The sequence below is a fragment of the Roseobacter sp. N2S genome (genome assembly GCF_031454055.1).
GTDB lineage: Bacteria > Pseudomonadota > Alphaproteobacteria > Rhodobacterales > Rhodobacteraceae > Amylibacter.
The window spans coordinates 341,146-398,816 of record NZ_JAVDQB010000002.1; the positions used below are offsets into that span (position 1 = coordinate 341,146).

A 57,671-nucleotide genomic window follows, 5' to 3' on the forward strand; every position below is an offset into this window, starting at 1 on the left:
CGAGGCTTGCCCCTCGCGCAGGATTTCCGCCGCCAGTTCCGCACCATAGCGTTTTGTCAGTTTGGCCAGCGACGGTTTGACGGATGTAGACACCTGCCCGCCATTGCGTGAACTGGCCCCGAAGCCTGCGGCCTCGGCCTCTAGCACAAGGGTGGAACACCCTGCCCGCGCGGTCTGGATTGCCGCGTGTAGGCCCGTGTAACCAGACCCGATGATCGCCACATCCACCGGCTTTTGTGGCAATGCACCGGTGCTGCGCGGGGATGGGGCTGCTGCCTCCCACCAATAAGGGGTTTGTTTGAAATCATCGGTGAACAGCGCGGAAAACATGGCTAAAGCGCCCTTTATGAATGGTCCTGCAAAATCAGATCCGCACCTTTTTCCCCCACCATAATCGCAGGCGCGTTGGTATTGCCCGAGGTCAGGGTCGGAAAAATAGAGGCATCTACAACCCGTAGCCCTGCGATGCCATGCACCTTCAATCGGGCATCCACCACGTCGGTTTTCGGGTCTGGCCCCATCTTGCAGGTGCCAATGGGGTGAAACACGGTGCCCGCCTTTTCGCGGATATAATCTATAAAGGCAGCATCATCCTGCGCCTGTGGCCCGGGTGCGATTTCGGACTCGATAATTTCCTGAAACGCGGGGGCAGCGGCCAGTTTGCGCATGAAATATATGCCTTCCAGCATTTCCTGCATATCCAGTTCGGTAGACAGGTAATTGGGATGAATTTCAGGGGCTTGCGCCGGATCAGACGAACGGATGGCCAGATGGCCGCGGCTGGTGGGATGCATGGGTTGGGTGCCCAGTAGGAACCCCGAAAACGGATCGGGGTTCATCAACGGGCGTTTGCGCGGTGGCGCTTTGGTATAACTGACGGGCGAGAAAAACAACTGCATGTTGGGACGTGACAGACCCGCACGCGACCGGATAAACCCGCCCCCCTGATTGACCCCCAGCGACAAAGGCCCACCGCGCGTCAGCACATAGCGCAGGCCCTGCCACAGCTTTCCCTGCCATGAATGCAATTGATCGTTCAGGGTGGGCACTTTGGAACGGTACAGAAAATCAATCCCCAGATGGTCTTGCAGGTTCTGCCCCACGCCCGCACTGTGGCTGACCACATCAATGCCTTTGGATTTCAGCAGATCGGCAGGGCCAACCCCCGACAGTTGCAGCAATTGGGGTGAATTGATCGCGCCTGCGGACAGGATCACTTCACGGGCGGCATAGGCCTGTTTGATTTTGCCGTTCTGGCTGTATTCCACACCGACTGCGCGGCCATTTTCGAACAGAACCCGCTGGGCCAGCGCGCGTTTTTCCACCCGCAGGTTGGCCCGCTTGCGCGCCGGGCGGATATAGGCCCGCGCGGTTGACATGCGCATGCCGCCTTTGGCGGTGTTCTGATAGGTGCCTAGGCCTTCTTGGCTGGCGCCGTTGAAATCGGGGTTGTGCGGGATTTGAATTTCCTGCCCTGCACGGATGTAATTCTGGCAGATCGGGTGCAAATAGCGATCCATCGTGGCCACGTGCAGCGGCCCTGTATCACCGCGAAATTCATCGCCGCCGCGATCATTTTGTTCGGCCTTTTTGAAATAGGGCAGCACGCCAGACCAGCCCCAACCCGGATTTCCGAATGCTTCCCAATTGTCAAAATCCTGCGCCTGACCGCGCACATAGACCATGGCATTGATCGAACTTGACCCGCCCATCACCTTGCCCCGCGGCCAATAAGACACGCGGTTGTTCATTTCGGGGTTCGGCTCGGTTTCATACATCCAGTTGACGCTGCGCTTGTAAAACGTCTTGCCATAGCCGATTGGCAGCCAGATCCAGAAGTTCAGATCACTGCCCCCTGCTTCCAGTAGCATCACCTTGTATTTGCCATTCTCGCTAAGCCGGTTCGCCAGCACACAGCCCGCAGAGCCCGCGCCAACGATCACAAAATCTACCTGTGTCATATGTGTTTTATTCCGTAGGAGTGTCGCGCTGGATCACAACGCTGATAAGGGCCAGCACACCAGAACCGACGATCAGGAAAAAGGATACAGCGTTCAACACAGGGGTTGAGCCGACCTTGGCCATCCGGTCGTACATGGTGATTGTCAGCGGGGATTCAGAACCGACCAAAAACAGCGTGGTGTTGAAGTTTTCAAATGACACCAGAAAGGCCACAATCGCCGCCGCAATCATTGCAGGGCGCAGATACGGCAGGGTCACTGAACGCAGAACCTGCGCGCGGCTGGCCCCAAGGTTCAATGCGGCCTCTTCCAGTGAGGTATCAAACTTTTTCAACCGAGCTGTGATAATCAGGGATGTTATGGTTGTGACAAAACTGAATTGCCCAAACACCACCAGCAAAATACCGGGGCGCAGGAATTCCAGCTCATAATTGAACTTATCCTCGATCCCGTTGGCGATATTGCTGGCCATCACCAGAATGGAAATCCCAAGGATTACGCCCGGTATGACCAGAGGCAAGATCATCAGGATGTAGAAAAAATTCTTGGCTGGAAAATTACCGCGCACAAACAGGAATGCATTTGTGGTGCCCACAAATACCGCCAGCGCCGATACAAAAGCGCCGATCACACCCGAATAATACAATCCCCGCAACAAGCGGCGGTCATGAAACATGCCGAGTTTAGGTTCGGTATCGTTAAAGAACCAATCCAGCGTGAACCCCTGCCACGGCAAAGAGGGAAACAGGGAATCGTTAAAGGCAAAGCTGCCTGCGGCCACCAAAGGGGCGGCCAGAAAGACGAAAAAAGCCAGCAAATACAGACGATACCCTAGCAGGAAGGCTTGGTTTGTTGTGGATGATGCCATGACGTCCCCCTAGCTTTTCGCGACAGTGTTAGCCAGCGTCTGCCCAGTCAGGCGCAGCCCGATCCAGACAACGATGGAGGTGAAGGCCAGCAACAAGAACCCGAAGGCCGCGCCGGATTCCCAGTTGAACCGCGTGATGAACTGGTCGTAAATCTGTTCGGTAAACCAGCTTGAATTCTTGCCTCCCAACAGGATCGGCGTCAGATAGCTGCCAGCGGTCATCATAAACACCACGATACAGCCAGACACGATGCCGGGCATAGCATAGGGCACAATGATGCGGCGCAGCACAGTGAACCCGTTGCCCCCCAGATTATACCCCGCCTCAATCATCGCATTGTCCATCCCATCCAGTGTAGACACCAGCGGCACGATCATGAACAGGATCACGGTATAGACCAAGCCGATGATCACAGTGATATCATTATAAAGGAATTCAATTGGCTGGTCGGTGATGCCGCTCCAGATCAGGAAACTGGAAATCACGCCGGTTTCGCGCAGCAGCAAAATCCAGCCAAAAGCGCGGATCAGGTCGCTGACCCAAAGCGGGATCAGACACAGCAAAAACAACGCCCCGCGGGATCGTTTCCCTGCGATTTTCGCGATGTAATAGGCAATAGGAAAACCGATGATCAGCGCCAGCACTGTCACCAGAATAGACATAGACCCTGTGCGCAGCAGCGTATTCCAGTAGATTGGTTCATTGATGAAATCAATGTAGTTGCCAAAACCGAATTCATAGACCCGAGGCGCTACTTTTTCCCGCAAGGACAGCACCACCATCCCCATATGGGGCAGGATAATCAGCAGCGCAATCCACAGCGCAAACGGCGCGAACAGCAGGATCAGGGAAAGGCGTTTGATGTCAGACTGCATATCGCCCCCTTACGCCGCAAAACACATGGTTTGTTTGGCAGACCAAACAAGTGTGACGTCATCCCCCGCCCGCAGATCATCGGGGCCGCCTGTGACGACCACATCGGCCTCGATCAGTTCACCGACGGGACCGCGAACCAGCACGCGACTGTTGGCACCGTTGAACAGAACGGAATCCACGCGGCCTTGAAGGGTGTTTTTATTGGCGGTTTTTTCTGTATCAGTCATCAGCGCCGACTTGCGGGCTTTGATGAATTCGGGGCGCACAAAGATGCTGACCGATTGCCCAGCGCTGAACGGGCCTGCAACGGCGCGTTTGCTGATCATGCTTAGACCCGCATCGGTTTCCACCTTGAAACTGTCACCGTCTGTGGCGCTGACCTTGCCCGCCCAGCGGTTTGAATCCCCCACAAACCCCGCCACAAACGATGTGTTGGGCTTGTGGTACAGGTCTTCGGGGCGGCCGATCTGTTCAAAGCGGCCTTCATTCATGATGGCCACATGATCGGACATCACCAAGGCTTCGGATTGGTCGTGGGTGATGTAAATAAACGTGGTGTTGAACTGGTGTTGCAGCAGCTTTAGTTCAATCTTCATGGCCTCGCGCAGTTTCAGATCCAGCGCGCCAAGGGGTTCGTCCAGCAACAAAACATCAGGGTCCATCACCATGCAGCGCGCAATGGCGATGCGTTGTTTTTGTCCGCCTGACAGCTGATGAATTTCGCGGCTGCCCACATCGGGCAGCGCAATCCGTTCCAGCACATCTTTCACCTTGCGTTCAATTTCGGATTTTTCCGTGCCAATGCAGCGCAGCCCGTAGGCGATATTTTCCTGCACGTTCATCATCGGGAACAGGGCCAGATGCTGGAACACCATCTTGACGTTGCGCTTGTTGGGCGGCGTGTTCAGCACCGATTTACCTTTGATCTGGATGTCCCCCGAGCTGGGGTCTTCAAAACCGGCGATCATCCGCATCAAAGTGGTCTTGCCGCAGCCAGACGGGCCGAGGATCGAAAAGAACGAGCCTTTGGGGATTTTAAAAGACACATCATCCACCGCACGCACCGCGCCGAAATTCTTGTGGATATTGGTGCATTCCAGATCATAGGCCTGATCTTTGATTTGATCTGTGGGGATGGCGTCGGTCATTCAGAATTCCAAGTGTCTGCGGTTGGATAAAATAAGGGCGGCGTCTTGCAAAACGCCGCCCTTAAAGGAGTTTGGTTTAGCCGCCAGTCGCCGCTTTAATTTTTTCCAGTGTTTTGCCTTCCATGTCTTCAACGCCAGCAGGAATGTTGGCAAAGAATTTCAGGTTGGCGATATCCGCATCAGTGAAGGATGCTTCAACCGCTGCACGTTTGTCGTCAGGCAACAGGCCAAGCCCGCCTTTAACAGCCGCAATTGCGCCCGTGCTGCCGGACATGATTGTCACGTTTTCAGGCTCCAACACAAAATTGATCCACTTATAAGCCGCATCATCCGCTTTACCTTTGCGTGGCAGTGCGAACGTGTCGATCCACGCCAAAGCACCAGTTGCCGGTGGCACAAACACGATGTTCGGGTCTTGGGCAAACAGTTTATAGGCGGTGGAATCCCATGTTTCAGACGCCACAATTTCGCCAGACAACATCATCGCAGACAGATCATCGCCGCCTTTCCAATAGGCTTTGATATTGGCTTTACACGCGATCAGGTTTTCAGCCACTTCGTCCAGAATTTTCTGGTATTCGTCCAGATCGGCATAAGCTGCAAACGGGTCATGCCCCATGGCAAAGGCAGTCCCCAGCAGAATTGTCCGCTTCAGACGCATGGAAGTTTTGCCTGCATATTTCGGATTACACAGATCGTCCCAGCCCTTAAAATCAGGCGCCACGGATTTATTCGCCATCAGGCCGGATGTGCCCCATTGGTGCGGCACGGCATAGACTTCGCCGTCGATGGTTGTGTTGGCTTTCACACCGTCGAGCAGGTTGGCTTCCATCACCGATGTATCAATCTTGGACAGGTCCATCGGTTTGTAGATGTCATATTCCAACTGGGCCGCATGGATACGGTCATGGCTTGGCTGTGCCAGGTCAAACCCTGCCCCGCCCGTTGCACGCAGCTTGGCGATCATTTCCTCGTTGTTGGAAAAGGTCACTTCCACGTCAATGTCGGGATAGCGTTCTTCGAATTTTTGAACCAGTTCGTCCGGGGCATAAGACCCCCAAGTCAACAGTCGCAAGGTTTCGGCATGGGCAAAAGATGCGGTACTCAGCATCATAGCCGCCATGAGGCCGGTGATTTTAAATTTATGTTTCATAACGTACTCCCTGAAGTGTCAACGCGGCAGCCTCGGGTGCGGCAGCGTCGGGTTTTGATATGGCGCAATGTGACCTTAGAAAGGGATTGGACTGCGACTCATATCCATTGCGGAATTCTTATCAGACCAATTTGTAACAGGATTAAATATTCAGAGCCGGTAATCCAGATAAAATTTTGATCCCTGCCTGAATGTCATCGGGGTTGGCACTGCCAAAGCCAAGCACGACACCCTTTTGTGTAATGGGTTCCAGACAATAGCGGGCCAGCGGAGCGGTTGTGATGTTACGCGCGGCGGCTTGGGCTACCAGTTGAGGTTCATCCACCCTTGCGTCCAGATAGGCCGTGGTGTGAAAGCCGCTGCTAGTAGGTTGCACCCGAATTGTGGGTGGCAGGGACTTAGCCGCCAGCATCAGCACATCATACCGCGCCTTATACAGCCGCCGCATCATGCGGATATGGGTGGCGAACTGGCCTTCATCCATGAAATCCGAAACAATCGCCTGTGTGGACGTGGGCGGGCTGCTGATCCAGCTGGTGAACACGCTGTCAAACACATCCACCAGACTGTCAGGCGCCAGAATGAACCCCAGCCGCAAGGACGGGAACAGGGTTTTGGAAAACGTTCCCACATAGATCACCCGATCCTGCGTATCTATACTTTTTAACGCGGGTTGCGCCCGTTCGGAAAAGTGAAATTCGCCGTCATAGTCATCTTCGACAATCATAGCTTGCGCAGAGTTGGCCGCATCCAGCAGTTCCAACCGACGGGCCAGTGACATCACATGCCCAAGCGGTTGCTGGTGGGACGGCGTGACAAAGGCCAGCCTGAAATCTGGCGCACGGCGCAGGCCCTCGGCCACATCCAGCCCGTTCTGATCCACAGGCACAGGCACCAGCTTTGCCCCGTTGGCCACCAGCGCATTGCCCGCCCCCACAGCGCCCGGGTTTTCATACCAAACCTGATCGCCGCTGTTCAGCAGCATCCGCCCGATCAGCGAAAACGCCTGCTGCGCCCCGCCGGTGATAAAAATCTGCTCGGGCTGGCAGCGAATTCCGCGCGCCGCGTTCAGATGACTGGCGATAGACCTGCGCAGCCGTTGCAGGCCTTGGGGCTGGCCATAGCCCATGATTTCATCCCGCCCGCCGCGCAGATGGCGGGCAGAGATGCGGGACCAATGGGCCATGGGAAAGGCCTCTAGTGCGGGCAGCGCGGTCACAAAGGCGCAGCTTTTATGGGGAAGCCGCTGGCGTGGATTAAAGTTGCCCAGCGCTTGGGTAAACCTGTCAGACAGGCGCGGCGCGGCCAGTTCCGATTGATCCGGATCAGGCGCGCTGCTTGGCCGCTGCAAATCCAGCACATCACTGACAAAGGTCCCTGCCCCGACCTTTGACACCAACATCCCCTCGGAGGTCAGGCGATCAATCGCATCAATCACCGTGGTGCGTGACACGCCGATTTCTTTGGCAAGCGTGCGGCTGGCAGGCAATCGGTTCCCCGCCCCCAAGCCCCCCGTCAGGATAATATCGCGCAGCCCCATATACAGTTGCACACTGATCTTTTTGTCCGATCCCCGTTCAATCCGGATCGAGGATAACAACGCGCCTGCCTGTTTCTTCATCGCGCACCTTTGGAATATTGGACCAGCATAATTGCCATAATGGACCTATTGTATGGTCCAATTTCCGCTATCGTCAACGCTGAACATTTTGCCAAGTTGCCTGCGGAGCCCTCCCCATGAAAATCAAGTCTATCGAGACATTCACCACTGAATACGTCTGTTTTACCCGTGTCACAGACGAAAGTGGCGCACAGGGCTGGGGTCAGGTCGCCCCCTATTACGCTGACATCACCGCGCAGGTTTTGCACCGTCAGGTGGCGCCTTACGCGCTGGGCATGGACGCCTATGACATTGACGCGATCCTTGATCTGGTGCGCGACCGTGAACACAAATTCCCCGGCTCCTACCTGCGCCGCGCCATGGGGGGCCTGGACACGGCACTGTGGGATTTACGCGGCAAGGTAGAAGGCAAACCTGTCTGTGCCCTGCTTGGCGGCACGCCCGGCACCTTCCGCGCCTATGCGTCATCCATGAAGCGCGACATCACCCCTGCGGATGAGGCAGACCGCCTGCTGCGGCTGCGCGATAAAAACGGCTTTGACGCCTTTAAGTTCCGCATAGGGGCCGAGGTGGGTCGCGATCAGGACGAATGGCCGGGCCGCACCGAAGAAATCATCCCTACCATGCGCCGCGCGATGGGCGATGATGTGGCGCTGCTGGTGGATGCCAATTCCTGCTATTCCCCCAAACGCGCCATTGAGGTGGGTAAAATCCTGATCGACAACGGCATCTCCCACTTTGAAGAACCCTGCCCCTATTGGGAGTTCGCCCAGACCAAACAGGTCACAGATGCGCTGGATCTGGATATTACGGGGGGCGAACAGGACTGTATGATGGGCAGTTGGCGCGATATGATTGACGGGCGGATTGTGGATGTGGTGCAGCCCGATGTGCTGTATCTGGGGGGGATGTCACGCACCATGCGGGTGGCAAAAATGGCCGCCGATGCAGGGATTCCCGTCACCCCCCACGCGGCAAACCTGTCGCTGGTGACCCTGTTCACCATGCATCTTTTACGCGCCATCCCGAACGCAGGTAAATATCTGGAATTTTCAATCGAAGGACTGGATTACTACCCGTGGCAGGACAAGCTGTTCACCCACGACCCTTATGAAATCCGCGATGGCAAAGCCACCGTTACGGATGCACCGGGCTGGGGAATAGAGATCAATCCCGAGTGGCTTGATAAAGCCGCCTATCACAAGACCGAAGCAGAAAGCTAAGCCGCGCTACTCCCAAGGGGGCACATAAAAGGACGCCTTGATCTGGTCCATTACAACAGTGGTTTTAAAACCTTTGATATCAGGGTTGTCGTATAGGAATTTACGGGTAAATTCCTCATATTCCTTGATATCTTTGGCGCTGATGATCAGCACAAAATCACTGTCCCCTGTCACGTAATAGGCGCTCATGACGATAGGTTCATCGCGCACCGCCTTTTTGAAATGGTCAATAATATCGGATCGGTCCCGTTCCAGCTGGACCGACACAATCATAATCAGCGTGCGCCCCACATCCGCCCCTGAAATGATCGAAATATCCCCCTTGATGATCTTGTCCTTGCGCAACCTGTTCAACCTGCGCTGCGCTGAAGTGGGCGAGAGGCCGATCCGTTCTGCCAGTTGAGTCGAGGTCAGTTGGTTGTTCTGCTGCACCTCATGCAGAATTTTGCGGTCAAGATCATCCAAAACAGTTGTTTTCGCGGCCATTTCATCAATCCTTGCATAAATTAGGCGTAAACCATGCAGCTTTGCATCATTTCAGCACGAACCATTGATAGGATGCGCGCAACATAAATGAAAGGGCGCGATATGCTGAACAATGACCAACTGGCCGAATGGGACCGCGAGAATTTCTTCCATCCCTCCACACATCTGGCACAACACGCACGGGGCGAAACCCCGACACGGGTGATCAGCAGCGGCGATGGCGTTCACATCACAGATCGCGACGGACGCCGGATGCTGGACGCCTTTGCGGGGCTGTACTGTGTGAATGTGGGCTACGGGCGCACCGAAATCGCCGAGGCGATTTCCAAACAGGCCCACGAGCTGGCCTATTACCATTCCTACGTGGGTCACGGCACCGAGGCCTCTATCACCCTGTCCAAAATGATTCTGGACCGCGCGCCTGACAATATGTCCAAAGTCTATTTCGGGCAAAGCGGGTCGGACGCCAACGAGACCAACATCAAACTGGTCTGGTATTACAACAACATCCTTGGCCGCCCCGAAAAGAAAAAGATCATCTCACGCTGGCGGGGGTATCACGGGTCTGGCCTGATGACGGGGTCACTGACGGGTCTGGAACTGTTCCACAACAAATTCGACCTGCCCCTGTCCCAAGTGGTTCACACCGAAGCGCCGTATTACCTGCGCCGCAAAGATACCGCCATGACAGAAGCCGAATTCGCCGCCGATTGCGCCGCGAAACTGGAAGAACTAATCCTTGCCGAAGGGCCAGACACAGTCGCCGCCTTTATCGGTGAACCGGTGCTTGGCACAGGCGGCATCGTCCCCCCACCCGAAGGCTATTGGGCTGCCATCCAAGCTGTGTTGAAAAAATACGACATCCTGCTGATTGCAGATGAAGTGGTCACAGGCTTTGGTCGCCTTGGCACCATGTTCGGGTCGGACCACTACGGCATTGAAGCGGATATCATCACCATCGCCAAGGGCCTGACCTCGGCTTATGCGCCGCTGTCAGGGTCAATCGTTTCAGATAAGGTCTGGAAAGTGCTGGAAAACGGCACCGATGAAAACGGTCCCATCGGCCACGGCTGGACCTATTCCGCACACCCCATCGGCGCGGCGGCGGGTGTGGCCAACCTGAAACTGATCGACGACATGGGACTGGTCGCAAATGCGGGCACCACGGGCGCTTATCTGAAAAAAGCGCTGACAGAGGCGCTGGCGGATCACCCGAATGTGGCGCAAGTGCGCGGCGAGGGTCTGATGTGCGCGGTAGAATTTGCCGACACCACCGAACCGCTGGGCTTCTTCGACCCTGCCCGCAAAATCGGCTACGGCATTTCCGCCGCCATGGCCAGCCGCGATGTGATCGCACGGGCCATGCCGCAGGGCGACATCATCGGTTTCGCCCCGCCGCTCTGCATCACCCCGGCCGAGGTTGACCACGTGGTCGGCGTTACAGTGGAAGCGGTTCAGGAAGTTCTGGGCTAAACCCTCCATATAAAAAGAAAAAGGCGCAGCCCGTGCATCGGACTGCGCCTTTTTTTGTTTCAGGTGACTTATTTCCCGCCTATTGCGTCACAGCCCAGCCGCGGCCTGCGGCGACTTGTAGGGTGATCCAGCTGTTTGCCAGTTTTTGCACGGATGCCGCCACCGACAACCGCGAACTGGCCCGCGAGCGTTCTGCGTCAAGCAATGTCAGCAGCGTTGTGGTGCCTGCGGAATAGGTGACCTGCGACAGTTCAACAGCACGGGAATAGGATGCGGATGCGGCCTGTTGTGCGGCCAAAGCGCGGCGGTTGCGCAGATAGCTGCTTTGGGCGGATTGAGTTTCCTGCACCGCTGACAGAACCTGTGCTCGCCAGCTTAGCTCGGCCTGACGGGCCTGACTGATTGCCGCATCGCGATTGGCGCGCAGGACGGTCTGGTTGGCGATGGGCAGTGTGATGCTGGGGCCAAAACTCCATGTGTTGCTGCCAGATGCGGTGACCGTGCCAGACAGAGACACCGACGGATACAGCGCGGCCTCTGCCACACCGACAGAGGCGACGGCGGCGGCAAAGTTCCGTTCTGCAGAGCGTACATCGGGGCGGTTGCGCAGCAAATCAGCGGGAACGCCCGCTTTGCTGCCAGTCCTTGGACGGGGCTGGGCTGCGCCTTTTTGCAATTCAGCAAACAACGGGGCGGCGGGTTCGGTCAACAATGTTGCGATGGCGTAAACCGAGGTGTTAAAGCCGCTTTCCAGATCCGGCAAGGCGGCGCGAGCCTCTTGCAGCAGGGCTTGGGCCTGTATGCTGTCCAGTTCGGTGGCTGTACCTGCATTGGCTTGATCCCCGACCAAACCCAAAGTGCGTTCGCGTGTGGCTATGGTTTGACGGGTCAAAGCCAATGCCTCTTGGTAGTAGCGGGCATCCACATAGGCGCCAGCCAGACTGGCCAGAAACGCCAGACGCGCGGTGCCCACATCGTAATTGGCCGCATCATATTGGGCGCGGGCCTGTTGAATGGCACGGCGCTGACCGCCAAACATATCCAGCACCAGCCCAGCATTCACCGCAACGCTATTGGTGGTTGCGGTGCCTACGCCTGCTCCGCCAGTATGGGTTGAAGCCCCCGTCACCCCACCGCTGGTGGCAGCGGCAAAGCCACTGCCGCTAAGCACGGCGCGGGTTTCTTCAATCCGCTCTAGCGCAGACTGGATGGACAGGTTTTGCGACAGACCACGATTGACCAGCGAATTCAGCCGCGCGTCACCCAGATCGCGCCACCACTGGACTTGGGTCAGGTTCCCACCGCCCGCCGTGCCGCCCTCGACAAAGCTGGACGCGGTGTTGATTGCGGGTGGCGTGTAATCAGGCCCGACTGCCGTACATGCAGACAGAACAAAGGGAAAAATCACCACAGCAAAGGGGGTTGTTTTCATTGTCGTTATACCTTTTGAGATGTGTTTTTACGTTTGGTAAGGCGGCGCACCACCACATAGAAAGCGGGAACTGCAAAGATACCGATTACAGTTGCCGTCATCATGCCCCCCAGGACGCCGATACCGATTGATTTTTGGGCCGCAGCCCCTGCCCCTGTGGCGGTTGCCAGTGGCAAAACCCCCAGCATAAAGGCCAGCGAGGTCATCAGGATCGGGCGCAGCCTCTGGCGCGCCGCATCCGATGCCGCTTGCAGCGTGCTCATACCGCTGTTTTCCAGATCGCGGGCGAATTCCACGATCAAAATAGCGTTTTTCGCCGCCAGCCCGATTGTGGTCAGCAAGCCCACCTTGAAATAAACGTCATTGGATTGTGCAAAAGCCCAAGTGGCCAGCAAAGCGCCGAACACCCCCACAGGCACCGCCAGCATGACCGAAAACGGAATTGACCAGCTTTCATAAAGGGCGGCCAGACATAGGAAAACCACCAGCACGGACAGGGCATACAGATAAGGCGCCTGATTGCCCGACTGACGTTCCTGATAAGACAATCCAGTCCATGCGGCGCCATAGCCACCGGGCAAATCTGCGACCAAGGCTTCCATCTGGTTCATCGCCTCTCCCGAACTGGACCCAACCGCCTGCGAGCCGGAAATTTCAATGGCGTTGGACCCATCCATGCGCACCAGACGGTTGGCAACCGGTTGCCAGCTGGTGGTGATAAAGGATGGGAATGGCACCATTTCCCCCGCAGAGTTACGGGCATACCAGCCATCAATATCTTCAGGTTGCATGCGGAATTTGGCTTCGGATTCAACGATCACAGGGCGCAAGGACGACCCCAGCACAAAATCATTCACCTCGCGGCCAGAGAAAATAATCGACAGCATTGCGTTCACATCGGACAGGCTCAGCCCGAAACTTTCGGCTTTTTGCTGATCAATGTCGATGCGCAGGGCGGCACTTTCGTTTTCGCCGTTGGTGCGCACGTTTTGCAAGCTGCTGACCTCTGCGGCGGAACTGACCAGTTGTGCGGCGGCGGCGTTCAATGCCTCGGTTCCACTGCCAGATTGATCCACCAGATACATGGAAAACCCGGCCGAGTTGCCTAGGCCCTGGATCGCAGGCGGTTGCAGGAAGAAAATCTGCCCTGCCCGATAGCCTGCGAAATGACGGTTCGCCCGCGCCGCAATCGCCGAAGCGGCCAATTCATCGGTGGTGCGTTCTTCAAAGTCTTTCAGTTTCACAAAGGCAAAAGCCGAGTTTTGACCGCTGCTGCTGAACGAAAACCCCAACACCGAATAGACCGAGGCAACGCCCTCGGATTCCTCGCTGCGCATATAGGCTTCGATATCGTCCAGCGCCACTTTGGTTTGTTGGGTTGTGGCCCCGTCCTGCAAAGACACCATCGCCATCAACACGCCCTGATCCTCGGACGGAAGAAACGAAGATGTCAGTCTGGAATACAGTTCAGCTGCGCCAAAACACAGGCCGATCAGCACAAAAAACATCACAATTGGGCGGCGCAGGATGCGATTGACAATGCCGCCGTAGCCATTGGTCATTTTGTCAAAGTTGCGGTTGAACCAGCGCGCGGGGGCGACGGCTTTGTCCTTGTCATGGGGGCGCAACATGCTGGCGCATAGTGCGGGCGTCAGGATCAGCGCAACAGCCGCCGACAGGATCATCGCCGTGATAATCGTGATCGAGAACTGGCGATAAATCACCCCTGTCGAGCCACCAAAAAACGCCATCGGCAGGAACACAGCAGACAGCACCAAGGCGATCCCGATTAAGGCCCCCGTGATCTGCCCCATGCTTTTTTCGGTGGCTTCAACGGGGGACAGGTTCTCTTCGTGCATGATGCGTTCGACGTTTTCCACCACGATAATGGCGTCATCCACCAGCAGACCAATGGCCAGCACCATGGCGAACATGGTCAGCGTGTTGATCGAATAGCCTGCCACCGACAGCACTGCAAATGTGCCCAGCAACACCACAGGCACCGCAATAATCGGTATCAGAGTGGCCCGCCAGTTTTGCAAGAACACAAGGATCACAATCAGCACCAGAAAGATCGCTTCGAGCAATGTGTGTTCCACCTGTTCGATGGACAGTTCCACAAAGGGCGAGGTGTCATAGGTGACGCGGATATCCACCCCTTCGGGCATAGCATTGGCCAAACCGTCCAGAACCTCGCGCACAGCCACAGCCGTTTCCACCGCATTGGCACCAGTGGCCAGATTGACAGCAAACCCCGCCGCATTGGCCCCGTTAAAGAAAGAGTTCCCGCCGTAGGATTCTTGACCGATTTCCACGCGGGCCACATCACCCAAGGTGACAGCCGCGCCGCCCACATCGGTTTTCAGCAAAATGCCCTCAAATTGCGCAACCGAGGTCAACTGGCTTTGCGCCGTGATATTCGCGGTGAACTGCTGGCCTTGCACCGTAGGTTGGTTGCCAAGCGCACCCACCGACACCGTGGTGTTCTGTGCGGCAACCGCTGCGGTCACATCTGACGGCGTAAGCTGGAATTCGGCCAGTTTCAGCGGATCAAGCCAGATCCGCATCGCATAACCAGACCCAAAAGACCGCAGCCCGCCCACACCTGTGGTGCGCTGGACAGGGCCTTCAATGGTTTCGGTGACGATATTGCCCAATTCAACAGAGTTGTATTGCCCGTCTTCGGACACCACAGCGCCGACCAAAAGGATCGACGACGAAGACCGCCGGATTGTCACGCCAGCGGTCTGCACAACCGTAGGCAGGCTCGATTCCACCTGACCCACAAGGGTTTGCACCTCGTTTTGAGCATCAATCGGTTCCACGTCATCGTCAAAGGTCAGCGTGATGCTGGATGACCCTTGGGTCGAAGTGGATTCCATATAAAGCAGGTTTTCAATGCCCGTCAGCCCATCCTCGATCACCGTTGTGACAGAGTTTTGCACCGCTTCGGCGGTGGCCCCTGAATAGGTTGCCGAAATCCGAACAGTTGTGGGAGAGATATCGGGATATTGCGACACCGGCAGTTGGGTCAGCGCAAAGCCGCCCGCAAGCATGGTAACAATGGCAAGAACCCAGGCAAAGACCGGGCGATGGATAAAGAACTTGGCCAAGGGACGGCTCCAATTCGGTTCGGATCAGGTTATTGTTTGATCTCGGTGTCTGTTTTTGTGTCGGAGACTGTTGCGGGTGTGGCTGTGGTGGTTTCAGATGTGGCTTTCACATCTACAACCAGACCGCTTTCGTCGATGGTCACAGGCACAGGCAACACTTCGGCCCCCGCTTGCAAGGTTTTCAAACCGTCAACGATGACCTGATCTCCAACTGAAATCCCGTCCTTAATGATCCAGTTGTTCTGATAGCTGCCCGTCTCGGTCAAAGCGACCTGTGCGGCTTTGCCGTCCCTTACAATCAACGCGGTCAGTGTACCGTCACTGCCCCGCTTGGTGCCCCGTTGCGGCACAAGGATCGCCTGACTTGTGCCGATGGTCACAGCTACTCGCAAGAACTGGCCCGGCAGGATTTTACGCTCTGGATTGTCGAACTGCAGGCGCAATTCCAACGCACCCGTTGTTGTAGACACCGTGGTGCCCGGGCTAACAAACGTGCCTTTACCGCCATAAACTGATCCGTCTTCAAGCGTCAGGACAACATTCATCTTATCCCCCCGCACCAAATCACCGGAATCAATCCGGTTGCGTGTCCGCAGCATCCGCGCGCTAGATTCTGTCATATCCACATAAATCGGGTCCATCCGTGTCACAGTCGCCAGTGCCGTAGTCTGATTTGCCGTAACAATCGCCCCGACCGAAATTTCAGAGACTGAAGGAATGCCTTCAATCGGGCTGCGGATTTCCGTCCCCACCAGATCTAGATTGGCAACCGTTACCGCTGATTGCGCACTGCTTAGGGTGGCGCGGGCTTGCAAAAGATCGGTTTGCGCAGCCTCCAGCTGGGCCTGTGTCACGCCAGCGCCAACCAGCGCGGAATAGCGTTCAACCGTGCGGGCGGCTGCCGCCACGGCCTCTTCTGCGCCTGCCTTTTCAGCCAGTGCAGCGCCAGCAGCCGCCGCATAGCGGTCTTTTTGCAAAGTATACATCAAGTCACCCGCCGCCAGTTTTTCACCGGGACGATAGTTCACCTGTTCGACAATACCTTCTACCGTGGGGCGGATATTTGCGGATTCAAAAGCTACGGCTCGCCCCGGCAGGGTTACCGAATACGGCACCGTCGTAGTTTGCGCCGTGACGATGCCGACCTTGACCGGCCCTTGACTGGGCATCCCCTGCGCGCTGACAGGCTCTGCACTAATATACAAGGCGGTCGCGGCCAGAATGGCACAGCTCATTGTGCAAATTTTTTGAAGATGTCTCACGTACTGCCTCTCTGCGGTCTCTCTACGATCTTTATACGTTACAAATTGCAACGTCCGTCGAATCGAATTCGTTTTTTTGCGAACTACACCAAACTTGCAGTCTCTGCAAACTTTGCGTATATCGCATAAACAAAACGTGAGAACGACTCAATGACCGAAACCCTCCGAGAACGCAGACGCAACCAGACAAGTCGAGACATCCGGATCGCGGCGCTAGAACTGTGTTTCACCGAGGGTTTTGACAAGGTCACCACAGAAGCGATCAGCACACGGGCAGGTGTCAGCCCGCGCACGTTTTTCAATTACTTCCTGAACAAAGAATCCGCAATTATTTCCCACCCGCCCGATTTCCCCCCCGAGGCGATCGAAGCATTCGTCCATGGCACAGGCCGGTTACTGGACGATCTGCGCCTTTTGATGCGCGCGCAGTTCAATCTGTTGCAGGATGATCGCAAGATGATCGACATGGTGCATGCCGTGATCCGCACCAGCGAGGTGTTGCGCGCCACCCATGAAGCCGCCATGCGCCAGCTTCAGTCAAAATTCACCGACATCATACAGCGCCGCCTGCACAATGTGCCCCGCCAGCAGATCGAAATTCTGTGCAGTATGATCCTGATCACCGTCGGGCAGGTCATGACGGACAGCCCAGACACAGACAACACGCGCGATATTGCCCTATATGTAGATGACGCGCTTGATGCGTTGGAACAGACACTCAAGCTGATTGCTTGACCCTAAGTCAGGCCGTTTTTGCGCTGCAGTTTGACAGGCAGTCGGTCCGCGCGGATGCTGAAAACTCGTATATTTTAGGCAAAATCATCACAAATTGATCCCCGAACGACACAATTAATTTGGAAACCATTGCAAAATGCAGGATATTAACTTTACCACATGCACGATAAGAACAGGGACAGGGACGTAAACGTGAAATTATTGGTTGGCAAACACGCAGGACGGAACTCTGTCTTTGCAGTACAAAACGACACGGCAACCAATCTTTCTTTATTGTCTGCGCAAGTCGGCTCTGATTTATCAGGGCTGATCAACGCGCCAGAATTGCTGGCTGAAGTTGCCGCTAAAATCCCCCGTTCTGATAAAATTGCTGTCACCGATATTATTCCCGCCCTGCCTATTGAGCGTCCTGGCAAGACGATTTGTCTGGGTCTGAACTATGTGGATCATGTGAAAGAGGGGGGATATGACATTCCCACCTACCCCGCCCTGTTTATGCGTGGCCTTGAATCCCTGATGCCCTCGGGGGCGCCTATGGTGCGGCCCAAATGCTCACACAAGCTGGACTATGAGGTAGAGTTGATGGTGATCATCGGCAAAGGCGGGCGGCATATTTCGCCTGACACAGCGCTGGATCATGTGTTTGGCTATACGGTGTTTAATGACGGCTCGGTGCGGGATTATCAGCGCAAGACCCATCAATGGACACCAGGAAAGAACTTTGACAGCACTGGCGCGATTGGTCCCTATGTTGTGACACCCGAAGATTTGCCCGCAGGGGCCAGCGGTTTGAAAATCGAATCCCGTGTGGGCACAGAAATCCTGCAAAGCGCAAATACCGAAGAAATGATGTGGCCGGTGAACAAAACCATCGCCACCATTTCCGAATTCGCCACCCTGAACCCCGGTGACATGATCGCCATGGGCACCCCGCCCGGTGTTGGGCACGCCCGCACCCCGCCGCGGTTCCTGAAACCCGGCGAAGTGATTGAGGTCGAGGTTGAGGGCATCGGCATCTGCGCGAATCCGGTGATAGACGAAGTTTAACGCCCCGTTTTTAGCGCTATCTCCTAAAGCGCCGCCTAACCCGCAGCCTAACCCACTGGAAAAAATCACAAACCACAGCCAACCACTGTGGTTTTTTCTATGGTATTTCAGGATCAAAAGCAGGGTCCAACCCGACAACAGGCGACCCCCCTGCCAAATGGCAGGGGTTCGTCATTGTATTCCATATTTGGAAAATGGTGGGCGACCCTGGAATCGAACCAGGCATGAGTCACCTCGGCGGAGTTACAGTCCACTGCCGCACCTTGCAGCGCGTCGCCCAACGCCGCCCGAAATAGCCGCGACTTTTGATGGCGTCAACCACAAATCTTGCATCTTGTGCCCCTCGCGGCACTTGCAGTGGGTCAAAGCATCTGCGACATGGGTCCAACAGGTTAAAAAGGGCGGCAGATCATGGCCAGAAATCCCAAGAAACCCACATGGGTTGTTGAAAAAGAGCGCGAAAAGCGTGGTGAAACCCCGGCAACCGTCTGGTTGTTTGGCCTTCATGCCGTGCGCGACGCCCTGATGAACCCTGCCCGCGTGAAACATCGCCTGATCCTGACGCTGAACGCACAGAGCAAACTGGAAGACGCCGTGGCCCAAGGCGGTATCACGCCCGAAATCCAGGATCCCCGCAAGTTTTCCGCGCCGATTGATGCCCAATCCGTCCATCAGGGGGCCGCTTTGGAAGTGGACCCGCTGATCTGGGGCAGCCTGTCGGAACGCTGCGCCCCGCGCGGTGAAAACCCTGTTGTGCTGTTGCTGGATCGGGTCACCGATCCCCATAACATCGGCGCGATCCTGCGCTCGGCCGAGGTTTTCGGTGCCCGCGCCGTCATCGCCCCCCATCGCCATTCCGCACCTGAAACCGGCGCTTTGGCCAAAACCGCCTCCGGTGCGCTGGAACGCCAGCCCTATTTGCGGGTGCAGAATCTGGCAACGTCGATGAAGGCGCTAAAGGAAATGGGATATTTCATCATCGGGCTGGATGGGCTTGGCGAAAGCGATCTGGCCGAAGAACTGACCAAATCCGCCAATATGCCCGTGGCGCTGGCCCTTGGTGCCGAAGGCCCCGGCCTGCGTCAACTGACCCGCGAAAGCTGTGATATCATTGCAAAAATCCGCTTTGCAGGTGGCTTTGGTTCGTTGAATGTTTCGAACGCCGCAGCCGTAGGCCTGTATGAGGCCGCCCGCCTGCGGTAAGCCAAGCTGAAACCCCTTATTCGTAAGGGTTCGTTCACAATTATATTACAAAGTCTTAACCAGAGCGATTCACGCCCTATGTATCCTTGTACGAGGCGGGTCGACTGGAACTCCCCGTCTCTGACTACTGTCCCTCGTTCCACACCTTGCGCCTGAAGCAGATGTTTCAGGCGCTTTTTTTGTGTCGCTTTTGGGATGGAGCCGCAGCTCCTGCGGCGCTATATCTCGCTTATGACAGACACTCCCAGCGATGATCTGCTGCGCCAGATCCTGACCCGCACCAAAACCATTGCCTGTATCGGCGTTTCAACGAATCCGATCCGTCCCTCCCATTATGTGGCACGCTACCTCAGCCTGCGCGGCTATCGGGTGATTCCCGTCAATCCCGCCTATGCAGGACAAGAATTGCTGGGCGAAACCGTGCGCGGGGATTTATCCGAACTGGTGGATGAAAAGATCGACATGATCGACATTTTCCGCCGATCCGAGGCAGTGCCACCAATTGTAGATCTGTCCCTAGAGCTGTTTTTGCCCAATCTGCAAACCATCTGGATGCAAATCGGTGTGCGCCACGCCGAAGCTGCCGCCAAAGCCACAGCCGCAGGCGTCACGGTAATCGAAAACCGTTGCCCTAAAATCGAATACCAACGGCTGTTCGGAGAATTGCGCAAAGGCGGATTTAATACCGGCATTATCTCTTCGCGGTTGTGAAGCGTCAAACTTTGCGCATAATCAGCGCGAAACTGACAGACTTGGGAGAGAGAAAATGACTGACCGCCCCGCCTATGGCTTTGATACCCTGCAAATTCACGCAGGCGCCCGCCCCGATCCGGCGACAGGTGCACGCCAGACACCGATTTACCAAAGCACTTCTTATGTATTTCGCGACGCCGATCACGCCGCTGCTTTGTTCAACCTGCAAGAAGTCGGCTATATCTATTCCCGCCTGACAAACCCCACAATTGCTGTGCTGCAAGAACGTATCGCAACACTAGAAGGCGGCGTTGGCGGGGTTTGCTGTTCGTCAGGTCACGCGGCGCAAATCATGGCGCTGTTCCCGCTGATGGGACCGGGGCTGAATGTTGTTGTCTCTACACGGCTTTATGGCGGGTCCATCACCCAGTTCAGCCAGACCATCAAACGATTCGGCTGGTCCGCAACCTTTGTTGATTTTGACGACACAGACGCCGTGGCCGCTGCCATTGACGAAAACACCCGCGCGGTGTTCTGCGAAAGTATCGCCAACCCCGGTGGCTATGTCACGGATATCCCAGCAATTTCCGCAATCACCGACAAGGCTGGCATTCCGCTGATCGTGGACAACACCTCGGCCACGCCTTACCTGTGCCGCCCGATTGAAATGGGCGCGACACTGGTTGTGCACTCCACCACCAAATACCTGACAGGTTCGGGCACGGTGACAGGGGGCTGCGTTGTAGACAGCGGCAAGTTCGACTGGTCGCAAAATGACAAATTCCCGTCCCTTAGCCAGCCGGAACCCGCCTATCACGGTCTGAAATTCCACGAAACCTTTGGCGAACTGGCCTTCACCTTTCACGGGATTGCCATCGGTCTGCGCGATCTGGGCATGACCATGAACCCGCAAGGCGCCCACTACACATTGGTCGGCATTGAAACCCTGTCCCTGCGCATGGAACGCCATGTGGAAAACGCGGTTGCAGTGGCGCAGTGGCTGGAAAAAGACCCACGGGTTGATTTTGTCACCTACGCGGGGTTGGAGTCATCGCCTTATGCAGATCGGTCGGCGAAACTTTATCCCAAAGGCGCGGGCGCTTTGTTCACCTTTGCCGTGAAGGGCGGCTATGACGCCTGTATCAAACTGGTGGATAGTCTGGAAATTTTCAGCCATGTGGCCAACCTTGGTGATACACGTTCACTGATCATCCACCCTGCTTCGACCACCCACAGACAACTTAGCACCGAACAGCAAGTTGCGGCGGGTGCAGGCCCGAATACGGTGCGCCTGTCCATCGGAATCGAAACCGTCGAAGACATCATCGCCGACCTTGACCAAGCCCTGTCCAAAGCGGCTTCGGCCTAAGATAATGCAGACGTCCATCTGTTGTGGGCGTCTGCACCCAAACCTATCGGCGGGAATCCGCAAAAATCGCCGGAAATCCAATGAATAAAGGCGCTTTACCGCCTTTTTCTTTGTGCCAAAGCGTCACGCCCGCTTGAATTTTATCCAATATGATACGAAATGTCGTTACAGAAGGCGTGAATGCCCAGACATCTGAGTCTGTGCTGCTGATTCTGTATGGTTGAAGCTGTGCGCCAGAAACGGCGAATCCCGCAGGATATTCCAAAGATGGCAAAAAACTGCTACACAATGGGCTTAGCCCGTAACCCCGTAGCATAAGCCGTGACATTGGTTTATCCCCGCTATGGACAGAAAGTATTTGATGATGATGGGTGAAAGCAAACCGAATTTTGCGCTCGACTTATCCAACGAGGGCGTCGCGCTTTGGCATCGGGCCAGTGGCGGGGGCTGGACTGTGTTGGGTCAGGTCGGATTGGACGCGCCTGATTTGCCAGATCAAATCAGGGTGTTGCGCGATCAGGTTGTGAACGGGGCCACAGGCACAGCCCGGTCCCGCCGTACCGTTGTGCGGATTCCCCGATCCGAAGTGATGCTTTCCAAAGTCAGCCTTGGCGTATTCGAAGACGAAGCCGCCGAACGGCACGGGCTGAAACAGATCGAAAAAATCTCACCGCTGCCCATGGAAGAAGTGGCCTATGATCTGGGTGAAAAAGGCTTTGGCAACATGGCCCCTGTGGGCATCGTTGCCCGCCAGACCCTGATCGAAGCGGAAGGTTTTGCCAAAACCCACGGCTTTGACACGATCTATTTCACCACCCAATATTCCGAACGTGATTTTCCCCGTGAGCCCCGTTTCTATCTGACAGATCAGGCGAAATCCGCCCGTCCCTTGTGGTTTGCCCCTTGGGTGGCTGCGGCCTCCATCGGCTTGGCGATCGGGTATTTCGGCTATTCGCAAATGTCCTCTGGCAGCAACGACTATGACACGCCGCCGGCTGTGGCCACGCTGGAACAACCCGTTGATCTGCAAACCGCAACCGCAGCAATTGAAACAGCGCCCGCGCAACAGTCTTCGTTGCAAACATCTGATGTGGCATCTGTAACCGAAGCAGTCGCCACAGAAACCGAATCCGCAGCGGCACTGGCCGAGGCAGAGGACGAAACAACCGCAACGGCCCTCTCGACAGACCAAGCAGAGGCAGAATCCGCGGTACAACTGGCGTTCCAAGACATCGCCCCCAATCTGCCCCCCGTTTTGATCACATTGGATGCACCTCAAACAACGGGCTATCCCGATCTGGCCACCAAAGCCGTACTGCGCAATGTGGCCAGCAAATCTCCGACGATCATCCGCCTGACCACTCAAGAATCCATCTCTCCGACTGTGGTGGATTCTTCGACATTGGTGAAAACCAGCGACCTGCAAATTGCCGACGCCCGCCGCGATCTGCCCGAAGTGGCCGTCAACGACGAGATCGTTGCGATCATCCAGAACGACATGGCGCTGGAAATCCAAACGCCCGCCACCAATGAAGACCCAATCCGTTTGGCCGCGCTGACCCTGCCCGACCAAGGGGTTTTCAATCCGATTGTGCTGGGTGGTCTTCCTGACACCGACACTGATGCAGCCCCCTTGCCTGCAACCGCGCAGGAACCTGCCGAACGCCCTGCGCCACCGCCGTCCTTGGTAAAGGCAGAGCCGGGCACGTTGACCCCCACCGAAAATGGCACGCTTGGGCCCGGTAACATCCTGATTTACAGCGGCAAGCCGCCCACCCCGCCGCGCGAACGTCCGGGGTCGGTTATTCCTGCTGATCCTTTGGCTGGCTTCTCGCCCCGTTTGCGCCCTGACACGTTGAAAGTGCCAACCCCAGTGGTTGAAGAAACCGCGCCCCCCGCCAGTGAGTTGCTGGCCGAGGCCGCGCCCGAGGCACAAAACACGCCGCAAACCATTCTTGATCTGGCCGATCCTGCGATGCGGGCCTTCCGCGCGCCAGCCCGCCCCGAAAGTTTGGACATTCCTGCGCTGGATATTGCGCCCGAAGGCCCACCGACCATCCTTGCTATGGCCGATCCGGAACTGCGCCCGCTGCGTGCCAAAACACGCCCCACAACACTGGCCGTTCCCGTGGCCGAGGCTGTAGTCCCCCCCGCTGCCACGCCAATAGTATCCCCTGCAACGGATGAAGCAGCCGCAGGGGAAACCACGGCAGCTGCGCTGGCACAAACCGACGCGGATGCCCCCCCCGCGCAACCAGAAGCCGTTGAAACCGCTGGAACAACCGCCCCTTCTACAGATGAGATTGCGATCACCGAAGCAGCCAGCCAAGCCGTTGATCAAGTGACCGCTGCCATCGCACAGGATGAGGCGGCAGAGGCCATTCAAAGCGCCTCTGTGCTGTCGCTGGCTGATCCGGCCCTGCGCCCGCTGCGCGCCCACGAACGCCCCACCGATCTGGCCCCTGATCTGGCGGTAGCCGCTGCAAGCGAAACAGAAGCGACAGACGACGAAACAGACGTGGCGCTCAGCACCGATACCCCAACAGATGCCGCCGCTTCTGCGGCACTGTTAGCCCTCGCTGATCCGGCTCTTGCAGGGGTTCGCGCCAAAAACCGCCCCACCAGCCTGCGGGTTCTGACCCCTGTTGAAATCGACGGGTTGGTTGCGTTGGCGGACCCAAGTCTTGCCGGTAAAAAATCCCACTCACGCCCAAGCAGCCTGCGGGTGTTAGCGCCCGAACCCGAGCCTGAAGCCGAAGTTCTGGTCGCATCGATAGAACCGCAAAACACCATTTCCAGTGCCTCGGCTTTTGCGATTGCCAAAAGCCCATCACCCAAATCCCGCCCCTCCCGCTTGGACCGCGTGGTCAAACGTGTTTCGGTGGAACCAAGTGATACGGGTGGCAGAACAAATTCAACCGCCTCTACCCCGCGTGCGGCTGTGGGCACGGTAAAAGCCCCGCCAGAGCCGACCCACACAAATGTGGCCAATGCTGCGGCGGAACGGTCGAACTTCAAGAAATCCCGCATGAGCCTTGTTGGCGTCTTTGGCACCCCCAATGCGCGCCGCGCTTTGGTGCGGATGTCCACCGGACGCTACGTCAAAGTGAAAGCAGGCGACAGCCTGGGCGGCTGGAAAGTGTCAGCGATAGGAGATGATAACTTGCGGATCAAAAAGGGCAGCCGTGACCATGTGTTGAAGATTCCCTAACATCGGATTCACACAACGGCACCTGTTCAAATAAAAAAAGGCCGCTGCGATGAAACGCAGCGGCCTTTTTTTTTGCATAAAGATATTAGTTTAACGCATTGATATTAAAACACAAACCCCACACACCAGAATTCAACAACGTCAGGTCAGCATCAACGCGGCCAGTCCCAAGAAGGCAAAAAAGCCGATCACATCGGTGACTGTGGTCACAAATGCACCCGATGCCAAGGCAGGGTCAATGTTCAGTTTGGTCAGTGCGATCGGGATCAAAATCCCCGCCATGCCTGCTACCAGCAGATTGGCGATCATCGCCAGCCCCAGCACGACGCCCAGCATGGGCGATCCGAACCAGACCAATCCGACAATCCCGATGATCACCGCAAACACCAGACCGTTCAGCAACCCGACCAAAACCTCGCGGCGGATCACGCGCATGGCGTTTGACGAGGTAAGGTCTTTGGTCGCCAGCGCGCGCACCGCCACAGTCAGCGTCTGCGTCCCCGCGTTCCCCCCCATCGACGCCACAATCGGCATCAAAACGGCCAAGGCAACAATCGCTTCAATCGTAGCGGAGAATTGTGAAATCACGATTGACGCCATCACCGCGGTGATCAGGTTCACCCCCAACCACGGAAACCGCTGGCGGGTGGTGTCCAGTACGCTGTCGGTCAGGCTTTCGTCGCCCACACCCGCCATCAGCCTAAAGTCTTCTTCGGTCTCTTCGTCCAGCACCAGCATGGCGTCATCAATGGTGATCACCCCGACCAAACGCCCGACCTCATCCACCACAGGGGCTGATACCATGTGATATTGGTTAAAGGCATAGGCCACATCTTCCTGACTTTGCGTCGCGGGAATGATGTGAAAGTTTTCATCCATAATGGTCGCCAACATCACATCACGCGGGCTGGACATCAGATCGGATAAGGCAACCTTGCCAATAGGTTGCAGCTTGGGGTCAACAATGACCACCATGTAAAATCGGTCGGGCAAATCGGTTTCACTGCGCAGATGGTCAATGGCATCGCCCACCGTCCAATGGTCAGGCGCCATCACCAACTCGCGCTGCATCAGGCGGCCGGCACTTTCTTCTGGGTATTGCAGGGATTGCTCAACCGCGACCCTGTCCGACAGCTCCAACGCCTCTAGGATGCGGGCCTGTTGCGGCTCTTCCAGATCTTCAACCAGATCCACCACATCGTCAGACTCAAGGTCTTTCAACACCGAGGACATCACATCCGCTGGCAATCGGTCGATCAGATCGGCGCGCAGGTTTTCATCCAGCTCTGACAGCACCTCGCCGTCAAATTCCGTTCCCCAAAGGGCCAGCAGGTCATCCCGCTCGGAACCGGAAATCTGTTCCAGAACGTCGGCGATATCGGCTGCGTGAAGCGGTTCAAGCAGTTCGATCAGGCGGGGCTGGTCATTTGCCTCCACGGCCTCAAGAATTGCATCAATCGCCAGCGTATCAAGCGCATAGGCCGTATCCACGGACTCGGGCTCATCATAAGCATTTTCCGGTGTGGTTTGATCCTGCATCGTCGCCCCCTGCTTTTTGCCCTGTTCTACCCCGTCCCCCGATGTGCAACAACCTGAATCCCTGTTGAGCCGCTGGTTTACTTGATCCGACGATCCCTTCTACTGTACGATTTGGATTGAAATGAATTTATTGGCACAAGACAGACGTATGACGGAACACATTCCCCCTAAATTGCAGTTTAACACATTAGAAGAAATGCGCGGCGCGGCGGTGACTTATCACCAAAAGGGCGAACGCGCGGTGGCGCGGGATATTTATCGCGCCTATCTGTCTCGCAATCCCAAAGATGCGGCCATGTGGTCTAATCTGGGCGCGCTGTTTCGGGCGGAAAAGAACTTTCCGCTGGCCGTTGTCTGCCAGCGCCGCGCCCTACAACTTGATCCAGAATCCGACACCGTGTTGAACAATGCGGCGAATGCCCATTTCGATGCGGGGGAACCTGAAAAGGCATTGGACCTGCGCCGTAGAGCCTTGAAAAAGAACCCGGGCCATGCGGAAAACTGGTCCTCTTTGGGGAAATATCTGCGCGCCCTTGGTCGCCACCAAGAAGCCAGGACAGAGCTGGAAAAAGCCCTGAAAGCGCACCCGAACGATCCGGAATTGCACATCCAACTGTCTTTTGCGTTATTGTCTCTTGGGGATTACCAGGGCGGCTTTACCGAATTTGACTGGCGCTGGAAGGGGGATGAGATTTCGTTGCCCGACCTGCCCGTACCCCAGTGGAAAGGGCAGGATTTGACGGGGAAAACCCTGCTGGTCACCCCCGAACAAGGATTTGGCGACACCATCCTGATGGCCCGTTTCCTGAAAGGGGTTCAGGATTTGGGGGCCTCCATCCGCCTGTCGGTCAAACCGCCTTTGCGCCGCGTATTTGACGGGCTGGCGGGGGTGGACAGTTTCGCGCTGACCAACAGCGATATTCAAGGCTGTGATTACTGGTCACCAATGATGGATTTGCCCCGCTATCTGGGCACCACACTGAAAACCCTGCCCGCCCCAACCAAACTGGCAGTGCCCAAGGATTCCACGGACCGCGCCAGCACCATTCTTGCGCCTTACCGTGATACGTTCAACGTGGGCGTGCTTTGGTCGGGATCGGTCACCTACCGCGCCAATCACAAGCGTTCTTTCAGCCACCAACAGTTCTTGCAACTGGCTGATATTGCGGGTGTGCAGATGTTTTCCTTGTACAAGGGGCCGCTGGCGGAGGCGTTTAACAGCGATGGCACCTCTTGCGTCATCCTGGACGCTGCCAGTTCGGATCGGGATTTCGCCGATAGTGCTGCGCTGATTGATCAGCTTGATCTGGTCATCACCATGGACAGCGCCATTGCCCATGTGGCAGGGTCAGTGGGTGCAAAGGTCTGGAACCTCTTGCACTCCGAAGCCTATTGGTTGTACGAACCTTTTAGCGACCACACCCCTTGGTATCCGTCTATGCGTTTGATCCGACAAGAAAAATCCGGAGATTGGGACAGTGTTTTCGCAGGGCTTCACGCAGATTTAGAAAAATTGGTAACACAACATGGATGAAATTCTGACCCCGATTTCCCCCGGCGAATTACTGGATAAGCTGACCATTCTGGCGATCAAACTGGATAAGATCACCGACCCAGAAAAGCTGGCCAATGTAAAAACCGAACATGCCGCACTGTTTGCTGTGGCCGACAAACACATTCCAAAGACCGAGGATATCACCGTCCTGAACATCCGTCTGCTGAACGTAAACCGCGAATTATGGGACATCGAAGACCAAATTCGCGATTGCGAACGGGCTGGTGATTTTGGCGAAACATTCATCCAACTGGCCCGCGCGGTTTATGTGACTAACGACAAACGGGCAGAGTATAAGAAGCAAATCAACCTCACGCTAGGCTCGGTGATAGTCGAAGAAAAGTCCTATGCCGACTACTAAGCTGATCCTCGGCCAGACACTGCGTTTTACCGGCGATCCCTTTGCTATCGGGGTTGAAGCCGCACAGCACATCACCCACGGCGCTGTGGTGATCCGTGACGGCAAGATCGTCGATGTCGGCGCGGCAGACACCCTGCGCACAGCCTATCCACAGGCAGAGGTCACCGATATGGGCGCGGCCCTGTTGATGGCCGGATTTGTGGATTGCCACGTACATTACCCCCAAACCGGCATTATCGCCAGCTGGGGGAAACGGCTGATCGACTGGCTCAACACTTATACGTTCCCCGAGGAACTGCGCTTCAATGACGCCGCATATGCCACTGAAATATCAGAATTATATTGTGATTTGGCGCTTACAAACGGCACCACGACCGCTGCCAGTTATTGCACCATCCACCCCCAAAGCGTCGATGCTTTTTTCACCGCAGCACAAAAACGCGGGATGCGGATGGTGGGGGGTAAAACCTGCATGGATCGCAACGCGCCCGACGGGCTGCGCGACACGGTCCAATCCGCCTATGACGACAGCAAGGCGCTGATTGACCGCTGGCACGGCGTGGATCGGCTGACCTATGCAATCACCCCACGGTTTTCCCCCACATCCACCGATGACCAACTGGCTGCATTGGGCGGATTATGGTCCGAACGCCCTGATTGCCTGATGCAAACCCATCTGTCTGAACAACTCGAGGAAATCGCATGGGTGCGTGACCTTTTCCCCGCTGCCCAAGACTATCTGGGCACCTATGAAGCCCACGGACTGGTGCGCGAAGGCGCGGTTATGGGCCATGCCATTCACCTGACCCCGCGCGAAATAGACCGCATGGCAGAACGCGGCGTCAGCGTTGGCCATTGCCCCACGTCCAACACGTTCATCGGATCAGGCCTGTGTGATGTGACAGGGCTGCACAGCCGCGGAATTCCCGTTGGGCTGGCTACGGATACCGGCGGCGGATCGTCCTTTTCCATGCTGCGCACCATGGCTGCGGCCTATGAAGTGGGCCAATTGCGCGGCACAGCCATGCACCCTGCCCAACTGTTGTATCTTGCCACCGTTGGATCAGCCAAAGCACTGGCGTTGCACGATAAAATCGGCAACCTCACAGCCGGGAATGAGGCCGATCTGATCGCAATCGACCTATCCTCTACCCGCCCGATCGCACAGCGTAGCGCACGGGCGGCGGATATTTGGGAAGCGGTGTTTCCCACCATCATGATGGGCGATGATCGCGCGATTGCAGGCGTTTGGGTCGGCGGCGCTGCGGTCCCGCGCCCCTAACCTGCCAAACGGGCGGCAAGGTGGTTTTGGCGGGTGATTACCGCGCGCAGGTCAACATTCACCATCCGCCTGTTTTGAACCACAGGGCGGCCCTCGACAAACAAATCACGCACGTTGTGAGGGCCGGTCAGCACCAAAGCGGCCACTGGATCCCAGTTGCCCGCAGCGGCCAATCCCTGCATATCCCAGATGGCGAAATCGGCCCGTTTTCCAACCTCAAGCGACCCACAATCCTGACGCCCCAGCACCTGCGCGCCGCCAAGGGTGGCGATTTCCAGGGCTTCACGGGCGGCCATAGCATCAGCGCCGTTTTGGACGCGCTGTAACAACATGGCCTGACGGGCCTCATCCAGCAGATGGCCTGCGTCATTGGACGCCGATCCATCTACGCCCAAGCCCACGCGCACGCCTGCGTCCCGCATCTGGCGCACAGGCGCAATGCCAGACCCAAGGCGGCAGTTCGAACAGGGACAATGGGCAACGCCCGTTCCAGTTCTTGCAAACAAATCAATCTCTTGCGCGTCCATCTTAACGCAGTGCGCATGCCAGACATCCTGTCCCGTCCAGCCCATTTCCTCGGCGTATTGCCCCGGACGGCAGCCGAATTTTTCCTGACTATAGGCCACGTCTTCATCGTTTTCAGCCAGATGGGTGTGCAGCATCACGCCCTTGTCCCGTGCCAGCAAAGCGCTGTCTTTCATCAAGCCTGTACTAACGGAAAACGGCGAGCATGGCGCCATGACTATCCGCACCATAGCCCCGTCTGCGGCATCATGATAGCGGTCCGCCACGCGGATACAATCGTTCAGGATATCTGCCTCGCGCTCGACCAGATGATCGGGTGGAAGGCCGCCGTCGCTCTCACCGATGCTCATAGAGCCACGGGCGGCGTGAAAGCGGATACCGATGGTCTGGGCCGCGTCGATGGCATCGTCCAGCTTTGCGCCATTGGGGAACAGATACTGGTGGTCAGAACTCAGCGCACACCCCGACAGCGCCAGTTCAGCCAGCCCAACTTGGGCCGAGGTGAAAATCTCCTCTGGCCCCATCCGCGCCCAGATCGGATAGAGCGTTTGCAGCCAGCCAAACAACAAAGCATCCTGCCCCCCCGGCACCGCACGGGTCAGGGTTTGGAACAAATGATGATGGGTGTTCACCAACCCCGGCGTGACCACACAGCCCCGTGCATCAACAGTTTGCGCGCCTTGCAAGTTGGGGCCGATTTCCGCCACAACCCCGTTTTCCACGGCCATATCCACATCGCACAATTCGGCCCGCACGGGGTTCATCGTCACCAGATGGCTGATATTTTTGACAATCAAACGTGTCATTCGAAACTCTCCAATCAAAGGTTAATCAACGACACAGGCCATTGATAAGATTGAAAAGTCGGGAAATTGAGGATTAAGGGCTTTAGCATTGGGGATTTCCCCGCAGCTGGCCCACCGCTTACAGATAAACGCTGTTCATAATCTGCGTCTTACTGTCAAACGGCCCCAACAGAACAACTTTCAAATTATAATAATCCACGCGATTTTGCGCTTTGTTTTTCAGCCCCCTAAGGGACCAAATTGATTTTAACGTTTATCAAAGCGAAACGCTACAGGTCAGTTGGCCTTGTAGGATTTTGACGATTTGGTGGCCCGAACCGCGCCCGTGTTTGACACAACTTTACGCAAGCGAAGTTTGTCTTGGACCAAACGACGCGGCACGGTGTTTGTCCAGACCAGCGCCATTTGCGCATCGCCTTCAAACGTCACATCAGAGTCAATTATGTTGTTAACAGTGGGCAGATTGTGGATCGGATCATAGGCTTGCGCCGCTGTGATAGCCTTGAAATTCGTATTGTAAGCTCTGGCGCTGGCATTGGCCGCCGCCGCAGCGTTCAGGCGACGTTGCTGCTGCTGGCGCACCAGATCACCGGGGTGAATAGGCTGCGCGCCAGTTGCAACGCGGCGGACTGTGGCAGGTGCAGTGGCCCCTGTCGGTGCGGACGCTGCTATTGTTGGTCTGGCAAGCCCAGCATTTTCGGCCACTTCCCGTCTGGAGCGAACCAAGTCACCCGGATGCACGGCTTGCGCCCCGCTGATCGCAGTTGGCAGAATCCGGGTGGGGGTCGCTTTGGCCACAGCAACAGGCCTTGCGGGTTGCACCCGAACGGTGGGCTGTTGTGGGGTAACTACAGGCTTGGCGGCAATGGTGCGCGGAGCAACCTTCACGATTTTACGGGTTGGACGCGCCTGCCCTGCAGTTGGACCGTCATCTGGAAGCGACAGATCAACCACTTGAGGGTTGGCTTTGACAGGTTTCGTATTGGCAAGGGCAGCCAGTTGACTGGCTGACAGCGAAGGGCGGTTTTCTTTAGAACAATACACATTGCGCTTACGGTTCACCCGCGGCACCCATGTGACCCGACCGCCAAACCCCGCGCGAATAAAAACGCAGCCGCGGCTGTCCACATATTGTGACGCTGTGAAAGATTCAGGTGGCTGTTCTGCGGGGGCCGTTATCTTGCGCAACGATTGCGCGCTTGCCACGTCTGGCATCGTAAAAAATACTGCAAATCCTGTTGCGACACCTGCCGCTATATTCAAAAAATCTCGCATCTCGGGCCCCCTAGGATACGCACCAAAAGTGCCTTTTTTGGGCCACAATGTAAAGCGTATTTGCCGTTAAAACCCTACATTTCGTAGTTAACAGTCGCGCAACCCCATAATTTTGCGCAGCCCCCTAAAGTGAAATGGTTCAACAATAAGGCACAAGTGACGGAGAACTTGGGATTTTCGCGGTATTTTGATCTGTACAGGCTGGGTGTAATCGAAAGCGGCACGCAGGGTCAGGATTTACCCCAAGAGTCCATTTTTCGATAGATGGTCGACGGAGAAACCGCCAAATGGTTCGCCGCGCGCGGGATTGATCCCTGATACAGCCGGATCGTCAATTCAATCACTGCGCGTTCGATTTCAGCCAAAGATTTACCCTCATTTATGATCCCCTTTAACGCGGTCTCATACAATTCAGGGGCGTCCTGACAGGGTGGGGCAGGCAAATGCCCTTCTCCAGCCCGTTTGCTTTGCAGGGCAGCAGCCCGATCCAGATTGCAGGCCTTTTGAAAAGCTTTGGGCAATGTTTCTGGTTCGATCGTTGATCTGGAACTGTCGCTGGCAATAACTTCAATCAATTCTACCAATTCGGCCATATTGCCGGGCCAGCTATAGCCGTTGAGCATCTCTTTAACGTCGATATTAAGGATAATATCGTGTTTTCCGAGCGCACGGGCCTGCTGGGATAACAGCCCCTGCGCCAGCAAGGCCACGGTAAATGGCCCATTGGTCAGCGGCGGCAGGTCAAGTGAAGCAACGCTTAATCGGTAGAACAAGTCTTCACGCAGAAGGCCCGCTTGCATCGCTTTTTCCGGCTGGGTGGAAGCCCCGCAAATGACCCGTACATCAGCCTGACGGGGCAATCGACGCCGGTCATTCAGCAAACCCGTCTGTAGAAACCACAGCAGTTGCGTCTGAACTTTCAAGGTTAAGTCGCAGATATCGTTCAAGAATAACGTCCCACCATGATACAGAACTTCATCCGATATAAGGTCACTCAGGGACTTGGCCCGATTGGCAGCGCAGTCGATTGCCACAAAGGGATTGCTGCTGTGGGCAGAAAGGTTGTGAAATAGCCGCGCACATTTTTCCTTCATTGTGCCCTTTGGACCTTTGAGCAAAACAGGGGCTTTTGACGGGGCAATCTGGGCAATAAACTGCTTCACCGAGGCATCCAAACAGGGATAAATCTCGTTTATTTCACCAGGGGCAGCTGCTTCTAGCGGAAGCGCCGCATTCAAGCTGGCCAGCGCGTTTTTGACAGTTTGCAGCAATCGCATGCCATCGAACGGTTTTACCAGAAAATCAAACGCCCCCATGCCGATCGCCTCGGCCGCTTGTTTCATCGACCCGCTGGCCGTCGTCACAATCACCCGCGTGCGGGGCATTGCGCCCAGAATGCCAGACATCAACTGATGCACGCCCTGCCCTGTCAGCAGCAAATCCAGCACAACAATTTTATGCCCCCATACCGCGAATTTTCGGGCAGCCTCGGGCAGCTTACGCGCAACATCTACGGAGTATCCCACCTGCGCGAATGTTTCGGCCAAGGCCGCCAGAATTTCCTCATTTTCTTCAACAATTAAAATCCTGTCAGCCATAGCCCTACCTATGACCAGACGAAAAAACAGATATGCAGATATGGACCGTCATTTTGGGCATGATAGCCTTTCAGACCTGTTGGTTTTATCAATAACTTCGCGTTCCACGTGTAATTGTTGCGTATGCTACGCCTTAGAAGTTCATTTCCAAAGAAAAAACTGGGAAATCTTGCGATTTCCCAGTTAGTCACGTGTAATCAAACAGTTTTTATCAGGTTTGCCGGCCATTCAACCTAAGCGGGATAACCCAATTCACGCAGGGCCACCGCAATTTCATCGAGAATCGCGGGGTCGTCTATAGTTGCTGGCAGTTTGAATTCTGCTCCATCAGCTATTTTGACCATGGTTGCCCGCAGAATTTTGCCAGAACGGGTTTTGGGTAGGCGATCCACCACACAGGCCAATTTAAACGCGGCCACGGGACCAATTTTTTCCCGCACCAGTTGTATACATTCTTTTGTGATTTCTGCATGCGGGCGGTTCACACCCGAGCTTAGGCACAGGAATCCCATGGGCAACTGCCCTTTTAACGCATCCGTCACGCCGATCACCGCGCACTCGGCCACATCAGGGTGGCCTGCAAGGATTTCCTCCATCGCGCCAGTGGACAGGCGATGCCCTGCCACATTGATCACATCATCCGTGCGGGCCATAATATAAAGATAGCCGTCTTCGTCTTTTACCCCCGCATCGCCGGTTTCATAATAACCAGGAAACGTGTCGAGATAGGCTTTGCGAAACCGCTCTTCTGCGTTCCACAAGGTCGGCAATGTGCCAGGTGGTAGGGGCAATTTAACGGCAATCGCGCCCAGTTCACCTGTGGGCATTTCATGCCCCTCATCGCTAAGAATACGCACGTCATATCCCGGCAGCGCCACAGTGGGCGAGCCGACTTTGACCGGCAATGCTTCGATTCCCATAGGGTTGCCGACCATAGGAAAGCCGGTTTCCGTTTGCCACCAATGGTCAATCACTGGAATCTTAAGCTGATCCTGCGCCCACAGAATTGTATCAGGATCCGCGCGCTCCCCTGCTAAAAACAGGGTTTCCATGTTCGATAAGTCATACTTTTTCACAAAGTCCCCTTTGGGATCTTCGCGTTTTATCGCGCGGAATGCCGTGGGGGCTGTGAATAAGGCGCGGACTTTATAATCCTGTATGATCCGCCAGAAAGTGCCTGCATCGGGGCTGCCGACGGGCTTGCCTTCAAAGACCACAGTGGTGTTGCCGTGGATTAACGGGCCGTAGCAGATATAGGAATGACCCACGACCCAACCCACATCTGATGCCGCCCAGAACACATCGCCGGGGTCCATGCCGTAGACATTTTTCATGGTCCAGTTCAGGGCAACCAGATGCCCGCCTGTGTGGCGCACTACACCTTTGGGCTGGCCTGTGGTGCCAGAAGTATACAGCACGTAAACTGGATCAGTACCTTTGACCGGTACACAAGGGGCTGGCGTGACGTTGGCTTGCGCCTCATCCCAATCCAGATCACGGCCCGCAATCAGTTTGGCCTGTGCCTGTTCCCGTTGAAAAACGATGCAGGTTTCGGGCTTGTGATCGGCAATTTCGATAGCCTCGTCCAGCAGGGGTTTATACTGGATCACCCGCCCCGGCTCGATCCCGCAACTGCTGGCGATAATGGCTTTGGGGGTGGCATCATTGATACGTGTTGCCAGCTCTGCGGCAGCAAAACCGCCAAAAACCACCGAGTGGATTGCACCGATCCGCGCACAGGCCAGCATGGCGATGATCGCTTCGGGGGTCATCGACATATAGATGATAACGCGGTCGCCCTTGGTGATGCCCTGCTCCAGCAATGCCCCGCCCAGATTGGCGACCTTGACCTGTAATTCGGCAAAAGTGATCTGCGATTTTGCCCCCGTGATCGGGCTGTCGTAAATGATCGCCACCTGATCGGCGCGGCCATTTTCCACGTGACGGTCCACCGCGTTATAACAGGTGTTCACTACCCCGTCGGCAAACCATTCATACAAAGGCGCGTTTTCGTCGCTAAGCGCTTTGGTCGGCGCGACGATCCAGTCGATAGACTTGGCAGCCTCCATCCAGAAGGCCTCGGGGTCTGCTTTCCAGCCCGCGTATACCTCTTTGTATCCCATTGGTTTTCCTCCCTTAATTCATAAACCTCTGCACCAAAACAGGGCAACCCGTCACCCGTAGGATTGCACGGATGTTCCTGCCAAGGCCGCGATATTCAGCAATCCGCGTGGTGTGATGGAGGGGCTGACAATATGCGCCTTATTGCCCATCCCCATCAGGATCGGCCCCACTTCCAGCCCGCCCGCGCGGGTCTTTAACACGTTACGCACCGCACTGGCCGCATCTGTATTGGCAAAAATCAACGTGTTAGCCGCGCCTTCAAGACGGCTTTCTGGCAAGATCCGCGCGCGCAATTCAGGGTCAAGCGCACTATCCGCGTGCATTTCGCCTTCATATTGGAAATCCAGATCCATCCCGTCCAGAATGTCCAGCGCCCCGCGCATGCGGCGGCCACTGTCGATATCCAGATTGCCGAATTGGGAATGGGACAGCAAAGCGATTTTCGGGTCCATCCCAAAGCGTTTCACATGCCGCGCCGCTGCAATCACCGTTTGGGCGATCTGATCCGCAGTGGGTTCGGGATGCACTTGGGTATCGGCCACAAACAGCGCGCCGCTTTCAAGGATCATCAGGGACAGCGCCCCGACAGGGTGCAACCCGTCCTGCCCCAAAATCTCGCTTACATATTTCAAATGCCACAGATATTGCCCGAAAGTGCCACAGATCAGGCTGTCAGCTTCACCGCGGTGCACAGCCACAGCGCCAATGGCGGTTGTATTGGTGCGCATGATCGCTTTGGCCAGATCAGGGGTCACACCACGGCGTTTCATCAGGTCGTAATAGGTCTGCCAATAGTCCCGATAGCGGCTGTCACTTTCGGGGTTCACCATGTCGAAATCCGAGCCGGGCTTGATGGATAGCCCCGCCCTGGAAATACGCCGCGCGATCACGTCAGGACGGCCAATCAAGATCGGGCGATCCACGCCCTCTTCAACCATAGCGCCGACGGCCCGCAGGACCCGCTCGCTTTCGCCTTCGGCAAAAATCACTCGCCGCACGGCCGCGCGGGCCAGTTCGAATACAGGGCGCATGATGAAGGCGGATTTGAACACGGACCGGTCCAGATGGGCCTTATAGGCGATAATGTCATCCACAGGCCGCTTGGCCACGCCACTGTCCATCGCGGCTTTGGCAACAGAACTGGCCACAATCCCCATCAGGCGTGGATCAAACGGTTTGGGGATCAGGTAATCCGGCCCGAAGGTCATCTTCTCGCCCTGATAGGCGGCCGCTGCCTCGGCGCTGCTGGTGGCACGGGCCAGTTCGGCAATGCCTTTGACACAGCCGATTTGCATGGCGTCGTTGATTTCTGTCGCGCCCACATCCAGCGCCCCGCGAAAGATAAACGGAAAGCACAAAACGTTGTTCACCTGATTGGGATAATCCGACCGCCCCGTGGCGATAATCGCATCAGGGGCGACTTTTTTCACCTCTTCGGGCATGATTTCTGGGGTGGGATTGGCCAGCGCAAAAATGATTGGCTGTTTGGTCATTTTCGCAACCATATCAGACGTCAGAACGCCGGGACCGGACAGGCCCAGAAACAAATCAGCGCCGTCAATAACCTGATCGAGTGTGCGCAGATCGCTGTCTTGGGCGAAGGCGGATTTTTGCGGGTTCATATCCTCGGCGCGGCCCTGATAGACCAACCCGTGGATGTCACACAGCCAGATATTTTCCCGCTTCACCCCCAGTTTCACCAACATGTTCAGACAGGCAATGCCGGCAGCGCCACCCCCTGTGGACACGATTTTAATGTCTTCAAACCGCTTTTTGGCAACCGCCACCGCGTTGGTAGCCGCAGCACCCACAACAATGGCTGTACCGTGCTGGTCGTCGTGGAAAACGGGAATATTCATCCGCTCGCGGCAGATTTTTTCCACGATAAAACAATCAGGTGCCTTGATATCTTCAAGGTTGATCGCCCCGAATGTGGGTTCCAGCGCGCAGACGATTTCGGCCAGTTTGACCGGATCAGATTCGTTTAATTCAATATCAAAACAGTCGATATTGGCGAATTTCTTGAACAGGACCGCCTTGCCTTCCATCACCGGTTTTGACGCCAGCGCCCCGATGTTGCCCAGACCCAGAACCGCCGTCCCGTTGGTCACCACGCCCACCAGATTGCTACGCGTGGTGTACAGTTCAGCCGCCGCTGGATCGGCCTTTATTTCCAGACACGCCTCGGCCACGCCCGGGCTATAGGCCAGCGACAGATCGCGCTGGTTGCCCATGGGCTTGGTCGCCCTGATTTCCAACTTTCCCGGTTTGGGGTGCTGGTGATAATTCAGGGCGCGGGTTTTGGGCGAGTCTGCCATAAGGCCTCCTTAACTGGATTTGATCAGTTCGAGGATGTTACGCGCCGCAGACGGGATATTTGTGCCCGGCCCGAAGATCGCTTTCACCCCCGCTTTGTACAAGAAATCATAGTCCTGTTGGGGGATAACGCCGCCACAGATCACGATGATGTCTCCTGCATTCTGGTCTTTTAGCGCCTGAACCAACTGAGGGGCCAGCGTTTTATGACCCGCAGCCTGTGATGAAATCCCGATCACATGCACATCGTTGTCAATGGCATCGCGGGCAGCTTCGGCGGGGGTTTGGAACAGCGGGCCAACGTCCACGTCAAAGCCGATGTCGGCGAATGCTGTGGCGATCACTTTGGCACCGCGGTCATGGCCATCCTGACCCATTTTGACCACCAACATGCGGGGGCGTCGGCCCTCGGAATCGGCAAATGCGTCCACATCGGCCTGAATTTGCGCAAAGCCTTCGTCGCCTTCATAGGCGGCCCCGTATACCCCTGCCAATGTCTTTACCTCTGCTCTGTGACGCCCAAAGGCGGTTTCCATTGCGTCCGAAATCTCGCCCACTGTGGCGCGGGCGCGGGCGGCTTCGACGGCCAGCGCCAACAGGTTGCCCTCGCCTGTGCTGGCCCCTTGTTCCAGCAGCATCAACGCCTGCGCACAAGCATCTGCATCCCGTGTGGCGCGAATTTTTTCCAGACGGGCGATCTGGCTGTCGCGTACGGCGGAATTGTCGATGTCGCGGATGTTGATTACCGGCTGTTTGTCGAGCGTGAATTTATTCACCCCCACAACCACTTCTTCGCCCCGATCCACTGCGGCCTGACGGCGGGCGGCGGCCTCCTCGATGCGCAGTTTGGGCATGCCAGAGGCCACGGCCTTGGTCATGCCGCCCATATCATCCACTTCCTTGATGATTTTGCGGGCTTCATTGGCCAGTTCATTGGTCAGGTTTTCGATGTAATATGACCCCGCCAGCGGATCGACCACATTGGTCACGCCGGTTTCGTTTTGCAAAATCAATTGGGTGTTGCGGGCCAGCCGCGCGGATTCTTCGGTTGGCAAAGCGATTGCTTCGTCAAAAGAGTTGGTGTGCAGGGATTGTGTCCCGCCCAGAACCGCGCTCATGGCTTCATAGGCGGTGCGCACCACGTTGTTATAGGGGTCTTGTTCCTGCAACGACACGCCCGATGTTTGGCAATGGGTGCGCAGCATAGAGGATCCGGGCTTTTTCGGTTCAAATTCTGCCATGATTTCGGACCACAGCAAACGCGCCGCCCGCAATTTGGCGATTTCCATGAAGAAGTTCATGCCGATCGCAAAGAAAAAGCTAAGCCGCCCTGCGAAAGCATCCACGTCCATGCCCCGATCAATCGCGGTTTTGACGTATTCCTTACCATCCGCCAGCGTGAACGCCAGCTCTTGCACAAGGTTCGCGCCTGCTTCTTGCATGTGATAGCCGGAAATCGAAATCGAGTTGAATTTCGGCATGTCAGTCGCGGTGAATTCGATAATATCCGCCACAATCCGCATGGATGGTTCTGGTGGGTAGATATAGGTGTTGCGCACCATGAATTCTTTCAGAATGTCATTCTGAATAGTGCCCGACAACACGCTGCGGTCATGACCTTGTTCTTCGCCTGCTACGATAAAGGACGCAAGAACCGGAATAACTGCACCATTCATGGTCATGGACACAGAAATCTGATCGAGCGGGATACCGTCAAACAGGATTTTCATATCCTCGACGGAATCAATGGCAACGCCTGCTTTGCCCACATCACCCATGACCCGTTCATGGTCACTGTCATAGCCACGGTGGGTGGCCAGATCAAAGGCAACCGAAACGCCCTGTTGGCCAGCGGCCAGACCTTGGCGATAAAAGGCGTTGGATTCTTCGGCGGTGGAAAAGCCCGCGTATTGGCGGATGGTCCACGGACGGCCCGTATACATAGTGGCGCGCGGCCCCCGCATATAGGGGTTTACACCCGGCACGCCATTGATGTGATCCAGCCCTTCCAGATCGTCAGCCGTGTAGACGGGTTTCACCTTGATGCCTTCGGGCGTGTCCCACGTCAGGCTGTCCAGCGGTTTGCCGCGCAGTTCTTTTTCTGCCAGCGTTTCCCATGTCTTTTTGTCTTCTGCGCTCATGCTTTGCGCTCCTTTATGGCTGTCGTGGGGATGCCCACGGGGGTGTTCGTTTTCGTGTTCGAATTGGTGTTCGGAGGGTGTTTCTGCATCACAGAAACTCCAGTTCGGCGGAGCGCGGCAATGTGGGGGCAAAGGCCCGCAGTTTGCCGATCAAATCGTCCCGTGCAGCGGTGTCATCGGGATCCGTTGCATATATCGTGACGATATTCCCCCCCAAAGTGCCCCGCGGGATGGTCAGTTTCAGGCGAGCCACGGCCTGCCAGCCTGCTGGAATATGGGCGGCCAGCCAGTGGCGATAGATCATTGCTGCCTTCACATCGTATTTCTGCGCCAGCTTGTCCGCCCACAGCGGGTCTGCGCGACTGGTGCGCGCTTCAAGCGCCTCTGCCGAGGCCAGCCCCCACAGATCCAGCACGTAATAAGGATTGCGATAGGCCACATGGCCCAGATCATTCACCGCAATCGGGGCTTGCCAGAAATCATCGACAAACCGCCCCATCTGGCGCTGTTGCGCATAAATCGCAGCACTGCCAGCGGGCAGTTTTTCAAAGGTGGTCAGCGGATAGTGCAAGCCGCCGATCACCAATGCGGCCACGGGGAAAATCGCCCGCAATTGTTGGGCGCGGGGTGACGCAACCGCTATACGAGACAGAAGATAGACGGTTACAGCCGCACCAAAACTCCAGACGTAGATCTCATAACGATAAAACGGCAGGACGGAGCCCAGCGTCACATGGGCGAATGCCGCCAGCATAGCCGTGGCCCCGAGGCACAGCTCCACGCGGCTGAATTTCCGGCGTTGTGACAGCAGTAAAAACACCAGCGTCAGGATCAGCCCGATCAGCAACCGCCCCGAGGGCGAGATCATCGCCAGCTTCCAGCTGTTTTTTAACGCCAGCAAGCGATCCCCTGTTTCCGCCCCCGCCACTACATCGGCGCCGCCGCCAACGACCACGGCCTTGGCATTGACTGAATTGGGCAGCATATCCAGCCCGAGCGCAGACATATGCATGAAATGCACCGTCATTGGCAGGGCTGTGGCGATCAGTGTGATCACAGCCAAGGGCCACCGCCCGCCAAAAGCCAGCACCGCACAGGCAAATAAGGCCAGCGCCATGCCCTCAAACCGCAGCAACGGGTTCACGATAATCGCGGCAATCAGATACCACGGCACCTGCCCTGTCTGCGCAAACCGGATCAGCCCCAGCGCCACCAAAAGCGCGGCACAGACATGCAAAATATGTTCCATCCCGATCAGGGACAGGGCTGGGAAATGCAAAAACACCGGCCCCAACAGGGCCAGCAGGAACAAAGACACGCGCCACGGGCTGTCATCGGCCACAGCCGCCGTTTCCAGCACCCGCGCCCATAAAATCGCCGCCCAGATCAACGCCCCCAGCCCCAAAGTCAGCGGCACATAAGGCTGCCAGCCAAAGCCCGCAAAAGGGGCCAACAGATAGGAATACAAAATAGACGAAGAAGCCGAGGCGGATTCCCCCCCATTCACCCCGTAAGCGCCTTGGGCCACCTGTTCGGACATGGCCAGATGGATGTACACATCATCCAGCGCATATTCCCAGACACCGCCGGTTTTCAGCAGCGTCAGCACAATCACGGCCAACGTCGGCAGCACGGCACCAAACAGCGCCCACAGGGTCAATCCACGGGCTTGCGTCATGCTGCCCACCCACTGTGGGGCAATTGCCTCTCGCATTTCGGGGAAAACCGCTTACATGATATCCCGATAGGAGATTTCATGAAGACACCACGTGTTGCTGCATTGATTGCCCTGATCGGGCTTGCACAAAGCCTGCCCGCCTCGGCCAATCCGCTAGAGGAGTATCTTTGGGTGAAACGCCCTGTTGTGGTCTTTGCCGACACACCAGACGACCCGCGGTTCATTCGCCAGATGGAGTTGTTCGACGAAGACCCGGACGCGCTGGCCGAGCGGGACATTGTGGTTCTAACCGATACAGACGCCCGTGAATTATCCGACCTGCGCAAGGCGCTGCGCCCGCGCGGGTTCCAACTGACGGTGATCGGCAAGGACGGCGAAATAAAACTACGCAAACCCGGCCCCTGGACCGTGCGCGAGTTAAGCCGCTCTATTGATAAAATGCCCCTGCGCCAGCAGGAAATCAGACAACGCTGGGAAAAATAGCGCACAGCGCCATTGTTAGAATTATTGAATTCTTTGCCATTATGCCCTATATTATGGGCAAGGCGCAGTTTCCGATCAAAAAGGACGGACCATGACTGAAGTACGCGAAAAACCAAAGCCGATTGCTGGCCAGACAGGGCCACGCCCCGGTTACTAACACCGAATATGAAACGCCCGCTCATGGGCGTTTCCCCAGTTGCGCATCAATGGCTGCAACCGCATTTTTACCCAATTCCAAGGCTTGCAGCTTCATGCTGATGTAATCCGTGTACATGGCTTCGCGGGCGTCATCGTTCAGATCACGCACGCCCTGCCCGCGCAAATCCTCGATCAATGCTTCAATCGCGAATAACTGGCTGTAATAGCGCACCACGGGTTTGATCACCGGTTCCGGCAACACATGAATTTCCGACAGAACCGCGCGAAACACCGTGTCGTTGCGTTCGGTTGGCACCAGCGGGAAATACCCCGCCTGTGCGCGCATCTTGTCGATGACTTTTTCCAGATGATCGGTCAGATCGAACAGCTCCAGAACCTCTAGGTAAGGCAGGATTTCTGCGGCCAGAGCGGTTTGCACATCGCGCACCCGTTCCAACCGACGATTTTGGTCTTGGGCCTTATCCAGCCACGCCTTGAACACCCACCCAGCCGAGGCAACCCCCGCCCCGATCAGGGCGGCGATCAATCGCGGGTCTATGATCACCGGGTCAGCCAATGGGCCTATTCGAACTCCATGATTACGTCATCCACCATCAGGCTTTCACCCACGGCGGCTTTCACTTTGGTGACGACGCCTTTCTTTTCGGCGCGCAGAACATTTTCCATTTTCATGGCTTCCACAGTGCACAGGGCTTGGCCTTCCTGCACTTCGTCGCCTTCTTTCACATCCAGCGCCACGATCAGACCCGGCATCGGGCAGAGCAGCAGTTTGGATGTGTCCGGCGGCAGTTTTTCCGGCATCAGGCTGGCAAGTTCCGCATTGCGCGGGCTGCGCACGCGGACTTTCAGTTCAGCCCCGCGGGATCGAATGCGATAGCCCGCAGAAATCGGGTCCACCTTCAGAACCACATTTTCGCCGTTGATTTTCATCTTGGCAAGGCTTTGCCCCGGCAACCAATCCGACGTGATCCGCAGTTTTTCACCGTCTTCGAATTTCACCGTAGAGCCTTTGTCATCAGCCTTGATCTTCACCGCAAAGGATTCGCCTTGCAGGGTCACAACCCAGTCTTTGCCCACTTTGCGTTTGTGGTTGTTGATCCGCCCAGACACCCGCGCACGGCGGATTTCGGCGACGCGGAACATGGCCGCACAGCTGGCCGCAATATTGCGCAGGGCGGCACTGTCCAATGTGGCACCTTCAAAGCCTTCGGGGTATTCTTCTTCGATAAAGGCAGTGGTGATATTGCCCGAAATGAATCGTTCGTGATCCATTACAGCAGACAGGAACGGCAGGTTATGACCGATGCCTTCAACTTCAAAACTGTCCAGCGCGACACGCATCCGGTCAATCGCCTCGCCCCGTGTCGGGGCCCATGTACACAGCTTGGCGATCATCGGATCGTAGAACATACTGATCTCGCCGCCTTCAAACACGCCCGTGTCATTGCGCACTGCATAGGCTGATTTCGCTTTCTCCGCAGGCGGACGATAGCGGGTCAGACGGCCAATTGATGGCAAGAAGTTGCGATACGGGTCTTCGGCATACAGACGGTTTTCAATGGCCCAGCCGTTGATTTTAATGTCTTCCTGCTTCATGGCCAGCTTTTCGCCCCATGCCACACGGATCATCTGTTCCACCAGATCAATGCCGGTGATCAGTTCGGTTACAGGGTGTTCCACCTGCAATCGGGTGTTCATTTCCAGAAAGTAGAAATTGCGATCCCCGTCCACAATGAATTCCACCGTGCCTGCACTGGAATAATTAACCGCCTTGGCCAGCGCGACAGATTGTTCGCCCATGGCTTTGCGGGTGGCTTCGTCCAGAAACGGACTTGGGGCTTCTTCGACAACCTTTTGGTTGCGCCGCTGGATCGAGCATTCTCGCTCGTTCAGATACAGGCAGTTGCCGTGTTTATCGCCCAGCACCTGAATTTCGATGTGGCGCGGTTGGGTGACAAATTTCTCGATGAAAATCCGGTCATCGCCAAAGGAATTCGCCGCCTCGTTTTTAGACGATTGAAACCCCTCACGGGCTTCTTGATCGTTCCACGCGATGCGCATCCCCTTGCCGCCGCCGCCAGCCGAGGCTTTGAGCATCACAGGATAGCCCACTTCATTGGAAATCTTAACCGCCTCATCCGCATCCGCGATCAGGCCCATATAGCCTGGCACCGTAGACACGCCCGCCTCTTGGGCCAGCTTTTTAGAGGTGATCTTATCGCCCATGGATTCAATCGCGCCCGCAGGTGGGCCGACAAAAGCCACGCCTTCAGCTTCAAGAGCTTCGGCAAAGAGTTTGTTTTCACTTAGGAAACCATACCCCGGATGCACGGCTTCAGCACCGGTTTTGCGAATCGCTTCCATCACTTTTTCAATAACGATGTAGGATTGATTGGCAGGGCTTGGACCGATGTGAACCGCCTCATCCGCCATTTGAACATGCAACGCCTGCGCATCTGCATCCGAATAAATCGCAACCGTCTTGATACCCATTTTGCGGGCAGTCTTGATCACGCGACACGCGATTTCGCCACGGTTGGCGATCAGGATTTTCTTAAACATGGGCTGTACCTTCGATTGGGCTAATACGGAATAACTGGCGGGTTTCCATGCCAATCAGGCACGAAAAAAGGCCCCGTTCGCGGATGCGAAGGGGGCCGAGTAGAGGGGAAATGAAAGAGTTTAACGGCTCAAAAGAGCGGTTATTCCCAAACGTGCCGGTCTTTGCTGGTGATCCCACCAACAACGCCACCGACAATAGCGCCTTTGATCGGGTTGCCGTCCAGCAAAGCCGTGCCAACCGCGCCGACAACCGCACCGGTACCGATGCGTTTTTGGGTGCGTTGGTCCAACGTGCTGTTGCAAGCTGACAAACCGAATACCGCGGCGAGTGCCGCAAAAACTGATAGTTTACGCATTTTTTGCCTCTTTTTATCTGCGTCTCAAGCCTGCTCGACAGGCCTCGTGCAGACAAAAGGTAGCGCGGAAGATGCGCAAAACAAAGGGCTTGATGCACCGCCCCTTGCAGGTCGGCGCAAACACGCCAAATCACGGATTTCATAGGCAAAATCACGCCCAATCCTCGATACTTTCGTCAAAAACGTCGGGAAAGCTGACCATAGCGCGGCCTTTGTCGACACGCAGCAAAGCCTCATAGCTTTCAGGATCAAACGGCTGCTCCGCAGGCACGACCTCGCGGCCCAGCAACCAGTTCAGGCGACCCGCATCCAGATTGCCCCGCTCAAACGATTCCTCGCCAAAACACTCCCACAGGGCGCGCATGAAAAACTCATCCGCGCGGCGGTCTGCATGACGGCGGTCCGCATAGCGTTCCCGCGCCTTAAGCGGTGTTGCGCCCTTTTTATTGGGACGGCGAATGACGAATTGGAATTCAGACCCAGGCAAACGCCCTGGAAACCCACGGTGTTTGATCATAGCGCCACCTGCAGGTCTGGGTGCAGTGGCGAAAAAGATAGCGATGCGCGAGCGGCGGCGTACCGCCGCCCGGCGATAAGCTTAGTACTTGGAAGTAACCGGCTCTGGTTGTACGTCCAGAATAACAACTGGCTCTTCTTGTTGTGCGCAGGCAGAAACGCCCAAAGTGACAACAAGCAATGCGATTTTAAGTTTTGTGGACATAGTGTCCTCCTGTGACAGTCATATTGTATTCGAAACCGATCACGACACGCGACCGTAGCCGCGTGAACGCAGCTTGCAGCTAAGTTAGCAAAGATTCGCAGCCGCGCATACCGAATATGTGCAAATAGGCGGAAAACCTGCAAATTGCTGCTTTTTTGTGACGGGGCCACTGTGGGCGTGTCCGCCGCGCCCCTTATTTTTCTTGTCAGTACCATTCGCATGTTCCACCACTAATGTCGTATGCATTCAAAAATTGTGCGGCTGTTTCGTCCACTTCGCCGTAAGCGATTGGCCTTTCCATCAGACGCACCACGATTTCGTCGATCCGCAATCCATCGCCGATCAGTTTGCCTGCAAGCCCGATTCCAAGGTCGGTGCAGATCGTATCCATATCCACGCTGGCGCGATCAAATGTAACCCCGTATTCCCCCGCCAGTGCCGGCGCCACAAACCCCAGATACAGGATCTTGTTTTCCGGCGGGATCACCTGTTTTTCAAACAATGACAGCGCCTGCCCTGACGGCACCGCAATCGGTTCTGCTGTATCCAGTGTGCTAACCTGCGCAACACCCGCCACGGCCCAAAAGGACAACAAAGCCGCCACCACGCCTGCGCGAAACGCAAAGCGGGCAAGGCTTGAATAGGCAAACACGGCACTCATGATGCAGGCGCATCCTCTTGGTTCGTTTCAAATCTCGCTGGATGGGCTTTTCCAGCACTTTCATAGCGCCAGTCTGGCGTTTGGTCAGAGCGGTGTAAGGTCAGAGAGGCGCAACTTCCCAACAGAATTACACCCTCTCTGCATATTCTCCCAGCGCTCCAACCGCGATCACAACGGAATGTTGTCGTGTTTCTTCCACGGGTTCTTCAGCTTTTTACCGCGCAGGGAAGCAAAGGCCCGACAGACCCGTTTGCGGGTGTTGTGGGGGGTGATTACTTCGTCGATGAAGCCTTTTTCGGCGGCTACAAACGGATTGGCAAAGCGGTCTTCGTAATCGGCTACGCGGGCGGCGATTTTATCTGGATCGCCCAATTCAGAACGGTACAGGATTTCAACAGCGCCCTTGGCCCCCATCACAGCGATTTCCGCTGTCGGCCACGCATAGTTGTAATCGCCCCGCAGGTGTTTGGAGGCCATCACATCATAGGCCCCGCCGTAAGCCTTGCGGGTGATGACGGTAACTTTGGGCACGGTTGCTTCACCGTAAGCGAACAGCAGTTTTGCGCCGTGCTTGATTACGCCGCCATACTCTTGTCCGGTCCCGGGCAGGAAGCCGGGCACATCAACAAGCGTCAGGATCGGGATTTCAAAGGCATCACAAAAGCGCACAAAACGGGCGGCTTTGCGGGAACTGTCGATATCCAGACAGCCCGCCAGCACCATAGGCTGGTTGGCCACAACGCCAACGGTCTGACCTTCCATCCGCACAAAACCAGTCAGGATATTCTTGGCAAAATCCGCCTGAATTTCATAAAAATCACCCTCATCCGCGATTTTGGCGATCAGTTCTTTCATGTCATAGGGTTTGTTCGGGTTGTCAGGGATCAACGTATCCAACGAGGCCTCGTTGCGCGCAACATCGTCAAAGAACGGGCGCACAGGGGCTTTTTCGCGGTTGTTCAGGGGCAGAAAATCAAACAGGCGGCGCACTTCCATCAGGGCTTCCATGTCGTCCTCAAATGCGCCATCCGCCACTGACGATTTAGAGGTATGGGTTTTCGCCCCGCCCAATTCTTCGGCGGTGACAACTTCGTTGGTGACGGTTTTCACCACATCTGGGCCGGTCACAAACATATAAGAACTGTCGCGCACCATGAAGATAAAGTCGGTCATCGCTGGGGAGTACACCGCCCCGCCCGCGCAGGGCCCCATGATCACGCTGATCTGCGGCACCACGCCTGAAGCCAGCACGTTGTTCTGGAACACATCCGCGTAACCCGCCAATGATGCGACGCCTTCCTGAATCCGCGCGCCACCGGAATCGTTCAGCCCGATGATCGGCGCACCGTTGCGCACGGCCATTTCCTGAATTTTACAGATCTTTTCCGCGTGGGTTTCGGACAACGATCCGCCAAATACGGTGAAGTCCTGCGAAAACACATAGACCATGCGGCCATTGATGGTGCCCCATCCGGTGATCACCCCATCGCCCGGTATAGTGGTTTCCTGCATGCCGAATTCGGTGCAGCGGTGCGCTTTGAACATGTCGAATTCTTCAAACGAGCCTTCGTCCAACAACACTTCGACCCGTTCGCGTGCAGTCAGCTTGCCTTTGGCATGTTGCGCATCAATGCGGCGCTGGCCTCCGCCTAAGCGGGCTTCCTCGCGACGGCTTTCTAGTTGTTGCAGGATCGTGTTCACGGCTGTACCTCCGAATGGTGCGCATTTTGCTTGTAGATACGCTATTTTTAAAGGCGCTGGAAGCGAAACCTCGCATATTTGCAAAGCCTGATTCTACCTGCACTTGAATATTGCAAACCTGCAAATTCTCTACACCATAATTACCGCATCAAAACCTCTGCAATTGAACAGGCGAAGCTTTGCTTTAAAGAGCCGTTTTCAAAAAACGGCTTAGGACTGCACCAAAATCGGCTATACCACTTAGACCGCTTCTAACAACGAGGATCCCATGGCCACCAGAACCGAGATTATCGACGGAATGCAATTCACTTTTTTGAACGGTAAAAGCGCACTGAACACCAGCAGCGCTGCGCCGCGGACCATCACATATCAATATGCTGGCACCAGCGCACCGACGGACCTGCCCACATCCGCCAGCTATGACGGCTGGACTGATTTCAGCGCAGCCGAGGCCGCGACCTTCCGCGCCGCATTGGATCATGTGGAAACTCTGTTGAACGTTGAATTTGTCGAAATCTCTGGCAGTGCCGATCCGGATATGAACGTGGGCAAGGTGACGATTCCGGGGTCAACGGCAGGTGTCGGCGGCTTTAGCGCATCCAGTTCTGGGGATACGATCACCCGCTATGACAGCTATGTGGTCTATGACAACACTATTGATCTGACCACCTCTGTCGATCTGGTGCTGCATGAAGTCGGCCATGCTATGGGGCTGAAACACCCGTTCTCGTCGCCTACTGTTCCAAGCGGCTTTGACAGCAACAAATATTCGATCATGTCCTACACGTCCAATCCGGACAACGGGATGGACAGTGACGCGATGATGCTGTTCGACATTCTGGCCATGCAAGACCTGTGGGGCGCGAACCTTGATACCGCATCGGGGGACAGCACCTATACGGGCAAGCGTACCGACACAATTGATGCGATCTGGGACGGGGGTGGCATTGATACATTTGATGCATCAGCCATAGCCAGCGGCGTGCGACTGGATTTGCGCCAAGCCCGATTTTCCAGCTTTGACTCTACTGACGATGTGGTCATCGCCTATGACACAGTGATCGAAAACGCCACTGGGGGCGCGGGCGCGGATGTTTTGATTGGCAACAGTGCCGCCAACCTGCTGCTGGGGGGCGGCGGTCGGGATAAGATCAAAGGGAACAAGGGACGCGACGATATCGAAGGCGGCGATGCACGGGACAAGATCAGTGGCGGCATCGGCTTTGACAAGATTTCAGGGGGCAACGGCAATGACCGTATTGCGGGGGATCAGGGCAATGACAGACTGTCTGGCAACGCAGGCAGGGATACATTTGTCTTTGCCGAAGGGGGCGGCAAGGACAGGGTGCTGGATTTCACCGACAACAAAGATCAGTTGAAATTCTACCATGACGACGTGTCCAGCGTGTCTGATGTGCTCGATTTAGGGGTCAACAAAGGCGCAAATGCCGTGTTCACCTTTAATGACGGGTTGGTGGTGGTGGTAAATGACATCACAGTTGCCGCGCTCAGCGATGACATTCTGGTGGCCTGACACCGCGCCCCCGCGACCGCAGCGAACCACGCCCCCCCCAACCCAAGAGTGCTGACGCGCCGTAGCGGAAACCTTACGGCCTTTTGGCATGGACAGTTCAATTTTGAGGGCATAGTCAGGTGTATCCGCCGGTTACGAGGTTCTTTACAGCCTGAAAACACGGTGCTCCCCCATCCTCCAAAGGACGCCCCTTTGTATGTCTGTTCTGCCTAAAGCCCGTTTTCTTGACCCGAAAACCCCGCCAACAATGATCACTCTGGTTATTTTCGCCTCTATTGGCGCGATTGCCATGAACATTTTCCTGCCCTCCATGCCTGCGATTGTTACCCATTTTGACGCCAGCTATCTGGCTGTGCAATTCATGCTATCAGGCTTTTTGTTTATGAACGGCATCTTGCAGTTGTTCATCGGCCCCGTGTCTGACAGATACGGACGCCGTCCTGTGGCGCTTTGGACGCTGGCGGCTTTTATCGTCGCTTCGGTTGTGTGCGCCAATGCGCCGAACACCAGCGTATTGCTGATAGCCCGCACCTTTCAGGCGCTTGTTGTGTCCAGTTTCGTGCTGTCACGCGCGGCAGCCCGTGACATTGCAGGCGGGGCAAATGCCGTGTCCATGCTGGGTTATATCGCAATGGGCATGTCTGTTGCGCCGATGATGGGCCCCACCATTGGCGGCTTTCTGCAAGAAGCCTTTGGCTGGCGCGCCCCGTTCTGGACGCTGGCAGGGCTTGGCGTTTTTGTGTTCCTGCTGGTTCTGCGCGATATGGGAGAAACCAACCTTAACCGTTCGACCAGTATGATCGAACAGGTGCGCACCTATCCTGAATTGCTGACGTCGCGGCGCTTCTGGGGCTATTCGCTGGCCTCGACCTTTGCGTCAGGGTGTTTTTTCTCGCTTCTGGGCGGGGCACCTTTTGTGGGCACAATCGTTTATGGCCTTAGCCCCAAGGAACTGGGCTTGTATTTCATCTTCGGGCCTGCGGGGTATTTCCTTGGCAATCTGATCTCGGGCAAATTTGCGGGCGTGATTGGCATGTATCGCATGATGACTGCGGGTGCTGCGATTACCATTTTGGGCATGCTGCTTTCGCTCATTCTGGTGAATGTCGGCTTTGACCACCCTGTCGCGTTTTTCGGCTGTACCATCTTTATCGGCCTTGGCAATGGCATGGTGATGCCCAGTGCCAGCGCGGGCATGATGTCGGTGAACGCGCGACTGGCCGGCACGGCGGCGGGACTTGGCGGCGCGATGATGACGCTCGGGGGCGGCGCCATTTCCGCCATAGTCATCCCCTTCCTGTCCGAGGAAGCTGGGGCGACGCCCCTAATCCTGTTCACTTTGGGATCTGCGGTGCTGGCATTGATGGCAGCGCTTTATTCCATTCGGGTGGAATATCTGGTGCGTAAAGGGCGGTGATATTGGGTCGATGTCGCTTGCGCGGTAAGTTTGCAAATATTACGGTGCGGATTAGCTAATCCGCAAACCATAGGTCAAACATGCGCGCCCAGAAACTCTATGCAGGGGTGACCTTGCGCGAAACCCGTCAGAAACAAGGGCTGACCCAAAAGGATTTCGCCGCCAAACTGGGGGTGTCCCTGCCCTATCTGAACCAGATGGAAAACAACCACCGCCCCGTCAGCACCACCGTGGTGCTGGCACTGGCGCAGGAGTTCGGCTTTGACGTCACCCAACTGTCTGTGGGCGAAGCAGAACGCATCGTTGCCGACATGCGCGAGGCTTTGGCCGATCCGGTCTTTAGCACCACCCAGCCCCCGCTGGCGGATATGCAACTGACCGCATCAAACGCCCCGTCACTGGCCCGTGCCTTTCTGGAACTGCACCGTGCTTATCGTCAGGGACAGGAACGGCTGGCATCCCTAGACGAGGCTTTGGGCCGCGAGGATAGCGCCATGTCGCCCTCCCCGTGGGAACAGGTCCGCGACTTTTTCCATTATTGCGACAATTACATCGACAGCATCGACCGCGTGGCCGAAAACTATGCGGCGCAGGCCAAATTATCAGGCCCCAACCCGCTGGGGTCGGCCCATGACTGGCTGGCGGAAAAACACAATATTCACCTGCGGGCGCAAAACACCGATGTGCTGCGCCACTATGATCCTGCAGGGCGCACCCTGACCCTGTCAGCACAGGCGGCCACATCAACAAAACTGTTCCAGATCGCCCACCAGACCGCCCTGCTGGATCACGACGATCTGCTGGAAGCCACGCTGGATTTCGCCAATTTCAACACCCCCGAGGCCCGTGCAATCTGTAAAATCGGCCTTGCCAATTACTTTGCAGGGGCCGCCACCCTGCCCTATGGGCGGTTCTTGCAGGTGGCACAGGAAACCCGCCATGATCTGGAACTGCTGGCCAGTTGTTTTGACGCCAGCATCGAACAGGTGGCCCACCGCCTGTCCACCATGCAACGGCCTGGACTAAAGGGTATTCCGTTCTTTTTTGTGCGCGTCGATCAGGCTGGAACCATCACCAAACGCCATTCCGCGACACGTCTGCAATTCGCCCGCTTTGGCGGGGCCTGCCCGCTGTGGAACGTCCACCGCGCCTTTGAAACACCGGGGCAATTCCTGCGGCAGTTGGCGGAAACGCCGGACGGGTTGCAATACCTGAGCCTTGCGCGGGATGTTTCCAAACAGGGCGGCAGCTTTCGCGCACCGATCCGGCGCTATGCCATTGGTCTGGGTTGTGAAATCCGTCACGCGGGTGCCATGGTCTACGCCGATGATCTGGATGTGACCAACCGTCAGGCCTTTGAGCCCATCGGCATTTCCTGCCGTATCTGTGAACGGCACAACTGCCACCAACGATCCGTCCCCCCGATAGAACGTCGCTTGCAAGTGGATCCCAACAGCCGCTCCACATTGCCCTACAGTATAGGCGAACCATGACCCGATTTCTGATCATCGGTGTGGTAGTTTATCTAATGTCTTTTGGCGGGCTGGTGCTGTTTCAGGACCGCATTCTTTATCCGTTCGATCCAACGGAAGTCACCCCAGAAACGGCTGGAGAGCCGCGCTTGACGGTAAAGCGGCTGCGCACGTCCGACGACGAACACCTTGTGATCTGGGTGGCCCCACCAAAGGCATCCAAACCCACAATTATCTATTTCCATGGCAATGCAGGCAATCTTGCCCTGCGGACCCAGCGGTTCAACCGGATGCTGGATCGGGGCTACGGGGTGGTGGCGATGGCCTATCGCGGGTCATCTGGCAGCAGCGGGAAACCGTCAGAAACCGCAGTGCGATCCGATACGCTGGCACTGATAAAGGCCCTGCCCGATCTGCTAGGTCCCCAGCCGCAAAAGCTGGTGTATTACGGCGAAAGTCTTGGCAGCGCGGTTGCAGTTCAACTGGCGGCGATCCACCCGCCTTCCGGTTTGGTGCTTGAGGCGCCCTTCGAGTCGATTGATGCGATGGCACGCCAGCGGATGCCGGTTTTCCCCACCTCTTTGGGCCTGCACGAGCATTGGAACACACTTGGCACCATCCCGAAGATCACCTCCCCCCTGCTGGTGATGCATGGCACGATGGACACGGTTGTCCCCTATGATCAAGGTCTGGCCGTCTTTGAAGCCGCCGCATCCAAGCGCAAGGTTTGGCGCGGTGTCAAAGGCGTTGGGCACGTCGGACATTGGGATGTGGCCGGGCAAAAGGCGATCTATCGCTTTATCGACAGTCTATAGACGCCCTGTGAACGGGGATCGCCTTTGCATTTTGGGGTCAGTGTTTGGTGTCTTTAGGCTTTGCCTTAGCTACAGTATCTTCAGCTTCATCCTCGGCTGTATCATCTGGATCATCATCTGCTGACACATCACTCGCCGACTTGGCAGGTTTTCCAAGCTGGTCCAGATTTTTGATATAGACATCACGCTGCGCAAAGGGAATTTCGATGCCCGCGTCTTTGAACCGTTTGAAGATTTCGTAGTTCATGTCGGATTTGGCCGACAGCATCCAATTCACATCCCGCAAGATCGCGCGGATTTCGAAATCCAGACTGTCTGCGCCAAAACCCATGAACATCACCGCAGGACCGGGTTCCAGCAGCACCATGGGATGGGCTTCGGCCACCTCGCGTAGGATTTTTTCAACCTCGCGGGGGTCACTGTTATACGACACCCCCACAGGCACCCGCACACGGCCAGACATGCTGGAATGGGTCCAGTTTGTCACCGTGCCTGAAATCAAGTCAGCGTTGGGGATCACCACAGACGCGCGGTCAAAAGTTTCCACCTCGGTCGAGCGCACCGAGATTTTGCGCACATATCCCGAATAGGTTCCAACCTCGATCCAGTCGCCCGCTTTGATCGGGCGTTCAATCAGCAGGATGATCCCCGACACAAAGTTCGACACGATGGTTTGCAGGCCAAAACCGATACCAACCGACAAAGCACCAGCCACAATCGCCAGATTAGACAGATCAAGCCCCGTGGCAGTAATCGCAGAAAGGGCCGCAAGGAAAATCCCCACATAGCCCGTGCCCGTGACAATCGCATTCTGCCCGCCACTGTCCAGCCGCGTGTTGGGCAGAACCGTTGTGCGCAAGGCGGATTGCAACACGCGGGTGATAGTAAACCCAACCGAGAAAATCAGCACAAAGGTCAGGAAATCGGTCAGCGAAACACGGTTGTCACCAATCGCGATGCCGTTGCGTGCCATCAACCACAGTTCTTGCAGATCACTGACCCGTGCGCCCCAAATAAGCGCCAGAAACGGCAGGGCGATACAGATCATGATAAAGCCGACAGCCACGCGGAACAACGCGCCGTAGCGCTGGGTCTCACCCTCGGCCCCCGCAGCCACCACCGTACCCGAAGCATAGCCCGTCAGCGATCCGATCAGGCGGAAGAAGATATAAAGCCCCGTGATCAGCAACAATGACGCGGCTGTGGAAAACACCAGCATGGTGCCGCCGCTTTCATAGCCAAGGGCCGCCAACAGCGGCCCTGCCACGCCTGCGGCCACACAGATATTGCCCATGATCGCCGCGATACGCCCCAAGAACGGATTGCCACCTTCTTGTTTACCTGCCACACGGGCCTCATTGCCCAGAACCCGACCGATGCGGAACAGCGCAAAGCCGCCCACAACTGTCAGCGGGAAGGTCAATGTTGGCAAGGCTGCAACCAAAGACGGGCTTTGGCCAGATCCGATCACCATCGCATCCAGCATCGCGCGCAGCGCAAACATCAGCCCGAGCGCAAGGAAGGACCGGCGCATCGGACCTTTAAGACTGTTATCAATTTCGATCAAAGCGCCCTGTGTGGACGTTGGCACAAAAAGGGAGCGCGACAACCAGGCCGCAAAATACAGGGAAAACCCTGCAAAACCCAGACTGCGCAGCATGAAATAGCCACGCAGTTCAAACAAATCCAGCAACAGCAGCGCCTGCACCAGAACGATCAAGCCGATCGCAGGCAGCACCAGTTGCGACAATGACCCGACAAACCCGAACAATGCCGCCGTGGTGGGCGATGCATTTTGACTGACCGCAGCCTGCACATGGCGCGACCATTGGCGCGACCGCGCCAGCAACAGCAAAGCCAGACACAGCAAAATCGCCACACCCAGAATATTGCCCAACCGCCCTGCAGAGCGTGCGGGGTTGTTCAGATTGCTTTTCACCTCACCCCAAAGATTTTCGCCGAATTGGGTCAAAGCCTCCAAAGCGTCTTTGATCAAAACAGGGGTCAGTGGCGACCTGTTTTGGGAAATCAATTGCGCCGTTGTGCGGTCGCGCATCAATGTGTCGATCTGTTTGATCAGACTATCGGCCCGTTTGTAAGAATCCTCGGCCGATTGAACAGGCGCGCGGGCGTTGTTCAGGGCAGAATTCAGCTCGGCGCGCAGGCCAGCCACGTCCTCGGCTTCGGTCACCCCTTCGGCAGGCGGATCGCCAAGCGCCTGAAGCCGTTCAAAAATCGGTGTAACTTTGGTCGATGCCAGCGCTTTTTGATTGGTCGCGGCGGTTCGGAAATCCACCAGTTGCTGGCGCAATTGTTCCAGCGCCTGATCCGAGGCCGCACCGCTGTCCAGCACGTCTTGGGCGCGCGCAGCGGTGCTGTCGAAAGCCTTGGAGTCAAAAACAGTGGTAGTATCTTGCGCGAAAGCTGCCAGCGGCAAAGCCACCAGCAGCACAAGCGTCCAGAGAAAACGGGTCATCAGGGCTCTATTCAAAAACGGTCGGAATATCGGTGCGCTTCTTTTCCAACCAATGGGGGATCGGCAGGCCTTTTTCACGCAGGAAGGACGGGTTGAACAGCTTGGCCTGATAGCGGGTGCCGTAATCACACAGAACAGTCACGATGGTATGACCCGGCCCCATGTCCTTGGCCATGCGGATCGCGCCGGCTACGTTAATACCGGTTGACAACCCCATGCACAGACCTTCGTCTTGCAGCAGATCGAATACGATTTGCACACCTTCACCGTCCGGCACATTATAGGCGAAATCCACCTCAAGCCCTTCAAGGTTTTTGGTGATACGCACCTGACCGATACCTTCGGCAATGGACCCGCCATCGGCCTTCAATTCGCCGTGGGTGTAATAGTTGTACAAAGACGCCCCGTCCGGATCGGCGATGCCGATTTTCACGTCCTTGTTTTTGGCCCGCAGCCCGTCAGCCATACCAGACAGTGTGCCCCCAGACCCGCAGGCGCAGATAAAGCCGCTGACTTTGCCGTTTGTCTGATCCCAGATTTCTGGCGCGGTGGTGTCGATATGGGCCTGCTTGTTGGCCACATTGTCAAACTGGTTTGCCCAGATCGCGCCGTTCGGTTCGGTTTTCGCCAGCTCTGCGGCCAAACGTTCGGAATATTTGATAAAGTTGTTGGGATCGCGGTAAGGCTTTGCGGGCACTTGCACCAGTTCAGCACCTGCCAGACGGATCATGTCTTTCTTTTCCTGACTTTGGGTTTCAGGGATCACGATCACGGTTTTAAACCCCATCGCCGCCCCGACCAAAGCCAGACCAATACCAGTATTCCCTGCGGTGCCTTCAACGATGGTGCCGCCCGGACGCAGCTCGCCACTGGCAATCGCGCTTTGGATGATGCTGAGCGCGGCGCGGTCTTTGACCGACTGCCCCGGATTCATAAATTCGGCTTTGCCCAGAATTTCACACCCCGTCAGTTCGGACGCCTTGTTCAGACGGATCAAAGGTGTGTTGCCAACGGCATGGGGAAGGTCTTGGTAAATTGTCATCAGAGGGGTTCCTTAAGACTTGCTTGCACCATTGATACGCTTGCGCTTGGGTGGTTTCAAGCGGCGCTTGCACCTGCACGCAATCCTGCGCGATTTGCAGCAAGCCAAAACAGCGATAACAACAGCGGGCCGTTGTCAGCCTCCCCCGATGTGACCAAGGCCATGGCCGCGTCAAAATCCAGAATATGGGTTTGAAT

At 56.2% G+C, this 57,671-nt stretch carries 45 protein-coding genes and 1 tRNA gene (2 of these 46 only partly in view); 16 read left to right on the forward strand and 30 right to left on the reverse strand.

Going from position 1 to position 57,671, the window contains the following annotated elements; all coding sequences use genetic code 11:
• From GGE09_RS07500 to GGE09_RS07530, 7 genes are all read right to left on the reverse strand, one after another.
• Nucleotides 1–330 carry the beginning of an FAD-binding oxidoreductase gene (locus GGE09_RS07500; RefSeq protein WP_309745478.1) on the reverse strand. Its footprint begins 972 nt before the window's first position, so only the first 330 of its 1,302 coding nucleotides appear in the window; it begins with the start codon at nucleotides 328–330; its stop codon lies off the left edge, out of view.
• A 14-nt stretch (nucleotides 331–344) separates the two neighbouring features.
• Nucleotides 345–1,961, reverse strand: a complete 1,617-nt coding sequence (locus tag GGE09_RS07505; protein ID WP_309745480.1) for a choline dehydrogenase — start codon at nucleotides 1,959–1,961, stop codon at nucleotides 345–347.
• Between the two features lie 7 nt (nucleotides 1,962–1,968).
• The gene (locus GGE09_RS07510) at nucleotides 1,969–2,829 is read right to left on the reverse strand and encodes an ABC transporter permease (protein WP_309745482.1); all 861 of its coding nucleotides are present in this window, start codon (nucleotides 2,827–2,829) and stop codon (nucleotides 1,969–1,971) included.
• 9 nt (nucleotides 2,830–2,838) lie between these two features.
• On the reverse strand, nucleotides 2,839–3,705 hold the full coding sequence (locus GGE09_RS07515; protein WP_309745484.1) for an ABC transporter permease: 867 nt from the start codon (nucleotides 3,703–3,705) through the stop codon (nucleotides 2,839–2,841).
• Nucleotides 3,706–3,714: 9 nt separating this feature from the next.
• On the reverse strand, nucleotides 3,715–4,854 hold the full coding sequence (locus GGE09_RS07520) for an ABC transporter ATP-binding protein (RefSeq protein ID WP_309745487.1): 1,140 nt from the start codon (nucleotides 4,852–4,854) through the stop codon (nucleotides 3,715–3,717).
• A gap of 76 nt (nucleotides 4,855–4,930) precedes the next feature.
• Complete coding sequence (locus tag GGE09_RS07525) at nucleotides 4,931–6,007, reverse strand: extracellular solute-binding protein (RefSeq protein WP_309745489.1); 1,077 nt, start codon at nucleotides 6,005–6,007, stop codon at nucleotides 4,931–4,933.
• Nucleotides 6,008–6,149: 142 nt separating this feature from the next.
• The gene (locus GGE09_RS07530) at nucleotides 6,150–7,628 is read right to left on the reverse strand and encodes a PLP-dependent aminotransferase family protein (RefSeq protein WP_309745491.1); all 1,479 of its coding nucleotides are present in this window, start codon (nucleotides 7,626–7,628) and stop codon (nucleotides 6,150–6,152) included.
• A gap of 116 nt (nucleotides 7,629–7,744) precedes the next feature.
• Here GGE09_RS07530 and GGE09_RS07535 point away from each other — a divergent pair, with 116 nt between their 5' ends.
• Nucleotides 7,745–8,851 carry a mandelate racemase/muconate lactonizing enzyme family protein gene (locus GGE09_RS07535; RefSeq protein WP_309745492.1) on the forward strand — a complete coding sequence of 369 codons (1,107 nt, stop codon included), beginning with the start codon at nucleotides 7,745–7,747 and terminating at the stop codon, nucleotides 8,849–8,851.
• A 6-nt stretch (nucleotides 8,852–8,857) separates the two neighbouring features.
• On the opposite strand, the gene GGE09_RS07540 is transcribed toward GGE09_RS07535, so the two are convergent.
• On the reverse strand, nucleotides 8,858–9,337 hold the full coding sequence (locus GGE09_RS07540; protein ID WP_309745494.1) for an Lrp/AsnC family transcriptional regulator: 480 nt from the start codon (nucleotides 9,335–9,337) through the stop codon (nucleotides 8,858–8,860).
• Between the two features lie 102 nt (nucleotides 9,338–9,439).
• On the opposite strand from GGE09_RS07540, the gene GGE09_RS07545 reads away from it, so the two are divergent.
• Entirely contained in the window at nucleotides 9,440–10,810 is a 1,371-nt protein-coding gene (locus tag GGE09_RS07545) for an aspartate aminotransferase family protein (RefSeq protein ID WP_309745495.1), read from the forward strand.
• A gap of 79 nt (nucleotides 10,811–10,889) precedes the next feature.
• Here the strand turns inward: GGE09_RS07545 and GGE09_RS07550 are convergent, their stop codons facing one another.
• The 3 genes from GGE09_RS07550 to GGE09_RS07560 are packed head-to-tail and all read right to left on the reverse strand — an operon-like array spanning nucleotide 10,890 to nucleotide 16,617.
• Nucleotides 10,890–12,242: an efflux transporter outer membrane subunit gene (locus tag GGE09_RS07550; RefSeq protein ID WP_309745496.1), complete on the reverse strand. Its 1,353-nt coding sequence runs from the start codon at nucleotides 12,240–12,242 to the stop codon at nucleotides 10,890–10,892.
• Nucleotides 12,243–12,247: 5 nt separating this feature from the next.
• Complete coding sequence (locus tag GGE09_RS07555) at nucleotides 12,248–15,355, reverse strand: efflux RND transporter permease subunit (RefSeq protein ID WP_309745497.1); 3,108 nt, start codon at nucleotides 15,353–15,355, stop codon at nucleotides 12,248–12,250.
• Between the two features lie 29 nt (nucleotides 15,356–15,384).
• Entirely contained in the window at nucleotides 15,385–16,617 is a 1,233-nt protein-coding gene (locus GGE09_RS07560; RefSeq protein ID WP_309745498.1) for an efflux RND transporter periplasmic adaptor subunit, read from the reverse strand.
• Between the two features lie 150 nt (nucleotides 16,618–16,767).
• On the opposite strand from GGE09_RS07560, the gene GGE09_RS07565 reads away from it, so the two are divergent.
• A complete protein-coding gene (locus tag GGE09_RS07565; protein WP_309745499.1) occupies nucleotides 16,768–17,352 on the forward strand; it encodes a TetR/AcrR family transcriptional regulator in 585 nt (194 codons plus the stop codon).
• Nucleotides 17,353–17,544: 192 nt separating this feature from the next.
• Complete coding sequence (locus GGE09_RS07570) at nucleotides 17,545–18,399, forward strand: fumarylacetoacetate hydrolase family protein (RefSeq protein ID WP_309745500.1); 855 nt, start codon at nucleotides 17,545–17,547, stop codon at nucleotides 18,397–18,399.
• 195 nt (nucleotides 18,400–18,594) lie between these two features.
• Here GGE09_RS07570 and GGE09_RS07575 read toward each other — a convergent pair.
• Nucleotides 18,595–18,678 (reverse strand) — tRNA-Tyr (locus GGE09_RS07575).
• Nucleotides 18,679–18,810: 132 nt separating this feature from the next.
• Between GGE09_RS07575 and rlmB the strand changes: the two genes are divergently transcribed.
• From rlmB to GGE09_RS07595, 4 genes are all read left to right on the forward strand, one after another.
• A complete protein-coding gene (rlmB, locus tag GGE09_RS07580; RefSeq protein ID WP_309745501.1) occupies nucleotides 18,811–19,602 on the forward strand; it encodes a 23S rRNA (guanosine(2251)-2'-O)-methyltransferase RlmB in 792 nt (263 codons plus the stop codon).
• A 231-nt stretch (nucleotides 19,603–19,833) separates the two neighbouring features.
• Entirely contained in the window at nucleotides 19,834–20,313 is a 480-nt protein-coding gene (locus GGE09_RS07585; RefSeq protein WP_309745502.1) for a CoA-binding protein, read from the forward strand.
• 55 nt (nucleotides 20,314–20,368) lie between these two features.
• The gene (locus GGE09_RS07590; protein ID WP_309745503.1) at nucleotides 20,369–21,664 is read left to right on the forward strand and encodes an O-acetylhomoserine aminocarboxypropyltransferase/cysteine synthase family protein; all 1,296 of its coding nucleotides are present in this window, start codon (nucleotides 20,369–20,371) and stop codon (nucleotides 21,662–21,664) included.
• A gap of 343 nt (nucleotides 21,665–22,007) precedes the next feature.
• Entirely contained in the window at nucleotides 22,008–24,875 is a 2,868-nt protein-coding gene (locus GGE09_RS07595; RefSeq protein WP_309745504.1) for a hypothetical protein, read from the forward strand.
• Between the two features lie 141 nt (nucleotides 24,876–25,016).
• Here the strand turns inward: GGE09_RS07595 and mgtE are convergent, their stop codons facing one another.
• The gene (mgtE, locus tag GGE09_RS07600; protein WP_309745505.1) at nucleotides 25,017–26,414 is read right to left on the reverse strand and encodes a magnesium transporter; all 1,398 of its coding nucleotides are present in this window, start codon (nucleotides 26,412–26,414) and stop codon (nucleotides 25,017–25,019) included.
• Between the two features lie 148 nt (nucleotides 26,415–26,562).
• On the opposite strand from mgtE, the gene GGE09_RS07605 reads away from it, so the two are divergent.
• From GGE09_RS07605 to guaD, 3 genes are read left to right on the forward strand one after another with little or no spacing between them, the layout of a single operon-like run.
• On the forward strand, nucleotides 26,563–27,948 hold the full coding sequence (locus GGE09_RS07605) for a tetratricopeptide repeat-containing glycosyltransferase family protein (RefSeq protein WP_309745506.1): 1,386 nt from the start codon (nucleotides 26,563–26,565) through the stop codon (nucleotides 27,946–27,948).
• On the forward strand, nucleotides 27,941–28,330 hold the full coding sequence (locus GGE09_RS07610) for a DUF6165 family protein (RefSeq protein ID WP_309745507.1): 390 nt from the start codon (nucleotides 27,941–27,943) through the stop codon (nucleotides 28,328–28,330). The genes GGE09_RS07605 and GGE09_RS07610 overlap by 8 nt, the downstream gene beginning before the upstream one ends.
• Entirely contained in the window at nucleotides 28,317–29,612 is a 1,296-nt protein-coding gene (guaD, locus tag GGE09_RS07615) for a guanine deaminase (protein ID WP_309745508.1), read from the forward strand. The genes GGE09_RS07610 and guaD overlap by 14 nt, the downstream gene beginning before the upstream one ends.
• Here the strand turns inward: guaD and GGE09_RS07620 are convergent.
• From GGE09_RS07620 to GGE09_RS07650, 7 genes are all read right to left on the reverse strand, one after another.
• Nucleotides 29,609–30,943, reverse strand: coding sequence for an 8-oxoguanine deaminase (locus tag GGE09_RS07620; RefSeq protein WP_309745509.1), 1,335 nt, complete (start codon nucleotides 30,941–30,943; stop codon nucleotides 29,609–29,611). The two genes, guaD and GGE09_RS07620, sit on opposite strands and share 4 nt — an antisense overlap.
• Nucleotides 30,944–31,219: 276 nt before the next feature.
• On the reverse strand, nucleotides 31,220–32,218 hold the full coding sequence (locus GGE09_RS07625) for a hypothetical protein (protein WP_309745510.1): 999 nt from the start codon (nucleotides 32,216–32,218) through the stop codon (nucleotides 31,220–31,222).
• A gap of 230 nt (nucleotides 32,219–32,448) precedes the next feature.
• On the reverse strand, nucleotides 32,449–33,816 hold the full coding sequence (locus GGE09_RS07630; protein WP_309745511.1) for a sigma 54-interacting transcriptional regulator: 1,368 nt from the start codon (nucleotides 33,814–33,816) through the stop codon (nucleotides 32,449–32,451).
• A 233-nt stretch (nucleotides 33,817–34,049) separates the two neighbouring features.
• Entirely contained in the window at nucleotides 34,050–35,939 is a 1,890-nt protein-coding gene (locus GGE09_RS07635) for a propionyl-CoA synthetase (RefSeq protein ID WP_309745512.1), read from the reverse strand.
• 51 nt (nucleotides 35,940–35,990) lie between these two features.
• Complete coding sequence (locus GGE09_RS07640) at nucleotides 35,991–38,258, reverse strand: NADP-dependent malic enzyme (RefSeq protein ID WP_309745513.1); 2,268 nt, start codon at nucleotides 38,256–38,258, stop codon at nucleotides 35,991–35,993.
• A gap of 9 nt (nucleotides 38,259–38,267) precedes the next feature.
• On the reverse strand, nucleotides 38,268–40,397 hold the full coding sequence (gene scpA, locus GGE09_RS07645; RefSeq protein WP_309745515.1) for a methylmalonyl-CoA mutase: 2,130 nt from the start codon (nucleotides 40,395–40,397) through the stop codon (nucleotides 38,268–38,270).
• A gap of 88 nt (nucleotides 40,398–40,485) precedes the next feature.
• Nucleotides 40,486–42,075 (reverse strand): hypothetical protein, encoded by a 1,590-nt coding sequence (locus GGE09_RS07650; RefSeq protein WP_309745516.1) that lies wholly within the window; start codon nucleotides 42,073–42,075, stop codon nucleotides 40,486–40,488.
• 78 nt (nucleotides 42,076–42,153) lie between these two features.
• Between GGE09_RS07650 and GGE09_RS07655 the strand changes: the two genes are divergently transcribed.
• Nucleotides 42,154–42,558, forward strand: coding sequence for a DUF4174 domain-containing protein (locus tag GGE09_RS07655; protein ID WP_309745517.1), 405 nt, complete (start codon nucleotides 42,154–42,156; stop codon nucleotides 42,556–42,558).
• A gap of 178 nt (nucleotides 42,559–42,736) precedes the next feature.
• Here the strand turns inward: GGE09_RS07655 and GGE09_RS07660 are convergent, their stop codons facing one another.
• The 7 genes from GGE09_RS07660 to GGE09_RS07690 form a co-directional block, all read right to left on the reverse strand.
• Nucleotides 42,737–43,273, reverse strand: coding sequence for a hypothetical protein (locus GGE09_RS07660; RefSeq protein WP_309745518.1), 537 nt, complete (start codon nucleotides 43,271–43,273; stop codon nucleotides 42,737–42,739).
• Nucleotides 43,274–43,278: 5 nt separating this feature from the next.
• Nucleotides 43,279–45,279, reverse strand: a complete 2,001-nt coding sequence (locus GGE09_RS07665) for an acetyl/propionyl/methylcrotonyl-CoA carboxylase subunit alpha (RefSeq protein WP_309745519.1) — start codon at nucleotides 45,277–45,279, stop codon at nucleotides 43,279–43,281.
• A gap of 140 nt (nucleotides 45,280–45,419) precedes the next feature.
• Nucleotides 45,420–45,635 carry a hypothetical protein gene (locus GGE09_RS07670; protein WP_309745520.1) on the reverse strand — a complete coding sequence of 72 codons (216 nt, stop codon included), beginning with the start codon at nucleotides 45,633–45,635 and terminating at the stop codon, nucleotides 45,420–45,422.
• A gap of 151 nt (nucleotides 45,636–45,786) precedes the next feature.
• Complete coding sequence (locus GGE09_RS07675; protein WP_309745521.1) at nucleotides 45,787–46,152, reverse strand: hypothetical protein; 366 nt, start codon at nucleotides 46,150–46,152, stop codon at nucleotides 45,787–45,789.
• A gap of 81 nt (nucleotides 46,153–46,233) precedes the next feature.
• Nucleotides 46,234–46,356, reverse strand: coding sequence for a hypothetical protein (locus GGE09_RS07680; RefSeq protein WP_309745522.1), 123 nt, complete (start codon nucleotides 46,354–46,356; stop codon nucleotides 46,234–46,236).
• 205 nt (nucleotides 46,357–46,561) lie between these two features.
• Nucleotides 46,562–47,017: a DUF6497 family protein gene (locus GGE09_RS07685; protein WP_309745523.1), complete on the reverse strand. Its 456-nt coding sequence runs from the start codon at nucleotides 47,015–47,017 to the stop codon at nucleotides 46,562–46,564.
• 168 nt (nucleotides 47,018–47,185) lie between these two features.
• A complete protein-coding gene (locus GGE09_RS07690) occupies nucleotides 47,186–48,718 on the reverse strand; it encodes an acyl-CoA carboxylase subunit beta (protein WP_309745524.1) in 1,533 nt (510 codons plus the stop codon).
• Nucleotides 48,719–48,986: 268 nt separating this feature from the next.
• On the opposite strand from GGE09_RS07690, the gene GGE09_RS07695 reads away from it, so the two are divergent.
• The 4 genes from GGE09_RS07695 to GGE09_RS07710 all read left to right on the forward strand — a co-directional run bounded on the left by GGE09_RS07695 (nucleotide 48,987) and on the right by GGE09_RS07710 (nucleotide 53,956).
• Nucleotides 48,987–50,252: a M10 family metallopeptidase gene (locus tag GGE09_RS07695; RefSeq protein WP_309745525.1), complete on the forward strand. Its 1,266-nt coding sequence runs from the start codon at nucleotides 48,987–48,989 to the stop codon at nucleotides 50,250–50,252.
• Between the two features lie 196 nt (nucleotides 50,253–50,448).
• Entirely contained in the window at nucleotides 50,449–51,669 is a 1,221-nt protein-coding gene (locus tag GGE09_RS07700; protein ID WP_309745526.1) for a multidrug effflux MFS transporter, read from the forward strand.
• 80 nt (nucleotides 51,670–51,749) lie between these two features.
• A complete protein-coding gene (locus GGE09_RS07705) occupies nucleotides 51,750–53,162 on the forward strand; it encodes a short-chain fatty acyl-CoA regulator family protein (protein WP_309745527.1) in 1,413 nt (470 codons plus the stop codon).
• Nucleotides 53,159–53,956, forward strand: a complete 798-nt coding sequence (locus GGE09_RS07710; RefSeq protein ID WP_309745529.1) for an alpha/beta hydrolase — start codon at nucleotides 53,159–53,161, stop codon at nucleotides 53,954–53,956. The genes GGE09_RS07705 and GGE09_RS07710 overlap by 4 nt, the downstream gene beginning before the upstream one ends.
• A gap of 37 nt (nucleotides 53,957–53,993) precedes the next feature.
• On the opposite strand, the gene GGE09_RS07715 is transcribed toward GGE09_RS07710, so the two are convergent.
• The 3 genes in view from GGE09_RS07715 to GGE09_RS07725 are tightly spaced (at most 56 nt apart) and all read right to left on the reverse strand, a layout consistent with a single transcriptional unit that may run on beyond the window.
• Nucleotides 53,994–56,432, reverse strand: a complete 2,439-nt coding sequence (locus tag GGE09_RS07715) for a DUF3772 domain-containing protein (RefSeq protein WP_309745530.1) — start codon at nucleotides 56,430–56,432, stop codon at nucleotides 53,994–53,996.
• A gap of 7 nt (nucleotides 56,433–56,439) precedes the next feature.
• Nucleotides 56,440–57,474, reverse strand: coding sequence for a cysteine synthase A (locus GGE09_RS07720; RefSeq protein WP_309745531.1), 1,035 nt, complete (start codon nucleotides 57,472–57,474; stop codon nucleotides 56,440–56,442).
• A 56-nt stretch (nucleotides 57,475–57,530) separates the two neighbouring features.
• A protein-coding gene (locus GGE09_RS07725; protein WP_309745532.1) for an NUDIX domain-containing protein crosses the window boundary here: on the reverse strand, nucleotides 57,531–57,671 show its end. 921 nt of this gene lie beyond the right edge of the window; the window shows 141 of its 1,062 coding nt (coding positions 922–1,062); the start codon falls outside the window, past its right edge; the stop codon is at nucleotides 57,531–57,533.

Bases quoted from the DNA above. Each gene is read 5' to 3' on its own strand.
- GGE09_RS07695 (WP_309745525.1), top strand. From the start codon at position 48,987: ATGGCCACCAGAACCGAGATTATCGACGGAATGCAATTCACTTTTTTG.
- rlmB (WP_309745501.1), top strand. From the start codon at position 18,811: ATGGCCAGAAATCCCAAGAAACCCACATGGGTTGTTGAAAAAGAGCGC.
- GGE09_RS07635 (WP_309745512.1), bottom strand. From the start codon at position 35,939: ATGGGATACAAAGAGGTATACGCGGGCTGGAAAGCAGACCCCGAGGCC.
- GGE09_RS07630 (WP_309745511.1), bottom strand. From the start codon at position 33,816: ATGGCTGACAGGATTTTAATTGTTGAAGAAAATGAGGAAATTCTGGCG.
- GGE09_RS07530 (WP_309745491.1), bottom strand. From the start codon at position 7,628: ATGAAGAAACAGGCAGGCGCGTTGTTATCCTCGATCCGGATTGAACGG.
- GGE09_RS07525 (WP_309745489.1), bottom strand. From the start codon at position 6,007: ATGAAACATAAATTTAAAATCACCGGCCTCATGGCGGCTATGATGCTG.
- GGE09_RS07515 (WP_309745484.1), bottom strand. From the start codon at position 3,705: ATGCAGTCTGACATCAAACGCCTTTCCCTGATCCTGCTGTTCGCGCCG.
- GGE09_RS07710 (WP_309745529.1), top strand. From the start codon at position 53,159: ATGACCCGATTTCTGATCATCGGTGTGGTAGTTTATCTAATGTCTTTT.
- GGE09_RS07685 (WP_309745523.1), bottom strand. From the start codon at position 47,017: ATGAGTGCCGTGTTTGCCTATTCAAGCCTTGCCCGCTTTGCGTTTCGC.
- GGE09_RS07610 (WP_309745507.1), top strand. From the start codon at position 27,941: ATGGATGAAATTCTGACCCCGATTTCCCCCGGCGAATTACTGGATAAG.
- GGE09_RS07590 (WP_309745503.1), top strand. From the start codon at position 20,369: ATGACTGACCGCCCCGCCTATGGCTTTGATACCCTGCAAATTCACGCA.
- GGE09_RS07625 (WP_309745510.1), bottom strand. From the start codon at position 32,218: ATGCGAGATTTTTTGAATATAGCGGCAGGTGTCGCAACAGGATTTGCA.
- GGE09_RS07705 (WP_309745527.1), top strand. From the start codon at position 51,750: ATGCGCGCCCAGAAACTCTATGCAGGGGTGACCTTGCGCGAAACCCGT.
- GGE09_RS07540 (WP_309745494.1), bottom strand. From the start codon at position 9,337: ATGGCCGCGAAAACAACTGTTTTGGATGATCTTGACCGCAAAATTCTG.
- GGE09_RS07715 (WP_309745530.1), bottom strand. From the start codon at position 56,432: ATGACCCGTTTTCTCTGGACGCTTGTGCTGCTGGTGGCTTTGCCGCTG.
- guaD (WP_309745508.1), top strand. From the start codon at position 28,317: ATGCCGACTACTAAGCTGATCCTCGGCCAGACACTGCGTTTTACCGGC.
- GGE09_RS07595 (WP_309745504.1), top strand. From the start codon at position 22,008: ATGGACAGAAAGTATTTGATGATGATGGGTGAAAGCAAACCGAATTTT.
- GGE09_RS07680 (WP_309745522.1), bottom strand. From the start codon at position 46,356: ATGTCCACAAAACTTAAAATCGCATTGCTTGTTGTCACTTTGGGCGTT.
- scpA (WP_309745515.1), bottom strand. From the start codon at position 40,397: ATGAGCGCAGAAGACAAAAAGACATGGGAAACGCTGGCAGAAAAAGAA.
- GGE09_RS07655 (WP_309745517.1), top strand. From the start codon at position 42,154: ATGAAGACACCACGTGTTGCTGCATTGATTGCCCTGATCGGGCTTGCA.
- GGE09_RS07665 (WP_309745519.1), bottom strand. From the start codon at position 45,279: ATGTTTAAGAAAATCCTGATCGCCAACCGTGGCGAAATCGCGTGTCGC.
- GGE09_RS07620 (WP_309745509.1), bottom strand. From the start codon at position 30,943: ATGACACGTTTGATTGTCAAAAATATCAGCCATCTGGTGACGATGAAC.
- GGE09_RS07535 (WP_309745492.1), top strand. From the start codon at position 7,745: ATGAAAATCAAGTCTATCGAGACATTCACCACTGAATACGTCTGTTTT.
- GGE09_RS07585 (WP_309745502.1), top strand. From the start codon at position 19,834: ATGACAGACACTCCCAGCGATGATCTGCTGCGCCAGATCCTGACCCGC.
- GGE09_RS07650 (WP_309745516.1), bottom strand. From the start codon at position 42,075: ATGACGCAAGCCCGTGGATTGACCCTGTGGGCGCTGTTTGGTGCCGTG.
- GGE09_RS07675 (WP_309745521.1), bottom strand. From the start codon at position 46,152: ATGATCAAACACCGTGGGTTTCCAGGGCGTTTGCCTGGGTCTGAATTC.
- GGE09_RS07640 (WP_309745513.1), bottom strand. From the start codon at position 38,258: ATGGCAGACTCGCCCAAAACCCGCGCCCTGAATTATCACCAGCACCCC.
- GGE09_RS07605 (WP_309745506.1), top strand. From the start codon at position 26,563: ATGACGGAACACATTCCCCCTAAATTGCAGTTTAACACATTAGAAGAA.
- GGE09_RS07670 (WP_309745520.1), bottom strand. From the start codon at position 45,635: ATGCGTAAACTATCAGTTTTTGCGGCACTCGCCGCGGTATTCGGTTTG.
- GGE09_RS07510 (WP_309745482.1), bottom strand. From the start codon at position 2,829: ATGGCATCATCCACAACAAACCAAGCCTTCCTGCTAGGGTATCGTCTG.
- GGE09_RS07545 (WP_309745495.1), top strand. From the start codon at position 9,440: ATGCTGAACAATGACCAACTGGCCGAATGGGACCGCGAGAATTTCTTC.
- GGE09_RS07720 (WP_309745531.1), bottom strand. From the start codon at position 57,474: ATGACAATTTACCAAGACCTTCCCCATGCCGTTGGCAACACACCTTTG.
- GGE09_RS07505 (WP_309745480.1), bottom strand. From the start codon at position 1,961: ATGACACAGGTAGATTTTGTGATCGTTGGCGCGGGCTCTGCGGGCTGT.
- GGE09_RS07550 (WP_309745496.1), bottom strand. From the start codon at position 12,242: ATGAAAACAACCCCCTTTGCTGTGGTGATTTTTCCCTTTGTTCTGTCT.
- GGE09_RS07520 (WP_309745487.1), bottom strand. From the start codon at position 4,854: ATGACCGACGCCATCCCCACAGATCAAATCAAAGATCAGGCCTATGAT.
- mgtE (WP_309745505.1), bottom strand. From the start codon at position 26,414: ATGCAGGATCAAACCACACCGGAAAATGCTTATGATGAGCCCGAGTCC.
- GGE09_RS07700 (WP_309745526.1), top strand. From the start codon at position 50,449: ATGTCTGTTCTGCCTAAAGCCCGTTTTCTTGACCCGAAAACCCCGCCA.
- GGE09_RS07565 (WP_309745499.1), top strand. From the start codon at position 16,768: ATGACCGAAACCCTCCGAGAACGCAGACGCAACCAGACAAGTCGAGAC.